The organism is Vibrio sp. JZG120 (assembly GCF_053890955.1).
On the sequence record NZ_JBSRRK010000004.1, the window covers coordinates 576,714 to 634,384 of the forward strand.

47 protein-coding genes and 1 riboswitch (2 of these 48 cut by a window edge) are annotated in these 57,671 nt (G+C 43.9%); of the genes, 25 read left to right on the forward strand and 22 right to left on the reverse strand.

Annotated features, from left to right (window positions below; translation table 11 throughout):
• The 4 genes in view from mukB to cmoM are tightly spaced (at most 2 nt apart) and all read right to left on the reverse strand, a layout consistent with a single transcriptional unit that may run on beyond the window.
• Positions 1 to 3,912, reverse strand: partial view of a chromosome partition protein MukB gene (gene mukB / locus ACWPOD_RS11040; protein ID WP_301610986.1) — the 5' portion only. 552 nt of this gene lie to the left of the window's left edge; only the first 3,912 of its 4,464 coding nucleotides appear in the window; it begins with the start codon at positions 3,910 to 3,912; its stop codon lies beyond the left edge, outside the window.
• A 2-nt stretch (positions 3,913 to 3,914) separates the two neighbouring features.
• A complete protein-coding gene (mukE, locus tag ACWPOD_RS11045; RefSeq protein ID WP_005390733.1) occupies positions 3,915 to 4,640 on the reverse strand; it encodes a chromosome partition protein MukE in 726 nt (241 codons plus the stop codon).
• Complete coding sequence (gene mukF, locus ACWPOD_RS11050) at positions 4,621 to 5,958, reverse strand: chromosome partition protein MukF (RefSeq protein WP_048626187.1); 1,338 nt, start codon at positions 5,956 to 5,958, stop codon at positions 4,621 to 4,623. The genes mukE and mukF overlap by 20 nt, the downstream gene beginning before the upstream one ends.
• A 2-nt stretch (positions 5,959 to 5,960) precedes the next feature.
• The gene (gene cmoM / locus ACWPOD_RS11055) at positions 5,961 to 6,752 is read right to left on the reverse strand and encodes a tRNA uridine 5-oxyacetic acid(34) methyltransferase CmoM (protein WP_031780158.1); all 792 of its coding nucleotides are present in this window, start codon (positions 6,750 to 6,752) and stop codon (positions 5,961 to 5,963) included.
• 114 nt (positions 6,753 to 6,866) lie between these two features.
• On the opposite strand from cmoM, the gene elyC reads away from it, so the two are divergent.
• Positions 6,867 to 7,652 (forward strand): envelope biogenesis factor ElyC, encoded by a 786-nt coding sequence (elyC, locus tag ACWPOD_RS11060; RefSeq protein WP_006742121.1) that lies wholly within the window; start codon positions 6,867 to 6,869, stop codon positions 7,650 to 7,652.
• A gap of 72 nt (positions 7,653 to 7,724) precedes the next feature.
• Here elyC and torR read toward each other — a convergent pair whose 3' ends face one another.
• The gene (gene torR, locus ACWPOD_RS11065) at positions 7,725 to 8,435 is read right to left on the reverse strand and encodes a two-component system response regulator TorR (protein ID WP_005390726.1); all 711 of its coding nucleotides are present in this window, start codon (positions 8,433 to 8,435) and stop codon (positions 7,725 to 7,727) included.
• Positions 8,436 to 8,701: 266 nt separating this feature from the next.
• Here torR and torD point away from each other — a divergent pair, with 266 nt between their 5' ends.
• From torD to ACWPOD_RS11090, 5 genes are all read left to right on the forward strand, one after another.
• A complete protein-coding gene (gene torD, locus ACWPOD_RS11070; RefSeq protein WP_134646941.1) occupies positions 8,702 to 9,349 on the forward strand; it encodes a molecular chaperone TorD in 648 nt (215 codons plus the stop codon).
• A gap of 467 nt (positions 9,350 to 9,816) precedes the next feature.
• Complete coding sequence (gene purR, locus ACWPOD_RS11075; RefSeq protein ID WP_053807169.1) at positions 9,817 to 10,821, forward strand: HTH-type transcriptional repressor PurR; 1,005 nt, start codon at positions 9,817 to 9,819, stop codon at positions 10,819 to 10,821.
• Between the two features lie 278 nt (positions 10,822 to 11,099).
• A riboswitch (cyclic di-GMP riboswitch) is annotated at positions 11,100 to 11,189 on the forward strand.
• A 116-nt stretch (positions 11,190 to 11,305) separates the two neighbouring features.
• Positions 11,306 to 11,896: a TfoX/Sxy family DNA transformation protein gene (locus ACWPOD_RS11080; protein ID WP_005390721.1), complete on the forward strand. Its 591-nt coding sequence runs from the start codon at positions 11,306 to 11,308 to the stop codon at positions 11,894 to 11,896.
• A gap of 115 nt (positions 11,897 to 12,011) precedes the next feature.
• Positions 12,012 to 12,698: a TVP38/TMEM64 family protein gene (locus ACWPOD_RS11085; RefSeq protein ID WP_046874737.1), complete on the forward strand. Its 687-nt coding sequence runs from the start codon at positions 12,012 to 12,014 to the stop codon at positions 12,696 to 12,698.
• Positions 12,699 to 12,718: 20 nt separating this feature from the next.
• Positions 12,719 to 13,039: a hypothetical protein gene (locus ACWPOD_RS11090; protein WP_005390719.1), complete on the forward strand. Its 321-nt coding sequence runs from the start codon at positions 12,719 to 12,721 to the stop codon at positions 13,037 to 13,039.
• Positions 13,040 to 13,076: 37 nt separating this feature from the next.
• Here ACWPOD_RS11090 and ACWPOD_RS11095 read toward each other — a convergent pair whose 3' ends face one another.
• The 4 genes from ACWPOD_RS11095 to topA form a co-directional block, all read right to left on the reverse strand.
• Positions 13,077 to 13,880, reverse strand: a complete 804-nt coding sequence (locus ACWPOD_RS11095; RefSeq protein WP_046874735.1) for an alpha/beta fold hydrolase — start codon at positions 13,878 to 13,880, stop codon at positions 13,077 to 13,079.
• A 110-nt stretch (positions 13,881 to 13,990) separates the two neighbouring features.
• Positions 13,991 to 15,448, reverse strand: coding sequence for a glycogen synthase GlgA (glgA, locus tag ACWPOD_RS11100; protein ID WP_046874734.1), 1,458 nt, complete (start codon positions 15,446 to 15,448; stop codon positions 13,991 to 13,993).
• Positions 15,438 to 16,655 carry a glucose-1-phosphate adenylyltransferase gene (gene glgC, locus ACWPOD_RS11105; RefSeq protein ID WP_048626184.1) on the reverse strand — a complete coding sequence of 406 codons (1,218 nt, stop codon included), beginning with the start codon at positions 16,653 to 16,655 and terminating at the stop codon, positions 15,438 to 15,440. Before glgC ends, glgA begins: the two co-directional genes overlap by 11 nt.
• Positions 16,656 to 17,265: 610 nt before the next feature.
• A complete protein-coding gene (gene topA, locus ACWPOD_RS11110; protein WP_005390711.1) occupies positions 17,266 to 19,896 on the reverse strand; it encodes a type I DNA topoisomerase in 2,631 nt (876 codons plus the stop codon).
• A gap of 437 nt (positions 19,897 to 20,333) precedes the next feature.
• On the opposite strand from topA, the gene ACWPOD_RS11115 reads away from it, so the two are divergent.
• Positions 20,334 to 20,582, forward strand: a complete 249-nt coding sequence (locus ACWPOD_RS11115; RefSeq protein WP_005387884.1) for a YciN family protein — start codon at positions 20,334 to 20,336, stop codon at positions 20,580 to 20,582.
• A gap of 65 nt (positions 20,583 to 20,647) precedes the next feature.
• Here ACWPOD_RS11115 and aroA read toward each other — a convergent pair whose 3' ends face one another.
• The gene (gene aroA, locus ACWPOD_RS11120; protein ID WP_237308482.1) at positions 20,648 to 21,928 is read right to left on the reverse strand and encodes a 3-phosphoshikimate 1-carboxyvinyltransferase; all 1,281 of its coding nucleotides are present in this window, start codon (positions 21,926 to 21,928) and stop codon (positions 20,648 to 20,650) included.
• 289 nt (positions 21,929 to 22,217) lie between these two features.
• Positions 22,218 to 22,694 carry an outer membrane lipoprotein gene (locus ACWPOD_RS11125; protein WP_182032776.1) on the reverse strand — a complete coding sequence of 159 codons (477 nt, stop codon included), beginning with the start codon at positions 22,692 to 22,694 and terminating at the stop codon, positions 22,218 to 22,220.
• A 39-nt stretch (positions 22,695 to 22,733) separates the two neighbouring features.
• Between ACWPOD_RS11125 and aat the strand changes: the two genes are divergently transcribed.
• The 3 genes from aat to infA all read left to right on the forward strand — a co-directional run bounded on the left by aat (position 22,734) and on the right by infA (position 24,439).
• The gene (gene aat / locus ACWPOD_RS11130) at positions 22,734 to 23,441 is read left to right on the forward strand and encodes a leucyl/phenylalanyl-tRNA--protein transferase (protein WP_104971465.1); all 708 of its coding nucleotides are present in this window, start codon (positions 22,734 to 22,736) and stop codon (positions 23,439 to 23,441) included.
• Positions 23,438 to 24,139 carry an arginyltransferase gene (locus ACWPOD_RS11135; RefSeq protein WP_301659846.1) on the forward strand — a complete coding sequence of 234 codons (702 nt, stop codon included), beginning with the start codon at positions 23,438 to 23,440 and terminating at the stop codon, positions 24,137 to 24,139. The genes aat and ACWPOD_RS11135 overlap by 4 nt, the downstream gene beginning before the upstream one ends.
• Positions 24,140 to 24,220: 81 nt before the next feature.
• A complete protein-coding gene (infA, locus tag ACWPOD_RS11140) occupies positions 24,221 to 24,439 on the forward strand; it encodes a translation initiation factor IF-1 (protein ID WP_001040192.1) in 219 nt (72 codons plus the stop codon).
• 135 nt (positions 24,440 to 24,574) lie between these two features.
• Here the strand turns inward: infA and clpA are convergent, their stop codons facing one another.
• Complete coding sequence (gene clpA, locus ACWPOD_RS11145) at positions 24,575 to 26,842, reverse strand: ATP-dependent Clp protease ATP-binding subunit ClpA (RefSeq protein WP_005390700.1); 2,268 nt, start codon at positions 26,840 to 26,842, stop codon at positions 24,575 to 24,577.
• A 50-nt stretch (positions 26,843 to 26,892) separates the two neighbouring features.
• Positions 26,893 to 27,213, reverse strand: coding sequence for an ATP-dependent Clp protease adapter ClpS (gene clpS / locus ACWPOD_RS11150; RefSeq protein WP_031780157.1), 321 nt, complete (start codon positions 27,211 to 27,213; stop codon positions 26,893 to 26,895).
• Positions 27,214 to 27,917: 704 nt separating this feature from the next.
• Between clpS and cspD the strand changes: the two genes are divergently transcribed.
• A complete protein-coding gene (gene cspD / locus ACWPOD_RS11155) occupies positions 27,918 to 28,136 on the forward strand; it encodes a cold shock domain-containing protein CspD (RefSeq protein ID WP_005378407.1) in 219 nt (72 codons plus the stop codon).
• Positions 28,137 to 28,323: 187 nt separating this feature from the next.
• Here the strand turns inward: cspD and ACWPOD_RS11160 are convergent, their stop codons facing one another.
• The gene (locus ACWPOD_RS11160) at positions 28,324 to 30,549 is read right to left on the reverse strand and encodes an NADP-dependent isocitrate dehydrogenase (protein WP_005390697.1); all 2,226 of its coding nucleotides are present in this window, start codon (positions 30,547 to 30,549) and stop codon (positions 28,324 to 28,326) included.
• A 311-nt stretch (positions 30,550 to 30,860) separates the two neighbouring features.
• Here ACWPOD_RS11160 and ACWPOD_RS11165 point away from each other — a divergent pair, with 311 nt between their 5' ends.
• Positions 30,861 to 31,580, forward strand: a complete 720-nt coding sequence (locus tag ACWPOD_RS11165; RefSeq protein WP_456231892.1) for a pseudouridine synthase — start codon at positions 30,861 to 30,863, stop codon at positions 31,578 to 31,580.
• A 69-nt stretch (positions 31,581 to 31,649) separates the two neighbouring features.
• Here the strand turns inward: ACWPOD_RS11165 and ACWPOD_RS11170 are convergent, their stop codons facing one another.
• Complete coding sequence (locus ACWPOD_RS11170; RefSeq protein ID WP_012841993.1) at positions 31,650 to 32,327, reverse strand: DUF2057 family protein; 678 nt, start codon at positions 32,325 to 32,327, stop codon at positions 31,650 to 31,652.
• A gap of 76 nt (positions 32,328 to 32,403) precedes the next feature.
• On the reverse strand, positions 32,404 to 33,435 hold the full coding sequence (locus ACWPOD_RS11175) for a porin (RefSeq protein ID WP_006742133.1): 1,032 nt from the start codon (positions 33,433 to 33,435) through the stop codon (positions 32,404 to 32,406).
• Positions 33,436 to 33,950: 515 nt separating this feature from the next.
• On the opposite strand from ACWPOD_RS11175, the gene dinG reads away from it, so the two are divergent.
• The 5 genes from dinG (at position 33,951) to xthA (ending at position 38,433) form a co-directional block, all read left to right on the forward strand.
• Positions 33,951 to 36,026 carry an ATP-dependent DNA helicase DinG gene (gene dinG, locus ACWPOD_RS11180; RefSeq protein WP_124008674.1) on the forward strand — a complete coding sequence of 692 codons (2,076 nt, stop codon included), beginning with the start codon at positions 33,951 to 33,953 and terminating at the stop codon, positions 36,024 to 36,026.
• Between the two features lie 14 nt (positions 36,027 to 36,040).
• Positions 36,041 to 36,826, forward strand: coding sequence for a sulfite exporter TauE/SafE family protein (locus tag ACWPOD_RS11185; RefSeq protein ID WP_005390688.1), 786 nt, complete (start codon positions 36,041 to 36,043; stop codon positions 36,824 to 36,826).
• Positions 36,823 to 37,368: a primosomal replication protein gene (locus ACWPOD_RS11190; RefSeq protein WP_167426752.1), complete on the forward strand. Its 546-nt coding sequence runs from the start codon at positions 36,823 to 36,825 to the stop codon at positions 37,366 to 37,368. Before ACWPOD_RS11185 ends, ACWPOD_RS11190 begins: the two co-directional genes overlap by 4 nt.
• On the forward strand, positions 37,368 to 37,532 hold the full coding sequence (gene rsmS, locus ACWPOD_RS11195; protein ID WP_139060330.1) for a pleiotropic regulatory protein RsmS: 165 nt from the start codon (positions 37,368 to 37,370) through the stop codon (positions 37,530 to 37,532). Before ACWPOD_RS11190 ends, rsmS begins: the two co-directional genes overlap by 1 nt.
• 94 nt (positions 37,533 to 37,626) lie before the next feature.
• The gene (gene xthA, locus ACWPOD_RS11200) at positions 37,627 to 38,433 is read left to right on the forward strand and encodes an exodeoxyribonuclease III (RefSeq protein WP_048626179.1); all 807 of its coding nucleotides are present in this window, start codon (positions 37,627 to 37,629) and stop codon (positions 38,431 to 38,433) included.
• A 97-nt stretch (positions 38,434 to 38,530) separates the two neighbouring features.
• Here the strand turns inward: xthA and ACWPOD_RS11205 are convergent, their stop codons facing one another.
• From ACWPOD_RS11205 to ACWPOD_RS11230, 6 genes are all read right to left on the reverse strand, one after another.
• Positions 38,531 to 41,257, reverse strand: coding sequence for an ImpA family metalloprotease (locus ACWPOD_RS11205; protein ID WP_456231893.1), 2,727 nt, complete (start codon positions 41,255 to 41,257; stop codon positions 38,531 to 38,533).
• Positions 41,258 to 41,412: 155 nt separating this feature from the next.
• Positions 41,413 to 42,090, reverse strand: coding sequence for an ABC transporter permease (locus tag ACWPOD_RS11210; RefSeq protein ID WP_005390676.1), 678 nt, complete (start codon positions 42,088 to 42,090; stop codon positions 41,413 to 41,415).
• 3 nt (positions 42,091 to 42,093) lie between these two features.
• Positions 42,094 to 42,834 (reverse strand): ABC transporter permease, encoded by a 741-nt coding sequence (locus ACWPOD_RS11215; RefSeq protein ID WP_006742137.1) that lies wholly within the window; start codon positions 42,832 to 42,834, stop codon positions 42,094 to 42,096.
• Positions 42,835 to 42,915: 81 nt separating this feature from the next.
• On the reverse strand, positions 42,916 to 43,686 hold the full coding sequence (locus tag ACWPOD_RS11220; RefSeq protein ID WP_012841998.1) for an ABC transporter substrate-binding protein: 771 nt from the start codon (positions 43,684 to 43,686) through the stop codon (positions 42,916 to 42,918).
• An 82-nt stretch (positions 43,687 to 43,768) separates the two neighbouring features.
• Positions 43,769 to 44,539, reverse strand: a complete 771-nt coding sequence (locus ACWPOD_RS11225; protein ID WP_005378438.1) for an ABC transporter ATP-binding protein — start codon at positions 44,537 to 44,539, stop codon at positions 43,769 to 43,771.
• Positions 44,540 to 44,803: 264 nt separating this feature from the next.
• Positions 44,804 to 46,279, reverse strand: coding sequence for a 54K polar flagellar sheath protein A (locus ACWPOD_RS11230; protein ID WP_085343553.1), 1,476 nt, complete (start codon positions 46,277 to 46,279; stop codon positions 44,804 to 44,806).
• A gap of 456 nt (positions 46,280 to 46,735) precedes the next feature.
• Here ACWPOD_RS11230 and ACWPOD_RS11235 point away from each other — a divergent pair, with 456 nt between their 5' ends.
• From ACWPOD_RS11235 to ACWPOD_RS11270, 8 genes are all read left to right on the forward strand, one after another.
• Positions 46,736 to 48,283, forward strand: coding sequence for a DUF3360 family protein (locus ACWPOD_RS11235; protein WP_005390668.1), 1,548 nt, complete (start codon positions 46,736 to 46,738; stop codon positions 48,281 to 48,283).
• A 306-nt stretch (positions 48,284 to 48,589) separates the two neighbouring features.
• Complete coding sequence (pflB, locus tag ACWPOD_RS11240; protein WP_005390666.1) at positions 48,590 to 50,866, forward strand: formate C-acetyltransferase; 2,277 nt, start codon at positions 48,590 to 48,592, stop codon at positions 50,864 to 50,866.
• A 152-nt stretch (positions 50,867 to 51,018) separates the two neighbouring features.
• A complete protein-coding gene (locus ACWPOD_RS11245) occupies positions 51,019 to 51,996 on the forward strand; it encodes a lipid A deacylase LpxR family protein (RefSeq protein ID WP_456231894.1) in 978 nt (325 codons plus the stop codon).
• A gap of 211 nt (positions 51,997 to 52,207) precedes the next feature.
• Entirely contained in the window at positions 52,208 to 52,948 is a 741-nt protein-coding gene (gene pflA, locus ACWPOD_RS11250; protein ID WP_226422017.1) for a pyruvate formate lyase 1-activating protein, read from the forward strand.
• Between the two features lie 154 nt (positions 52,949 to 53,102).
• Positions 53,103 to 53,768: an energy-coupling factor ABC transporter permease gene (locus ACWPOD_RS11255; protein WP_006742143.1), complete on the forward strand. Its 666-nt coding sequence runs from the start codon at positions 53,103 to 53,105 to the stop codon at positions 53,766 to 53,768.
• A gap of 136 nt (positions 53,769 to 53,904) precedes the next feature.
• Entirely contained in the window at positions 53,905 to 54,405 is a 501-nt protein-coding gene (locus ACWPOD_RS11260) for a YfbU family protein (RefSeq protein ID WP_005390659.1), read from the forward strand.
• Between the two features lie 487 nt (positions 54,406 to 54,892).
• Complete coding sequence (locus tag ACWPOD_RS11265) at positions 54,893 to 56,827, forward strand: PrkA family serine protein kinase (protein WP_005390658.1); 1,935 nt, start codon at positions 54,893 to 54,895, stop codon at positions 56,825 to 56,827.
• 47 nt (positions 56,828 to 56,874) lie between these two features.
• Positions 56,875 to 57,671, forward strand: the 5' portion of a protein-coding gene (locus tag ACWPOD_RS11270; protein ID WP_005390656.1) for a YeaH/YhbH family protein. 475 nt of this gene lie beyond the right edge of the window; the window shows 797 of its 1,272 coding nt (coding positions 1–797); it begins with the start codon at positions 56,875 to 56,877; its stop codon lies off the right edge, out of view.

Consider the following 57,671-nt stretch of genomic DNA (forward strand, 5'->3'; position numbering starts at 1 on the left):
CGATTCAAACAGGTCTTTGTGCTGCTCTTGCTGTGTCGCTAGACCGTTCAGTAACACTTCGTGACTTTCACGAATTTTCACGTTTAGACGTACGCCCTTCACCTGACCAAACGAAATGTTCGACAAGCCTTGGTTCAACATACGAATACGGTTTTGCTCACGCTGAATCGTCTTCTTGATGATGCTCGCTACCGACTCAGAGCTGATCGCTAGACGGTTTTCACGCTGCGTTAGCTCTTCCGTTAGACGCGCCAGCTCGACTTCCATCTCTTCGATTGCTTCAACTGGGTCATCAGTACGGATGATATCCTGACGAATACGCTCACGAAGATGTTGGTATACAGCAATGTAGAACAGAACTTTACGCTCTGGACGTGCGTTGTCTTCTGATAGACGCAGCGCATCACGCAAGTCGTCATTGTTCGCAACCGCTAAACGCAGCGCACCCAATGATTTATCCGACATCGAACGCAATTCATCCGCCGACATGTAAGCCAGTTCGCGCTTGTGTAGACGACGCTCAACATCGTTTTCACGCGCTAAGCGAAGTACTGAACACCAACCCGCTTTCGCTGCAACGACAAATTTGCGCAGCTCTGCGTATTCTTTCTGCACTTTCTTCAGACGTTTCGCTAAGCCTTTCATCTCAAGCTCGGTCGACGTTATCGTGCGCTCGTATTCACTCTTACGACTACGTGAAGTATGTAAGCGTTCGTGCAGCTCGTCACGACGGCGCATTGCACGCTCTTCCGCACCTTCGTCGGCATTTACGCCATACTCTTGCAGCTCTTGTTTGAACTCTTGTACGGTTTCTTGCTTAGCTTGATGCGAACTCTTCAAAGACGCCAATACTTGGTTGTATTGGTTCATTTGTCCTTGTGCTTGCTTCAACTCTTCACGAGAACGAGTACGAGTCTGTTCAGCTTGAACCAACTTCGCTTTTAGCTGCTCACTCAGTTCGCTACTTTTGTTCAGAAGATCAACCGAGTCTGAGTAAGCGAAGTAGTGACGACGTTCAACCAGATCCGAGAGTGCAAAGATTTGCTTCTTAAGATCTTGTAACTGTTCATCTGCCGCTTTGTATTCTGCTTCTAGTGCATCAAATTGCTCTGGGTCAGCATCAAGCGCAGACGCAATATTCTCTAGTTGCGCGACGGCTTTTGCATGATTATTTAAGAAGTTTTTCGCCTCTGCAAGCTGAGCGATTTTCTCTTCTAGCTCATCAAAACGCGCTTGCAATGATTCATCTTCAACAAGCACCATGTGTGATGCTAGCTTGTCCAGAGAAGACAGTGCTTGCTTACTAGTTTGAAGCTGAGAGCGTTGCTGCTGCTCTTTTGCATCCAGATCCGCCAGCACGCGAGCAATTTGGTTACGCTTATCACGAATGGTTGCCAGTGCTTGTTCTGGATCAGCGTCAAAAGCCACTTGAATGTGGTTAGACACAAATTGGTTAAATGCTTGGTACAAACGCTGCATTTTCTGAGAGTCAAACGCCGCTTTTGCGTGCTTCTCTACCACTTCTTCTCGTTCGTTACGCAGCAACTCTAGACGCTGCTCACGTGCTGCACGACCAAACAATGGGATCTCAGGCAAGCGAGAGTAACGCATTTGGCGATCGTTCATGCGAACACAAACCGCGCCCTCTAACTCTTCTGCATCGAACGAGCTGTCATCAAAGGCATCGATGTCACCTTCAATGATGTACAAGTCTTCTGGACAGTCGTCTAGCTCTACCAGTTTCTCTTCGATACCTGACAGGTCAGAAACAACGATAGCGTGACGAGCCGGACCGTACATCGCACTGAAGTAAGGCGCGTCATCAATCGTGATGTCATCGTAGATCTCAGACAGTAATACACCGCCTAAAGTATCAGCCAAACCTTTCAGGCGAGGGTCGTTTGAACCACCAGGAGAAGCAAGACGTTCAATCTCAGCGTCTAGCTGGCTACGGCGCTCAGCAAGCTTATCTTTAGCTAAGGACAGCGCCCTTTCTTGCTCAAGAACGACCTGCATGTGGTTCATTACCGCATGACGATCTTCAAGGTCTGTCCCGCTCTGCTCACGTAATTTCTCTAGTGCATCGTTCGCCGCAATCCAAGCTGGCGCTATCGCTTCAAGCTTACTGATTTCTGCCGTCGCGTTTTGCTCTAGACGGCGCTGTTCACCACGCTGATCACGAACTTCTTCTTGAGCTATCTCTAGTGATTCGATTTGCATCGCATGACGTTCACGTTCTTGTTCAAACGTAACTTCATCGGTTAGCTCGACGTGATATTGCTTTTTGTATTCAGCAACCAGTTCACGCGCTTGACGTTGCTGATTGAGGCTACGCTCAAGATCGCGATGCTGCGCTCGCCATTGCTGTTCGTTTTGTGCAATTTGCTGTGATTCTCGAGCTTTAGCGATTGCCAATTTTGCGCGCTTAGAGGCTTCTTTGCGCTCAACAGGGCCAACGATGCTCTGTACAAGCTTCAATGCAGTATCAAACTGCTCTGCCGCAGCTGATGACATATCGAGCTTATGTTTCACAGACAACAACGTATTGGTATTTTCTGTCTCTTTGTTTTTCAGCTCCGCCACTAACGCTTGTGCGGATTCTGCCGTTAGGCTGTCATCACCAAGTAGCTGCTTCGCTTTCTCCAACGCTTGAACGGCTTGTTGGTATTGAAGCGCGCGAGTTTGCTGAACGTCAAGAGCTTGCTGGTAATCAGCAAGTTGCGTCTTAAGGCTGTCCACCTCTTCTTCTGCAACGGTCGCTTGCTCTTCAGCCATCATCACGCGTTCTTGCGCTTCTTCCACTACCATCATTTGTTCTTCAAGACGCTCGCTCAGCTCTTCAAGATCTTCTTGGTAACGTTCGATCTTCTCTTGCTGACGCAGCGCGTTTTGCACCAGTTGCAAGTGATCCGAAGCCGCTTGGTAGTCTTGCTCTAAAGAAGATTCTGATTCGATCAGCAGTTCCAGCTCTTCTTGAACGCGGTTAAGCAGGTTGTTTTGCTCAATCAAGGTCTCGCGAGAACCAAATAACTCTGAACGCAAAGACAGTGTCTGTTCTAGTTTTTTACGACGCTCGTTGGCATGGCGCATATAGTCCGCTGCCACGTAGTTGGTCGACTCTGTAATCAAGTGTTTGAACAAGTCACGGTCTGCTTGCGTAGTTTTGATCGCTTCTAGCGTCATGCGGTTTTCACGCAGCGCCGATTCCATATCTTGGAACGCTTTCTTCACGCCGCCGTTTTGTGGCAGAAGGTAGTCACGTAGCGAGCGCGTAATCGCACTTGAAATACCACCGTAAAGCGATGCTTCGATCAAGCGGTAGAATTTAGAGCGGTCACCAGAGTTACGCAATTTCTTCGGAATCACACCGAATTCAAACATTTGTGCGTGGTAATCAACAATAGAAGAGAAGGCTTTGAATTGAACACCTTCAAATTCCGCGATCGATTCTTTTACTTCGTTGATTTGACGTACACGAGCTTGAGTCGCAGATACGCTTTCAACCAAAATATCTGTTGGTTTTATATGGCTTGGAAGGCCTTGAATAACAAACGGTTTGATGTCTACTTTCTTATCACGACCCGCAACTTGCTGCAGTTTTACTGCAAACAATAGGCGTTGGTTACGTGAGTTCACCACGTCCAGTGCCGCGTAACACGCGCCCGGTTGTAGCTTACCGTACAAACCTTTGTCGCGAGACGATTGGCTGCTGCCCGCTTCGGTTGTGTTACGGAAGTGCAGTAGCGTTTGGTCAGGAATCAATGCGGTGATGAACGCCGCCATTGTGGTTGATTTACCTGCACCGTTACCACCTGATAGCGTGGTGACCAGACCATCGATGTCAAAAGTACGGGCAAAGAAGCCGTTCCAGTTGACCATGGTCAGCGATTGGTATTTACCGCGTTCAATCATGCTCATGCTTCACCCTCTTCTGTTGTTTCTTCTTGGGCTTGGTCGTCTTGTTCTTCTTCAGACAATAGGCTGCCTTGGCTTGGCTCTTTGGTGTGCACTACCGCTTCACCATCACGGATCAGACGTAGCTGCGCTTCACGCATATCATCGCCAATACGTACATCGGCACCAAAGCGGAATACAGCTTCACTGATGCTGAATTTACCAGTCTCACCGATGTTGATGATCATGCCTAGGCGACGTAGACGACGAAGTGACGTACGTACTTTTTCAAACAGCTTTTCTTTATCAAGGTCAGAACCGGTAGCACGGTTCGTCACTAGCTTCATCAGCTTGTTTTCATCAGCCAGAGCAAGTAGCTCGTCGTACAACTCTTGGTTAGTGAAGATGCCTTCGTGCGCAAGACGCTCTGGGCTTAGGTAAAGGAAACACAGTACCTTACCCACCAGCATATCCAGCTCAGAAAGCACACTGCGGCCAATCAAAGAAGTTGAACGTGGACGAAGGTAGAAGAAACCTTCTGGCGCTTTCACCAATTCGGTGTTGTAGCGTTGGTAGAAAGAAGAAAGCTCAAGTTCGAAATCCGACAGCAACGCGTGGTTGTCCAGATCTTCACTTGAGATATGACGCCCAGCTCGTAGCATGCTGTCTAGCGCTGGGAACAGAGGGTTAGAAATTGCTTTTGCCAGATTCTCTGACATGTATTCATTAGTATCGGTCGATGACATTCGCTTGTACCTTTGCCCCAAATTCGTTGATTGCTTTCCAGTCCGGTTGAATCGCTTGGTAATCCGATTCTGAATACCCCAGACGTACGGCTTGATCAACGATAATGCGAGCTAAATCAAAATGATGAGTGTAAGGATGCTGTGCAAGGTAATCTCGCAATACCACACTCAAGTCGATTGGCGTGCCTTGATCTTTATGCGCTTTTAGCATGTCACCAATTCGTTCAGACAACTCATCATTGACTTGTTGAAACTCTTCGTATTCTACTTCCATCGGAACTTGACCCGTTACCTCGTCATCACGCAGGACTAGGGCCTCATCACGAAGGTCAGAAAGCCTTTCCGCATCTGCATAAGTCAGATACCAAGGCGCATCGAAGTAATCTTTGACGGATTGACGTAGACGCGAGCTAAACGCACGGTTCTTATCCATATCAATTGCAGTACGGATGAACTTGTGCACATGTCGGTCGTAACCAATCCAAAGGTCGATCGCTTGCTGGCCCCAGCTTGTGATTCGATCCAGCTTCATTTGCAGACCAAACAACGCTTCTTCGATGAACTCTAGCTCAGGATCGCCGTACACAATTTCTTGAATATCTAGGATCTGAGTTTGCAGTTCATCACTGGCGGCTTGCAGCGTATCTTGAAGTTCACGCAACGTGCTTGATGTTTCTGATAGGAGCGCTTCACAGTTGTTGATCGCTTCGCGCCAGTCTTTATTTAGCAGATCGGCAATTTGTTGTTTTACAGATTGCTGCTGCTCATCCATCACACGTTGGTTAAGATCGATTTGATCGAAGATTTCGCCTACAGAATATTTTAAAACTCCGTATACGTTTTTCTTCCAGTGGCCCGGTGTGCCACCTTTTTGTGCTGCCTCAATCGCTTTCGCCATTTCATCTGCCACCATAGACAGTTGAATAGAAAGGCGCAGTTTCGAGAACTCACGATGACGCACGTAGTAATCGGTAATTCCTATCGCTAAAGGCGACAAGCGGTAAATGCTCGCTCCATCAGTAATCTCACTGACAAAACGGCTAATAAGGCGCTGCTTTACCATCTCGTTGATGGCGTTGTTAGCACGAAAAGCGGATGCTTCGCCAGTCTCATCAAATAATCGAGTGACGATGGCAAACGCATCATGCAATTCACCTTCACCCAATTCTTCATCGAACCTTTCATTACTCAGTACGGCAATGGCTATTAAGAATGCCAATCGCTCTGTGGTCAGGTTCAACGAGAAATCGTGCTGCTTAACCCAGCCAACCAACTCATCGATTGGTTGCTCTGCAGCATTGAGAGTCATCTCACTCATTGTTATTCCTGTTTATCGTTCTTTTTAGCCCACACATGAATGTAGCGGCCTAATGAGAGGTATGGCTCTTGTCGACAAAGTTGTTTTTCTAGCGCCAACACATCTTCAAACTCGTAATCGCCCATGTATTGCATATTACCTATGTAATCACTAAATGAGCGGATACCAGATTTGCCACAAATACTAAAGCCTGAATCTTCTATCCATTGGTAGACTTCTTCAGGTTTTAAGCCTTTTTGCGGCTGTAGTTTAAATCTTTTTCGGTGGGGCATGCCGTCTAATATATGAGGAATGTTGCCACAAACCACGTTTTTATAGACTAAACCATGGTGGTTATAGAACATCACTGATGCAATGCCTCCCGGCTTTACTTGTTCTAGTACCGTTTCAAGTGCGGCCTTAGGATCGACCAACCACTCCATGACGGCGTGAAACATAACAAGATCCACCTGTTCACCCATATGCTCACCAATGGATTGGACAGGCGAATGAATCAGGCGATACTGCTCAAGCAAACCGTTTTTTTCAATATCCTGCTTAGCCAACTGCAGCATTTCCGAAGATAGATCACATAAAGCGATTCGATGTCCGAGCTTAGCAAGCTTTTGCGACATTTGTGCCAAACCACCACCAGCATCCAACACCTCTAGGGGTTGCTGGTCAGCATCTAATTCACTTAGAATCTGTAGAAAATCTTCCCACACAATGATTTGGCGGATCTCCCCTTTGTCGGAGCCGTAAATATTTTTTGCAAATTTGTGGGCGATATCGTCGAAATTGCGGTCTTCTGTCACTTCTGCTGAGTTATCATAACGGATTGTGCCGCTATTCTGGCACAAGGAAAGCAGGAATAAAGAGGGGTACCCTCATTTTTATTATCAATTGATGTTTTTTCGGACTATTTATGTATGTTTGAGCTGAAAAAAGTAGTGTCAGCCTTGCTTATGCCACTTCCGGCATTGCTGCTGATAGGCTTGTTGGGTCTTGCTCTCATTAGTTTTACCACAAAACGTAAAACTGGCTGCTTCGTTGTTCTATTCTCTTTTGTTGGCATTTTTCTTGTTGCCTTCCAACCTGTTTCAACCAAGCTTCTTATGCCATTAGAGCGAGAGCATAAAGCCTTTTTGCCAGTTTCTGGCACCATCGACTACGTGATGGTTTTAGGGAATGGTCATGTTATCGATGACGAAATTCCACCCACCTCGCAGTTAAGCCGTGCAGCATTAATGCGCTTAACTGAAGGCATTCGTATTTTAAGAATGTATCCAGGTGCTAAATTAATTTTGTCTGGCTATGCTGGCGGTTCTGAAATTAGCCATGCGAGAATGATGGCGAACGTTGCCCTTGCGTTGGGAGTCGCGAAATCCGATATCATTTTATTAGAAGATGCGAAAGATACGTGGGAAGAGGCGCGTCAAGCGGCTGCATTCGTTCAACAAAAGGAGATTGTGTTAGTCACTTCAGCAAGCCACATGAGCCGTGCATTGTATGAGTTCAACGCAGCAGGCATTAAACCAATCCCAGCCCCGACCAACTTCTTAGCTATTAGCGAAATCAGTCAACCTTGGGATAAATACTCACCTAAAGCGCGTTACTTAGAACAAACAGAGCTTTATTGGCATGAGTACTTGGGCAGCATTTGGCAAAGGTTGCGTGATACTGTCGGCCAAACACCAATGGTTGAAGCAAAGTAGTACTATATTGAAACCACAAAAAAGGAGAGCCGAAGCTCTCCTTTTTCTTTTTAAGACTTAGGTTTGTTCAGTTTAATCACCAGCAAACATATAGCCTTCGCCGTGCACCGTCACAAAAATTTGTGGGTTCTTTGGATCAAACTCCATTTTTGCGCGCATACGTCGAATAAGAACATCAATAGTACGATCATTGGGAGCATCAACTCGGTGGCTGATCATATTCAAAATACGCTCGCGACTTAACACCTGGTTAGGGTAAGACGATAACGCCACCAAAAGTTCGTATTCTGCTTTGGTCAATTTTACGGGTTCGCCGTTACGGCTCAGCGCACGACGTTGAATGTCGAATGTCCACTCTCCAAAACGTACAATATGTTCTTCACTGGTTTCGTTCGCTTTCGCGCTACCGCTACGCGCTGCTGAAATACGCCACAGCAAGTTTTTAACGCGAACCAACAACTCCCTCAGTTCAAAAGGTTTTGTCACATAATCGTCAGCGCCCATTTCTAGGCCTACGATTTTATCAATGCTATCCGTGCGTCCTGTTACTAATATGATACCAATATCCGATTGGCTACGTAATTCACGAGTAAGCATCAGGCCGTCTTCACCCGGCAGGTTGATATCCAGCATGATTAGGTCTACATCACCCGCTTGCAGGACCTCACGCATTTCTGCGCCACTCTCTGCTTCGCTGACTTGGTAACCCTCATTTTGGAAATATCCCGCAAGCTTACTACGAGTTACAACATCATCTTCTACGACTAATACGTGATAGCTCATTTACACCACTTTTCTGTCTTCTTATTATCCAAGACGTATTCTATTCATAACTAGTAACATTTCTAGTCATAGATACATTAAAAAGCAAGATTTAGCGTTTTTATTGATTCAAAACAAGCTTACCCATCGCTATTAATAAACGTTAATTTTTGACCATAAAACATAATAATTATAGTTACTGCTATTCATTTTAATTGATTACACTTAGGGGATATCCCTAATTGACTTTGTGATGCACAACTTGAAGCATCATTCAGGAGCCCAAAATGCAAGAAGTGAAAGCTTTTAATGAAAAACGCGCTGAAATTTACTGGTGGTTTTCGAGCTTGTTCGCAAAAGAGCTAACAGAGAAAGAACTGGAAGCCTACCACAGTGTTGAAATTCGCAGTTTTCTAGCAGGTTTAGGTGAAAATGAGTCGCTGAAACCAGCCGTTGATAGCCTCGTTGATGCGCTAAACCGATTGCAAGATCGTGAAGACGCTCAATTGGAGCTTGCTGCTGACTTTTGTGAACTGTTTTTGAAGACAGAAAAATATGGCGCTCTTCCTTACGCATCGATGTACATCGGTGAATCAGGTTTGCTGAATGACAAGCCAGCCGAGGAAATGGAAAAGTTGATGGCAGAATTTGGCGTTCAAGTAGATGAAAATCTAAAAGAGCCTGCGGACCACTTAGCCGTTGAACTCGACTTTCTCGGCAACATGATTATCCGCTCAAACGAACTTGAGCAAGAAAAACACATGGAAGAAGCCTTCGTTAAACAAAACGACTTTATCCAGCAACAGTTGATGTCTTGGTTACCTCAGTTTGCAGACAAATGTAAACAATTCGACGAATTTGGGTTCTACTCGAGCGTCGCGAAACTATTAGTTGCATTTTGTAAACTAGACAGCGCTTACCTTATTGGGGAATAATTGCCGCCTATTTTTTAAGGAGCCCGCCTATCGGGCTTCCTGTATACCTGAAATAACTGAATGTAAGTAAGTTGGGTATATTATTCGTTTGCCTTAACTTAGCTCAAAGACGCTTGGTTATTTAGCAGTCAAAATGTGACTTCAAATACACAAATCTCTTGCTGAAAACATTGCTAGTCAGTCCACATAGGGCTAAAATGTGAGCGCAAACGATTAAATATGATTTATATGTAAACCGCTGAAATATAGCGGTTTTTGTGTTTTTTAACAGGTTGATGGCAATTTCTCATCAGATAGAAAAAAGATAAAATTCATCGACCGATGCTGCTACGTACCCTTTTGTCGTACTTGGACCAACCGCTGCCGAAACACTTAGCGCCAACCTTAGATTGCTGGGTGTAAAACCATTAGAGCATCAGGTACATCCAACACGACATATTTCAGTAGCTCGATACAGGACACCATTTATGGCCACTATAAAAGACGTTGCTCGCTTAGCCGGCGTTTCCACTACGACAGTTTCGCACGTTATCAATAAAACGCGTTTCGTTGCAGAAGCAACGCAAGAAAAAGTAATGAAAGCCGTGGACGAGTTGAATTACGCGCCAAGTGCGGTTGCACGCAGCCTAAAGTGCAACTCAACTCGTACTATTGGCATGTTAGTAACGCAGTCAACCAACCTATTCTTCTCAGAAGTGATTGACGGGGTTGAGAGCTACTGTTACCGCCAAGGCTACACTCTGATTCTGTGTAATACGGGTGGGATTTACGAAAAACAACGCGATTACATCCGTATGCTGGCTGAAAAACGTGTTGATGGCATCCTAGTGATGTGTTCTGACTTAACCGAAGAGCTTAAAGAGATGCTTGACCGTCATGCCGACATTCCTAAAGTGGTCATGGATTGGGGTCCAGAAAGCTCACAAGCGGACAAGATCATGGATAACTCAGAAGAAGGTGGCTACATCGCAACCAAACATCTGATCGACAATGGCCATACTGATATTGCTTGTCTAAGCGGTCATTTTGAAAAACTTGCTTGCCAAGAGCGCATTGCAGGTTTCCGTCGCGCGATGAGCGAAGCAAACCTAGCTGTAAATGAAGATTGGATCCTTGAAGGTAACTTTGAATGTGATACGGCCGTATTAGTCGCAGATAAAATTACAGCAATGGACAAACGTCCGACAGCGGTATTCTGTTTTAACGACACAATGGCTCTGGGCCTAATGAGCCGCCTACAACAAAACGGTATCAAAGTTCCTGATGATATTTCAGTGATCGGCTACGACAACATCGAGCTTGCGGAATACTTCTCTCCACCGTTAACCACTATCCACCAACCTAAACGTCGTGTGGGTAAAAATGCGTTCGAGATCCTACTTGAGCGAATCAAAGATAAAGAACACGAAAAGCGAATTTTCGAAATGCAACCTGAGCTTGTAATTCGAAACACCGTGAAGAAAATGAACTAAAATTCGCCAGATATAACGATGTCAAATAAGCGCTCTAAAAGGGCGCTTATTTTTTGTCTCTAAATAACTTTCCCCTGACTTAGGTTTGTTAGACAAAAAATCTCTAAGTCTCTGTTTTATATGTAGGTAAATCACACTCCCTCACAACCTCGAGATCATCCCGCCTTATTCTCAAATATGCACAAATATGCGCTTGTCGACACTTTTTATTGAACCAGAATCACACTTTTACGGGTAAAACGTGATGTTAATTCAATATACGAAGTATGCTCATTCTGTCACGCACAGGGCAAACCATTCGAAAGGGTGGGACGCAAAGCCTCCGGCCTGAACCATAGTACTATATGGAAGGTAGCGGGGTTACCGATGGCAAGTGTGCAAGCGATGACTTTACCCTGTAATGACATTGCTTTTGCGCATGTTTGCTACTCTCTCGGACCTGACTTTTGGTGGCGTAATATTAATTACACCGAGATAACAAAACATGGATAAACCGATACTCAAAGACTCTATGAAGCTATTTGAGGCACTTGGTAATATCAAGTCGCGCTCAATGTTTGGTGGCTTCGGACTATTCGCTGATGAAACAATGTTTGCACTAGTTGTAAATAATCAGCTTCATATAAGAGCAGACCAACAAACTTCATCTGACTTCGAGAAACAAGGGCTAAAGCCTTACGTTTATAAAAAACGTGGCTTCCCAGTCGTTACTAAGTACTACGCAATTTCCAACGATTTATGGGAGTCTAGCGAACGCTTAATCGAAGTAGCTAACCAATCGTTGAAAAAGGCAAAGCTTGAAAAAGAACAGCAAGCAACTACAAAGCCTAATCGCTTAAAAGATTTGCCTAACTTACGACTGGCAACTGAACGCATGCTGAAAAAAGCAGGCATTGAGTCAGTAGAAAAACTGGAAGAGGAAGGTGCACTTAACGCTTATAAAGCGATAAGAGATACGCACTCTGCAACCGTCAACATTGAGCTGTTATGGGCACTAGAAGGTGCTATTAACGGTACTCATTGGAGCGTTGTACCTCAAGCTCGCCGAGATGAGTTGATGAATGGCCTCCAATAAAAGTCGGCCTTAAAAACTATCTTGTAAAACCGCAGTCTAATCTGCGGTTTTTTTGTGAAATTTTTTCGACTTTCATTCTGTCTTATTACATATATCCCAAATTGGAATCATAAATATGAATAAGAAACTGATATTAGGCCTAATCCTGGTCGCGATCATTATCTTTTTAGGCGTTAACTTTAGTCAGTATTTAACGTTGGAAAATGCAAAAGCACAACAAGAAGCGCTGACCACATACATCGATCAGAACTTTGTTTTTTCGGCAGCTATTTACTTTTTTGCCTACATTGCAATTACCGCTTTTTCTATTCCTGGGGCAGCTGTGGTTACATTACTTGGTGCGGCTCTATTTGGTTTTTGGACGAGCTTATTACTGGTTTCTTTCGCCAGTACTATGGGTGCAACACTAGCATTTTTAAGCAGCCGATATTTGCTGCGTGACTGGGTACAAAACAAGTTTGGCAATAAGTTAATCGCAATTAATCAAGGTGTCGAAAAAGACGGTGCATTTTATCTATTTTCCTTGCGTCTCATTCCGGTATTCCCTTTCTTTCTTATCAACTTGTTGATGGGCTTAACGCCAATGTCTGTAGGTCGATTTTACCTTACTAGCCAAGTAGGTATGTTGCCAGGCACTGCAGTTTACTTAAACGCCGGTACTCAGTTAGCAACAATTGAAAGCCTGTCAGGCATTATTTCACCTGCGGTATTGGCCTCTTTTGCGTTACTGGGGCTGTTTCCAATCATCACTAAATGGGTTATGAATAAAGTAAGGCCAACACCGAGTCAGCAAAACTCATAATTAGTAAGTGGACGTGTTTAATGAAAATATTCATTGCTAAAAACCCAGCAGAAGCGCATATCGTGTGCGAATTATTGAAAACCGAGCAAGTCTACTGTGAAGTCCGCGGAGAAGGTATTTTCGGTTTAAAAGGAGAGCTGCCGTTTAGTGATGATACCGATCCTTATGTCTGGCTTTTTGACGCCAAACAACAAGTAAAAGCAGAAGGAATAGTACAAGCCTACCGCAAACAATCCGATGGAAATGAGTATCAAGATTGGCAGTGCCCGAAGTGCCATGAGGTAAACGAGGGGCAGTTTGGTGCTTGTTGGCAATGTGGACATCAAATAGGGGAGCCTTAATAACTCCCCTACTCCTACTCAATCGATTTATTCAGCGCTAAGCAGAAACCATTTGCTGCTTAATAAATTCGATGGAATGTTGATTGAAATCTTCAGGGCGCTCAACATTACAAACATGACCACAGTTGGGGATCTCTCGTAAAACACTAAGCTTATGCGCCGCAACCATTTCTTTAACAGGCTTAATAAACATGTAATCTCTGTCGCCCATTAAATAGAGTGTGGGAATGGGTAACTCTCGATCTTTAAAATACTTCATTAAAGGATTTACATCAGCAGCAAGAATAAACCAACGTTTAAATTCTTTTTGGCAAAGCTTCTTGGCCTCACGAATAAAAAGATGGCGAGACTCTCGCTGGCTTCTCTGTGGCATAACAATGTACGCAAAAAGTTTGTAGAGCCACATGTACGGCAGAATGTGCTTACAAAAATTACCTAATTTAACCAATATTTGAGAACGAGTATTGAGCCTTGTGACAGCGCCACCGAGCACCATTGAACGCACGCGCTCTGCTGATAATTCAGCAAGGTTTCGAACAATAATGGTACCAAGCGACATACCGACAAAATGAGCGGATTGGATCTTTAAATGGTCCAATACTTTCAAAATATCTTGGGTGACTTCCGTAAAGGTATAACGGCTGGCAATGAGCTCTTTAAGTAACTGATTTGACTTTCCATGACCTCTTAAATCGATCAGCAATAAGTTAAAGTGTTGCTTGTAAGCTTTGATTTGCTTGAACCAGATAGAAGAGCTACCGCCAGCACCATGCACAAATACAACCCACTCATGACTAGTAGGGTGCAAATAGGTTTTATGAAAAAGTAGCGGCTGGGTCATATTCAAGTATCAAAAAGGTCGTGCTATTGAGTAAAAAGCCATCCTACCACACTCCCCTTACTCAAGATAATAAAGGCACCTTATTCGGTGCCTTTCGTTACAATTTTAAGTCAATTTAACGCCGAATTGTAAAGTTGCAAATAAGCTTCTGCGGCCTTTTGCCAACAAAAATCTTGTTGCATCGCGTGCAACTGTACTTTATTCACTTCAGGTTCGTTTTGAGCATAGAGCAACAGTGCCCTTAGCATCGTTAACAACAATGCCTGCGGTGTCGGTTCGAAAAAAACAAACCCCGTCGCTTCAGAAGGGTTCACATCATAATCGTTGACGCTGTCTTTTAGACCACCGACACCACGTACTATCGGCAATGTCCCATAAGCCATACTATAGATTTGGTTTAAACCACATGGTTCAAACTCAGAAGGCATCAGAAAGAAATCAGAACCCGCTTCAACGATATGCGCAAGTTCATTATCATAAGCTTCTACGAAGACAAATTTACTAGAAAACTGTGCAGCAACCTCTTCTAGCTGAGCGGCTAGTACAGGGTCTCCGGTCCCAACGACAACTAGTTGAACATCGTGCTTCAAAAAATCGGCCAAAGCAGGCAACAAGTAATGCACACCTTTTTGCTGGGTCAACCGACAAACCATACCGAACATGGCTACATCTTTTTCAGGCAAATTTAGCCGCAGTTGTAATGCTTGTTTACACGCTTTCTTGCCTTGCGTCATACTTTGTTGGTCAGCGCAGTAATTAACTGGCAAGTAAGTATCCGTTTCCGGGTTCCAAGCACTGTAATCACAACCGTTCAAAATACCAACTAAGTCCTGCGCGCGTTGCTGAAACTCCCAAGCCATTCCATGACTGCCAAGCTCTGTTTTGAGTTCCTCTGCGTACGTAGGGCTGACCGCGTTTATCTTATCTGCATTCATTACACCAGCTTTGAGCATCGTAATATGCGTTGCACTCACCGCAGCATCGGGAACGTTTCGACAATGAAACTCTGGCAAGCACTGCACGTCTTCATAACTAAATACGCCTTTAAAGACCGCATTGTGAATTGAAATGACGCTTTTAGTATGAGCAAAAAACGGATCATTGCTATACCTGTGCTTGAGCAAAAATGGAACAAGACCAGTGTGCCAATCGTTCGCGTGTATGATATCCGGCTGAAAAGCAAGCTTCGGCAACATGTCTAAACATGCCGCACTAAAAAACGCAAAGCGCTCACCGTTATCGGTATACGCTTGGTTGTTCTCCGCATACATCGATGGTCGATTGAAATACGGCTGACAATCAATCAGATAAACAGGATTTTGACCTAGCATGAGCCGCAGAACTCGATACTCCGTATGCGGCCATGATGTTAGTTCTGTTTCTAATACAACTTCTGCGTCAGCGAGTTTATCAATACTGCTGTACGCAGGGATGGTAATTCTTACGTCTTGCTGTAGGTTTTGAAGGGCTTCCGGTAGTGCCTTGGCAACGTCTGCCAAGCCACCACTTTTAATGAGACCTTCAACCTCAGAAGCTACAAACAGAATAGATAAGTTGTTAGTAGCCAACTCGAGCTCCTTTCGGAATAACAACAATGCCCTCCTCAGACACGTGGAAGTGTTTTTTATCTTCTTGAAGATTCACACCAATCTGAGTACCAGGAGCAATATCGGCATCCTTATCGACAATCACACGACGTAAAACACAGCCTTCGCCAATTTTCACGTCACCAAGAAGGATACATTCGCTGATATCGCAAGCAGATGCAATATTACTGCGGAACCCAAGCACCGACTTTTCTATTCTTGAGCCTCTGACGTAACTGCCATTACATACCAAACTGTCGATGATCTGAACACGGCCATTATCAGAGTCTGTAAATGTCGCTGGCGGCAGTGGAGGATAATAAGTATGCAGCGGCCATTTACGGTTATATAGTGAAAACGGTGCGTCTTTTTCTAGCAGATCCATGTGCGCTTCCCAGTACGCATCAATGGTTCCCACGTCACGCCAGTACACCTCTTCTCTTTCACCGCTGATTTTGTTAGTACTGAAGTCATACACGAACACGTCACCTCGAGGGAACATCTTAGGAATAATGTCCTTCCCAAAATCATGTGATGAAGCTTCATTATCCGCATCTTCAACCAACTCAGAGAATAACACCTGAGCTTCAAAAACGTAGTTACCCATTGAAACTAAAGCGTAATCAGGATCGCCAGGAATCGACTTCGGGTTTGCTGGTTTCTCTTCAAAGCCTATCATGCGACCTTCACTGTCCACTTCGATAACCCCAAATTGCGACGCCTCTTTTAGTGGCATACGCAATGCAGATACCGTCAGAGAAGCCTGCTTTTCTGAATGGAAGTTCAGCATTTGTTTGATATCCATCTTATAGATATGGTCAGAGCCAAAAATACAAACTTGATCCGGTTCCTCTAGTTCCATAAAACGGAGATTTTGATAGATCGCGTCTGCCGTTCCTTCGTACCAACGCTTACCAGTGCGCATTTGAGCAGGAATAGGATCGATAAAGCGGTCAGTGATGCCATTAATGTTCCAGCCCTTTTTTAAATGATGGAACAAAGATTGAGATTTAAATTGGGTGAGGACGTAAATGCGCATTAAATCCGCATTTACAAAATTGTTTAGAGCAAAATCGATCAATCGATAGCTACCACCAAACGGTACCGAAGGTTTACTACGAGATTCTGTTAAAGGTCTCAAACGAGAGCCTTCACCGCCAGCAAGAATCATTCCCAAAACACCAGCCATTTGTTGTTCTCCATATCGTTATAGCTTGGATTTGGTACTCGCTTGAATGAGTCATACTCGGGGAGTCAAGCGAATACATTTAGTAACCGTATCAGGAGTTTCTTTGAACTCTTACAACACGATAAAAAAGCTACGGCACTTCCAGTATGCAACGTCCACTCTTTTCTTATTTTTCGACGCAAAATGCACACAGTTGCACTAATTTTTGTAATAAATTATCTAAGCAGGTTCTAAATTACAATTTTTAATACGCCATTCTGTGTTCCATACAGTTCTTGCTTACTCAAGACGATATCTAGATCACACATGCAAAAGCAAACGATTACATTATGAAAACAATTTACGAACGGATTCACTACACCACCGACTTTTTGAGCTTAATATATAACAAATATATGAACGCAAAATGAAAGTTACGACGAATGTTTTTTACATAAAAAATACGTTCACTACTAATAAATCGTGACTCTGGTGTTTTCTAGCGACAATGGTGCTTGTTAAAGTGAGGAAAGGTCGATTAGAGGAAGAATGCGCAGGAGAAAACTGTCGGCCCCTACGCAAAAAAGGCAGCGATATCGCTGCCTTTTTACATTACCTTAATGGTGCATTTTTATGCTTTCGCTTTTTTACGCTTATCTGTGACTTCCCACTTACCTTCAACAAAGAGCGCTGTCCAACCAGATGGTTTGCCGTTCTCTTCCGAACGAACGTAGTTCTCTTTTGTTTTGCGACTAAAGCGTACAACTGCAGGACGACCATCAGGATCTTCTTGCGGTGCGGTCGCTAGGTATTTGAACTTCTCAGGTAAACGCTCTTCAAAACGTGCCAGTTCAGCAACCAAAGGAGCACGTGTCTCGCGCGATTTCGGGAAGTTGCTTGCCGCCATAAATAGACCTGAAGCACCATCACGAAGTACGAAATACGCATCTGAGTTTTCACATGGTAACTCGGGGAAATGAACAGGATCTTCTTTCGGTGGCGCGACTTCGCCATTCTTCAGAATCTTACGAGTGTTCTTACACGTTTCACTCGTACAGTCCATGTATTTACCAAAGCGACCGTTCTTAAGCACCATATCTGAGCCACATTTGTCACATTCAACAACTGGACCATCATAGCCTTTGACTTTGAACTCACCGTATTCAACAAGGTAGCCTTCACAATTCGGGTTATTACCACAAACATGCATCTTACGCTTGTCATCAATCAGGTATGCATCCATCGCCGTTTCACAGATCGGACAACGCTTTTTAGCACGAAGCGCGGCCGTTTCAACGTCTTCTTCTAGAACGTTAATAATACCTTCTTCGTCACCCAAGTTGATGGTTGTCTTACAACGCTCTTTTGGTGGTAACGCGTAACCAGAACAGCCTAAGAACACACCTGTCGAAGCAGTACGGATACCCATTGGACGGCTACACGTCGGACACTCGATATCCGTCATGACGATGTGGTTTAACTTCATACCGCCTTCTGACTCATCCAGCTCCGCTTTTTCAAGATCGCCAGTAAAATCAGCAAAGAAGTTGTCTAACACAGCTTTCCAGTTCACTTCACCTTCAGCGATTTGGTCCAATTTCTGTTCCATACGCGCAGTAAAGTCGTAGTTCATCAAATCGTTAAAGCTGTCATCAAGGCGATCAGTAACAATTTCACCCATTTTTTCAGCGTAGAAACGGCGCTGATCAACTTTCACGTAACCACGATCTTGAATCGTAGAAATGATCGATGCGTAAGTCGACGGACGACCAATGCCTCGTTTCTCCAGCTCTTTAACCAGTGCTGCTTCAGTGTAGCGCGCAGGTGGCTTTGTAAAGTGCTGTTTAGGGTCAAGTGACTCTAAGCTTAGCTTATCGCCAAGTTGTACCGCAGGAAGGATTGTATCCTCGTTTTTGCCCATTGGACGTTGTACACGAGTCCAGCCGTCAAATTTAAGGATACGGCCTTTCGCTTTAAGCGTGTATTCTGCTGCTTTTACGCTGATGGTTGTTGAATCGTATTCTGCTGGCGTCATTTGACACGCGACAAACTGATTCCAAATCAAAGCGTAAAGTTTGTGCGCATCAGCATCGACACCTTGCAGGTCTTCCGCTTTAACACCCACATTTGAAGGACGGATCGCTTCGTGCGCTTCCTGTGCCCCTTCTTTACTGCCATACGTCAGCGGTTTCGCTGGTAAGTACTTATCACCAAACTCAGAACCAATAAAGTCACGTACAGCGTCCACAGCCTCGGCACTTAGGTTAGTCGAGTCCGTACGCATATAAGTGATGTAACCGGCCTCATAGAGGCGCTGAGCTAGCATCATGGTCTTTTTCACGCCGTAGCCCAGACGTGTACTCGCTGCCTGTTGAAGCGTAGAGGTGATGTAAGGTGCTGAAGGCTTGCTCTTTGTCGGGCGATCTTCACGCTTACATACTTCGTAACTTGCATTCTCAAGTACAGACATCGCTGCTTTGGTTTCTGCCTCATTAACTGGCTTAAACGCAGAACCATCTTTCTGAGCAACAAGCAGTTTAAAGTCCGCTTTGTCTTTCGTTTTCGTATTCGCATGAATATCCCAGAATTCTTCTGGTACAAACGCGTTAATCTCACGCTCACGCTCAACTAATAGTTTCACCGCAACAGACTGCACGCGACCAGCAGATAAACCACGAGCCACTTTCTTCCAAAGTAAAGGTGAAACCATAAAGCCAACGACACGGTCCATGAAGCGACGCGCTTGTTGGGCATTAACACCATCCATGTTCAGCTCTCCAGGTGTTTGGAAAGCTTGTTGGATCGCGTTTTTCGTAATTTCGTTAAAAACTACACGTTTGTATCGCTCTTCATCGCCACCGATGATCTCACGAAGGTGCCATGCGATTGCTTCCCCTTCGCGGTCCAAGTCGGTTGCGAGATAAACGCAATCTGCGTCTTTGGCGAGTTTTTGTAGTTCGTTGACAACTTTTTCTTTGCCTGGAAGGATTTGGTAATTCGCTTCCCAGTCATGATATGGGTTAATCCCCATTTTTTTGATCAACGCTTTGCGGTCTTTCTCTTTTTTAACGCGCGCTTTCTCTTCCGGACTCATCCCTTTTGTTGAGATGGCTGCGGCTTTTTTCTCACCAGTGCTTTGACCGGCCGTAGGCAGATCACGCACATGACCAACACTAGACTTAACAATAAAGTCTTTACCAAGATACTTATTTATCGTCTTTGCCTTGGCTGGTGACTCCACTATAACGAGTGATTTACCCATAACTGACTCTAACGTCCTTCATAATAATGCGGGTAGAAACCTTGTTTAAAGGCCACCCGCATAATGTTCTATTTCATTGCTTCTTTTTTTACTATTGTGCGAGATGAAAAGAAGATCAACTGCTTTTTTGAAATTCAGATCCGATTGGTTGACAATTCATCGTCTTTATACTTCAAAGAGACAGGGTTCTGAAAGGTATTGAGCGGCATATCTAAACAGGCAAACTTAGCATCCGCTAATCCAATGCAATAAATTTTGTTACCCATCACAAAATAGTTTCGTTCAGTGGCTCTGTCATATCCTCCAACTAATCATACTTACACTCTAAAAATTGATCTATTTAGGCTAAGTGAACGATTGACTGAATTAATCATGCAAACCCATTTTAGTTGTAGGTATACTCAGCGTTCTCAACTGAAGTGAATGGTAGAAAAAGTATGTCTGATAGAACGTTTATCGAAGAGTTCGACCTTCTTTTGATCGCTAACCAAATCATCCAAGAGCACGATGATTACATCGAAGGGATGCGAGCAACAAGCGTAGAAGAAAAAGAAGGTGTTTTAGTTTTTAAAGGTGAATACTTCCTTGATGACAAAGGTTTACCAACTTCAAATACGACTGCAGTATTCAATATGTTCAAATACTTAGCGCATCACCTTTCCAAGGAATTTACGCTGGTTAAATAGTAGCGGAAAACAAAAATAGCCAGAGTGTTATTCACTCTGGCTATTTTTGTTTCAGGTCAGAATATTTAGCAGCTTAAAGCCTTAAGTTTGTCGAAGTAGTCAGGGAACGTTTTCGACGTACACTTTGGATCGTTAATCGTCACAGGCGTATCACTAAGTGCCACCAGCGAAAAACACATCGCCATTCGATGATCATCGTAAGTATCAATCGCAGCATGCTTTAACTGAGAGACAGGTTTGACGATGATGTAGTCTTCCCCTTCTTCCACTTCCGCACCAACTTTACGTAATTCCGTCGCCATAGCTGACAAACGGTCTGTTTCTTTTACACGCCAGTTATAAACGTTACGAATAGCGGTAGTGCCTTCGGCAAATAACGCTGTTGTCGCGATGGTCATTGCAGCATCAGGGATATGGTTGTAATCCATATCGATGCCTTTCAATTGACCAACACGTGAAATTACGTAGTCATCACCCCATTCAATTTCTGCACCCATTTTTTCAAGCGCATCAGCAAATTGAATATCACCTTGAATGCTGTTTTTACCGATACCCGTGACTTTAACTTCTCCGCCTTTGATGGCTGCCGCCGCTAAGAAGTAAGAAGCAGAAGACGCGTCACCTTCAACCAAGAAATCACCTGGAGCGATGTATTGCTGACCGGCAGGAATCACAAACTCTTGATAGTCGTTGTTGATCACATCGACCCCAAACTGCTTCATGATATGCAGGGTGATATCGATATAAGGCTTAGAAACCAACTCGCCTTCGATGTTGATGCGAATTTCACCTTCAGCCAATGGCGCAGACATTAAGAAAGCGGTCAAGAACTGACTTGAAATGGATCCATCGATAGAAACTGTACCTGCTTTTAGGCCAGTACCGACTATTTTGAGAGGCGGAAAGTTCTCGTTCTCCATGTACTCAACCTTCGCACCAGCATCTTTCAGTGCCGTGACAAGGTGACCAATTGGACGCTCTTTCATACGAGGTTCGCCCGTCAGTACATACTCCCCTTCTCCAAGACAAAGAGCCGCAGCTAACGGTCGCATCGCAGTGCCAGCATTACCGAGAAATAACTCTACCGGTTCTGAGACAGAAAACGGACGCCCAAGGCCTTCAACGAGACATTCTGTTTTATCTTCGGAAAGTTGGTATTGAACGCCGAGTTTAGTCAGCGCATTCAGCATATGACGGATATCATCACTGTCGAGGAGATTAGTAAGGCGAGTTTTGCCTTTAGCAAGAGCAGCAAGTAAAAGAGCTCGATTAGAAACGCTTTTAGAGCCAGGAAGATTCACTTCCCCTTGAATTTTATTGATAGGTTGTAACGTTAGGCTTTCCATTAAAAGTTGATAATCCTTTGTGCCCTCAACATACGATTTTTATGAGAGCTAAACAATTCTTCGTGAATTCAGACTACCCAAAAAAACACGACAAAACCAGAGCAAATCGGCGCTAATTTATGAATATACTCAAGTAGCCTAAAGATGCAGAATTAAAGGCATTGCCAGCGATGTAAATAAGAGCGAAAGAGGCGCGACGAAACAGCAAGCTATTTCGACTTTATTTGACGATAAGCCAGCCCTACTGTGCATGCCTGGTTAGGCTACCTTAGGTTAAAATAACGTAGGATTAATAAGCGATATCAACCCTGACTCCATCATCAAAATATAAGATACGAACTTCATCCCCTCGACTAAATAGCATATTTTTATCAACATCTTGGATAACATTAATCAGCTTGTCGCCCTTCACTTTGATGAGTAGCTCAACTAACTTATATTCAACCGTGTATTGGTAATTACTTTGATTTTGTGCAACCGCTGCACCTGCAAGTGCACCCACTGCCGTCGCAACTTCTCGTCCAGTACCGCCACCAAATTGATTGCCGACTAAACCGCCTATTGTGGCACCAAGTAGCGTTTTCCAACCATTATTTTTCGATTGAACGACCTCTTGCTGAGTAATATAACGGACAGAGTCAACCTTCCCATACACCACTTCATTTACCGGCTTGGCAACATTTCTTTCATAGGCTGCGTTGGCGACAAGTGGTAAAAACAGTATGATCCCAAGCCATACTTTTACGATATTTCTTAACCAGGTCATCATAAACTCCTCTGACTCCAATGTTGGTAACGACTTCTTATGGCTATTTATTTAACTGAACTCGATGAAACGTTCAACTTTCCCTCACCCTATAAAGCACTCAGCGATCCCAATGGTTTGCTTGCTTTTGGCGGTGACTTAGATCCCATGAGAATCCTCAATGGTTACTATCAAGGCATTTTCCCTTGGTATGGTCCTGGAGAACCTATTCTATGGTGGAGCCCTTCCCCACGCGCTGTTTTTGATCCCTTAGCGTTTAAACCGTCTAAAAGTCTCAAAAAATTTCAGCGTAAACATAACTATAAAGTAACGCTCAATTTCGCGACAGAAGAAGTGATTAGACTATGTTCATCAACACGTCCTGCAGAGGAAACTTGGCTCAACGAGGAAATGCAAGCGTCTTATATTGAGTTAGCTAAACTTGGTCACTGTCACTCTGTAGAAGTATGGCATGACAACGAGCTCATTGGGGGACTATATGGCATCTGCGTTGGTCAACTTTTTTGCGGAGAGTCGATGTTTAGCCTAAAAGATAACGCATCTAAAATTGCATTGTGGTACTTATGCAACCATTTGGCGTCAAAGCAAGGTCAATTAATCGATTGTCAGGTTATGAACTCGCACTTGGCATCACTTGGCGCATTTGAACTAGAGCGTAACGAGTTTATGCAAAAACTACTATCTTTAAGAGAAAAACAAACACTATTTGATACCTATAAGCCCCAAGTTTTGCAGGATTCAGTATGAGTACGGATATACAACATATTCGAATTGGATTAACGAATAATCACCCTTGCAGTTACTTGCCTGAACGGCAAGAGCGTGTGGCGGTGGCACTTGATGTAGGGCTGCATACTGAAGAAAACTATCAACTGCTGATGGCCAACGGTTTTCGTCGTAGCGGAGATACTATATATAAACCGCATTGCGAGCATTGCTCCGCTTGCCAGCCAATTCGAGTCTCGATTCCGGATGTGACGCTATCAAAAAGCCAGAAGAGGCTGCTCAGTAAAGCACAGCCTTTACGTTGGGAAATGAAACCCGAAATGGATGAGGAATGGTTTGCGCTTTACAGTCGTTACATTGCCAAACGACACAAAAACGGCACTATGTATCCACCAAAGCGTGATGAATTTTATCGGTTTGCCCAAACCAGCTGGTTGACCACTTCATTTTTGCATATTTACGATGAGTCAAATCAATTACTCGCCATTGCGGTAACGGATGTAATGACTCAATGTTCGAGTGCATTTTATACTTTTTTTGACCCTGACTACCCGTTATCTCTTGGCACTTTGGCAGTGCTCTATCAAATAAAATACTGCCAAGAAAACAAACAACAGTGGCTTTATTTGGGTTATCAGATTGATGAGTGTCCAGCAATGAACTATAAAACACGCTTTCAACGCCACCAAAGGCTAGTAAATCAGCGTTGGCGAGGGTAGAATACGCCTCAACTTTACATAATTACTATTTAGCGGCAGAATATAGCCCGCTAATATTGCCTAATTTCTAAAGAGGATTAAATGGCTAAAGAAGACGTAATCGAGATGCAAGGCACGGTCCTTGACACTCTACCAAACACTATGTTCCGTGTTGAACTTGAAAACGGTCACGTTGTGACTGCTCACATCTCTGGCAAGATGCGTAAGAACTACATCCGTATCCTAACGGGTGACAAAGTAACTGTAGAGATGACTCCATACGACCTGTCAAAAGGCCGCATCGTCTTCCGCGCTCGTTAATCTCTGATTTTCGGATGCAATAAAAAACGGAGCAGTTTGCTCCGTTTTTTATTGCATGATTTTTATTTCCGAGTAGGTTCAGACAAACAAAAAGCGCACGATAAAATCGTGCGCTTTTACTTCCCTACGGAGCAATTAATGCATCGCTGCCTCTTTCTCACTCAAATATTCAAATTTAAGTGTGTCATTCACTAGTGTTACTTTCACAGTGCCGCCGTCGACTAGAGAGCCAAACAACAATTCGTTAGCCAAAGGTTTCTTAAGTTGCTCTTGGATAACGCGTCCCATTGGGCGAGCACCCATCGCCTTATCATAACCTTTATTCGCTAACCAATGGCGTGCATCTTGCGATACCTCCATTGATACGCCACGAGCATCAAGTTGCACCTGCAGTTCAACAATAAACTTATCAACAACTTGATGGATAACGCTTTCATCAAGGCTGTTAAACCAGATGATGTTATCAAGACGGTTACGGAACTCAGGAGTGAATACCTTCTTAATTTCCGCCATCGCATCGTGACTGTTGTCTTGCTGAATCAAACCAATTGATTTCTTCTCAGTTTCAGCCACACCCGCGTTGGTTGTCATAACGAGGATGACATTACGGAAGTCTGCTTTACGACCGTTGTTGTCCGTTAGCGTACCATTATCCATCACTTGCAATAGCAAATTAAAGATATCTGGATGCGCTTTCTCAATCTCATCGAGTAATACGACTGAATGTGGGTGCTTGATAACAGCGTCTGTCAGCAAGCCACCTTGGTCGTAACCGACATAACCAGGAGGTGCACCAATTAAGCGACTCACGGAGTGACGCTCACCATATTCCGACATATCAAAACGAAGTAGCTCGATCCCTAGAAGCTTAGATAGCTGCACCGTCACCTCTGTTTTACCCACCCCAGTAGGGCCAGCAAACAAGAATGAACCAACTGGTTTGTTATCCACGCCCAAACCTGCACGTGTCAGCTTGATCGCTTCGGATAATGCATCAATCGCATTATCTTGACCAAATACCAACATCTTCATCTTGCTATCTAGGTTCTTCAAGATGTCTTTATCTGAAGAAGAAACCGACTTCTCTGGGATTCGTGCCATCTTGGCAACCATCGCTTCGATATCGGCAACACCAACCGTTTTCTTACGGCGGCTTGCAGGAGCAAGACGACTGCGAGCACCAGCTTCATCAATGACATCAATGGCTTTATCTGGTAAATGACGTTCATTGATGTATTTCGCCGAAAGTTCTACCGCGGCACGCAGTGCTTTATTGGTGTAACGTACTTCATGGTGTGCTTCGTACTTCGGCTTCAAGCCCATCAAGATTTTAGTTGTGTCATCCAGAGAAGGCTCTACAACGTCTATCTTTTGGAAACGACGGGACAACGCACGCTCTTTCTCGAAAATGTTGCTGTATTCTTGGTATGTAGTCGAGCCGATACAACGCAACTTACCGCTACTTAGTAGAGGTTTGATAAGGTTTGCGGCATCAACTTGACCACCAGAAGCCGCACCCGCACCGATGATTGTGTGTATCTCATCGATGAACAAAATTGCATCTTCTTCTTTTTCAAGCTGTTTCAAAATCGCCTTGAAGCGTTTTTCAAAATCACCACGGTACTTAGTACCAGCCAATAGAGAACCAATATCCAATGAGTAAATCACGCTGTTTTGAATAACTTCCGGGACCTGCCCTTCTACAATTCGCCAAGCAAGACCTTCTGCGATGGCTGTTTTACCTACCCCGGCTTCACCCACTAGTAATGGGTTATTCTTGCGGCGGCGGCAAAGTACTTGAATAGTGCGCTCTAGCTCTTTATCGCGACCAATCAGTGGATCGATATTGCCATCTTTAGCGACCTGATTAAGGTTAGTCGCAAAGCTTTCCAAACGTTCTTCAGAATTCGGCTCTTCGACACTCTCTGAACTGAACGAATCTGATGATGGGTCTTCGCTTGCACCTGACGCTTTAGTAATACCATGGGAGATAAAGTTAACAATATCTAAGCGGGAGATGTCGTTTTTCTTCAGTAGGTAGGCGGCATGCGACTCTTGCTCACTGAAGATCGCCACAAGCACGTTTGCACCTGTTACTTCGTTGCGGCCAGACGACTGTACATGAAAGACGGCGCGTTGTAGCACACGTTGAAAACTCAAAGTCGGCTGGGTTTCACGCGTCTCATCACTGTCTGGGATAAGAGGCGTAGTTTGATCGATGAATATATCGAGTTCGTTACGTAAAGCGTCAAGATCCGCTTTACAAGCTAAAAGGGCTTCCTTAGCTGCATCATTTTCCAATAATGCAAGTAGGAGGTGTTCGACAGTCATAAACTCGTGGCGTTTATCTCGCGCCCGAGCAAATGCACCGTTAAGGCTTGACTCTAGTTCTTTATTTAGCATAAGTACCTCCCGAAAAAACAACTTGGGTTGTTCGAGCAAGTCTTCTTTGTTTACGCTTGCTCCATAGTGCAAAGTAGCGGATGTTCATTTTCCCTTGCGTACATCGTAACTTGCGCTACTTTTGTTTCGGCAATTTCTGCACTGTATGTGCCACAGATTGCCTTTCCTTCATAGTGAATCTTGAGCATGATCTGAGTCGCTTTATCAATGTCATGTGAAAAGAATCGCTCAAGTACCTCTATGACGAAATCCATAGGTGTATAGTCATCATTATTTAGTACAACATTGTACAGCTTAGGTGGCTGAACTTTCGTACTTTCTCGCTCCAGAAGATCAGAGTCCGGAGTGACCCATTCAAAATTTTTACTCATGGCAATTCAAAGATATCGTATCAAAGGGTTGATGTTTTCGACCTATAAAAACAATCTACCACAAGCGTGCAGCGCGGTGTAGTGAGATATGGCACCGAATTCGATCTTTGATCGATAAAAGTTGCTACCTAATATAGAGACTAATGCAGGTCTTGAGGGGGCGCAAATAAAAGATGCTTGTCGATAAGTTACACATTTTTACTTATAAAATAACTTTCTTTTTACCCCCTCCGAGCTATTGCGAAACATCTCTCAGTCTTCTACCGAGATCACACTTCCTAACTGAGAATGGGGTAATTATCACGAAAACTTCATTTTTTATTCAGTTAGAGGATTCATCTATCATAAGCAACACGAACAGTATGGTTTTTCCAATGAATACTACTTTGCAGGCTAATTGACCAAACTTCCGCGTATATACGAAAAACTGTTTGCAAATTTGTTAATCTCAAAAGTGATTTGTTTTCAATTATGTTTCTGTTTGTTGCTTAATGCTATTGACTGTCGGGATTCATTGACTACAGTGGAAAGTGTTGATGCATAAATCGTCATTTTGAATCCATTTGTTTTTAAGCAGCTTGGTGAATGTGATGTCTCATTGACTAGATGTTTGTTAGCGTTCGCTGACAATAGTAGTACCAGGTTAAAGGTATAACTTGGTTGTTGTAACAACTCAGTAAAAAATGCATGAGGGATGTAAAAGCATGGCTACAGGTACAGTAAAGTGGTTTAACAATGCCAAAGGATTTGGGTTTATTTGTTCAGATGAAGAAGAGGGAGATATCTTTGCCCACTACTCAACTATCCAGATGGACGGTTATCGTACACTGAAAGCAGGCCAACAAGTCTCATACGAGATTGAAAAAGGTCCCAAAGGCTGTCACGCGAGTAGCGTCGTGCCTCTTGAAGGTCAAGCCAAATAATTAGAGCGCTGTCGAAAAATAAAAATATTGCTCTCGAAACGTCATTTTGATGTTCTGAAGAGAAAAATAAACCCGCCAAGATAGCGGGTTTCTTACTATTTGTAGCTTATGAAATACAGATAGACCACATACAAAGTATTGATAAGAGAAGAAACACGCCGAAAGCGACGTGCTCTTTTCATCTATTTTACTTGTTAATGATCGCGTTAAAGGTTTCGCTTGGGCGCATCAACTTAGAAACCAATGCGTCATCTAGCAGATAGTAACCGCCCAGTTCTCCTTTCACACCCTGTGCGTTGTTTAGCTCAGCGACGATTTTTTCTTCATGCTCTGACAACGCTTTCGCAATCGGTGCAAACTCAGCAGCGAGATCAGCATCGTCTGTTTGCTCGGCAAGTGCTTTCGCCCAGTAAAGTGCGAGGTAGAAATGACTACCGCGGTTATCTAATTCGCCCACTTTACGTGATGGAGACTTGTTGGTATCTAAAAACTCACCAGTCGCTTTGTCTAGCGTATCCGCCAAAACCTGTGCTTTCGGGTTGTTTGCCACCACACTTAGATGTTCTAGGGATGCAGCTAGTGCTAAGAACTCACCTAAAGAATCCCAACGAAGGTGATTCTCTTTTTCTACTTGTTGAACATGCTTAGGAGCAGAACCACCAGCACCAGTTTCAAATAGACCACCGCCATTCATCAATGGAACGATAGATAGCATCTTAGCTGACGTGCCTAACTCTAGAATTGGGAACAAGTCTGTTAGGTAGTCACGAAGAACGTTACCCGTTACAGAGATAGTATCCAGACCCGCTTTCATACGCTCTAGCGAGTACTTACAAGCATCAACAGGAGATAGGATCTTAATCTCTAGACCGTCAGTATCGTGCTCTGGTAAGTAGGTATTTACTTTCTTAATGAGTTCAGCATCGTGCGCACGGTTTTCGTCTAGCCAGAATACGGCTGGAACACCTGTTGCACGTGCGCGAGTCACTGCTAGTTTAACCCAATCTTGGATTGGTGCGTCCTTCACCTGACACATACGGAAGATATCGCCTTCTTCAACCGCTTGCTCTAACAATACGTTACCCGCAGTATCAACAACGCGAACGGTACCCGCTGCATCTAGAATGAACGTCTTGTCGTGAGAACCATATTCTTCTGCCTTTTGAGCCATTAAGCCAACGTTAGGCACGCTACCCATAGTGGTCGGGTCAAATGCGCCGTGCTCTTTACAGAAATCAATCACCGCTTGGTAAATACCTGCGTAGCTACGATCTGGTATCATCGCTTTGGTGTCTTTTTGTTTACCATCTGGTCCCCACATTTGACCCGAAGAGCGAAGCATTGCTGGCATAGAAGCATCTACAATAATGTCGCTTGGTACATGTAAGTTTGTGATACCACGATCCGAATCAACCATCGCAAGTTCTGGTTGAGTTTGGTAAACCGCTTGAATTGCCGCTTCAATTTCTGCTTTTTGTGCTTCAGGTAGAGACTCAATTTTCGAGTAAACATCGCCAATGCCATTGTTTACATCAACGCCCAGTTCTTCAAACAGCTTACCGTATTTATCGAAAACGTCTTTGTAGTAAACTTTCACTGCATGGCCGAAAATGACTGGGTCAGAAACCTTCATCATCGTCGCTTTCATATGAAGAGACAACAGCACGTCTTGTGCTTTCGCTTCAGCAATCTCTTTCTCGAAAAATTCAACCAGCGCCTTCTTCTTCATCACTGAAGTGTCAATGACTTCTTTATCTAGTAATGGGAACGCAGACTTAAGCTCTTTAACTGTACCGTCATTACCGACGAACTCGATTTTGACCTCTGTTGCGCCAGAGATGGTTGTCGACTTTTCGCTCCCAAAGAAGTCGTTATCTGACATGCTCGCGACATGAGACTTAGACTCTGATGACCACGCACCCATTGAATGTGGATTTTTCTTCGCGTAGTTCTTAACCGAAGTTGGAGCACGACGGTCTGAGTTACCTTCACGAAGTACTGGGTTAACCGCACTACCTTTGATTTTGTCGTAAGCCGCTTTAATCGCTTTCTCTTCGTACGTGCTCGGTTCTTCTGGGTAGTTTGGTAAATCGTAACCTTTCGCCTGAAGCTCTTTAATCGCCGCTTTAAGCTGAGGAACTGAAGCTGAAATGTTAGGCAGCTTGATGATATTTGCTTCTGGAGTTTGAGCTAGTTCACCAAGCTCTGTCAACGCATCGCCAATGCGCTGTTCTTCTTTTAGATGCTCTGGGAAGTTAGCGATAATTCGACCTGCTAGTGAAATATCACGAGTATCTACATTGATGCCAGACGATGCTGTGAATGATTGAATGATTGGTAGTAATGAATAAGTTGCTAGCGCCGGCGCTTCATCAGTGATGGTGTAGATAATTGTAGGTTTTTCTGTAGGCATGAAATTTCCCTATTTTTTAATCAACTTGTTGGCTGATCAACTCAGCGTCTGAGTTGGTTTAATTGACGCATTGCTGCACGTTAGCAGTACATGTCTCCTCACTAACGCCACATGCGGTTCGCACTCTTTGTTGTAGTTTGAAGCTCTGGGCTCTGAATCCATGAGTGCACTGATATAATTAAACAAATAACACGAATTAGTCTATCATTCTGTGCGCGTTTGTTAGTTTTAGGCGCGCAAATCATATCCGATCATGAGAAAACTTAAAACTTTCAAACACAGTTCATTTACATTTTTGCAGGGTAGTTAACATGTCATCTCGTACAGGTCATGAAAAAGGTCGCGGTCGCAATCAATCCCAAACGGGCCGATTTAAACACTCAGGAGCTCGCAATAGCTCAAAGACTCGTACTCAAACAAACCGTCGCCCTGTTCGCTCAGCAAGAAACCAAAAGCCAAAAGTGGATCCAAAAGACCGTAAAGTCATTATATTCAACAAGCCTTACGACACGCTCAGTCAATTTACCGATGGTGATGGTCGCAAAACGTTAGCGGACTATATCCCAATCAAAGATGTCTATGCGGCTGGCCGATTGGACCGAGACAGCGAAGGTTTGATGGTGCTCACTAACGATGGCATCTTGCAGGCGAAGCTCACGCAGCCAAAGTCAAAATCCCCGAAGACTTATTGGGTTCAAGTCGATGGCGCTCCTCTAGAGCAAGATCTTGAAAAATTGAGAAAGGGAGTAGAGCTAAAAGATGGTATGACCCTACCAGCCGAAGTTGAAGTGATTCCAGAACCACAAGTCTGGGACAGAACTCCTCCTGTTCGTTTTCGCGCAAATATCCCTACCACTTGGTTAGCCATTACCATTATTGAAGGAAGAAATCGTCAGGTGCGTCGCATGACTGCGCACATTGGCTTCCCTACTTTGCGCCTCATTCGTCATTCGATGGGTGATATCGTCCTTAAAGACCTAATGCCTGGTGAATGGAGAGAAATCTCTCTCTCTAATAGGCAGAAAAGATAAAAGCAGGCTTAAAGCCTGCTTTTTAGATTCGTACTTTTTCAGTTAAGCCCTATCTAATGAACTAAGGGATTACTGCTCAGCAAGCCAGTTTTTAAATGCCTCTTTTTCCGCCGGAGACGCTTTCTGGTACATCGTCTTTAATACATCAACCATTGGGCTGTCGTTCGATGCGACTGTTGAACGGGTATCACTACTCTCAACTCGAGGCTCGATATCACTTACTGATTGTTGATGCTGATTCACAGTTACATAACTAACGGCAACACTCGCGATACCGCCAGCAATATTGTAGTTACGAGATTCTTGAGGGTAATTACGACCAATTTGAACACCATCTGACTCTAATACATCTTCGACCAAAGCAATAGGTTGACCTTTGGTGTCCAGCAGTTGCCAATCTAAAGGTGAGATGTTGTTTTGCGCTTGACGAAGAGTTTTAAACTCTGGTAGTTCAAACTTTAGTTTTTCATTTTCAACATCAAACTTAGCGATGATCACGTCACTGTAAACTGTCTTAAGGTTTTCGTTTGTTTCAAAAGCAGGTTGATATTTGAAGACAATTTGGTTAGTTCCGTCGGGGATCTCAATTGTCTTCTCACTAGAGAAAAGTCCCCCCTCAAGTTTTGGCTTCTCCATATTGACGGCCAGTAACTTCACGTCTTCTGGAACCACTAAAGTCGTTGCAGCATAAAGGTTTGTACTGGCAAGAATAGACAACGCCATTGCCACTTTTAATGATAACTGCATAGAGTTTTTCATCCTTATCTTCATAGTAAAAGACCCAGCATATAGCTGGGTCTTACAATATCAAACTGGGTATTGATTACCAGTAGAAACGTGCACCAACACCGAAGTCAGTTTTAGAATCAGTTTCTGCAGTTGTTTTACCAGCTTCTAGCTTATCACCATCAAAATTGTAACCCGCTTCTGCGAATACGCGAGCCCATTTAGAGAACTTGTATTCAACGCCAGCGTAAAACTTAGATTGGTCGCCATCTTTCTTGCCAGATTTGTCAGAAGATGACATTACTAGCTCGTAGCCAGAGTAAAGTGTTGTTTTAGGAGCTACAGCGAACATGCCTGCTAGAGAGATACCGTGAGAATCGATAGTCTCGTTAGCTGCTTTGTCTTCATTTTCGTTGTAGTAGTACGTAGCACCTAGAGTGTGCTCATCTAGAGCGTATTCAGCAGTTACTTCGAAAGATAGGTTCTCAGTGTTGTTACCTTTAGAAGCAATCTTGTTCTCAGAAGAAAGAACGCCAGCGTGTACAGATAGGTCATTGAAAGACTTACCTACGAATACTTCGCGGATTTCTTCGTTTTGATCTTTCTCACCTAGCGCGTAACCAGCTTTTAGCCAGAATGCGTCATTTTCGTAAGCGTATTTAATTTGAGAAGAGTTGTTCCACGCGTGTCCGTAAAGAAGTGCAGAACCACCGAAGAAGTATGAGTAATCAGCTCCGTAGATGTCATCAGCCCAAGTACCTTCTTTACCAAAACGAAGTGTACCCATATCGCCCATGTCGAAGCCAAAGATGTGACGGCGTACGTATACTGAGTCATCAGTACGCTCGCTTGAATCAGCACCTGCACCGTAGTTGTCACCTAGAGCAACACCGATTTCAACTTCACCTAGAACTTTTAGGTTGTCGTTTACAACGTAAACACCATTTACACCCATACGAGAAGAGCTAGTGTTTAGCTCTGCAGTGTGGTCTGTGCTGTCTAGGAATAGAAGAGTTGGACGTAGCTGACCGTAGAAATCTACAGAACCTTCTTCAGATTTGAATACTTCAGCTGCGTTCACTGAAGTTGCAGACGCAACTACAGCTAGTGCTAATAGAGTTTTTTTCATAATTAATCCACTGCCTTTTCTTAGTTCGGGATATCCTTGTCCGGTTCCCTTTTTTTATATGTTTGAGATAGAGCGTTAACAAAACGTTATACAGCGCCTTCTCAAAATCTGGAGCTAAGAGTGCAAAAGATTATTCTGGCTGTCAAATTTTCTAAATACCAATGTAAAAAAACAAAAATAACATTTAAAAACAATAGCTTGAAAAGTTTATCTTTATTTATTCGACGAACATCTAATCAATCCTCTTGATTTTTCATAATTTATAAAACCATTAACAATGAGATTTTAAACCCAAAACAAATACTAAAAAACACAATATATAGAATAAAAAACCATACAAATATCATATTTGGAGTTTTATATTTTTCATATAATGAAATTAATTTCATTTAGATAAGGTTCAATATTTTTTTGTGAAGAAGATCTACATTCCTCATAAAAGCATTCCGTTTTGTGAACTACTGTACAACTAGTGATGTGTGCTACTATTCGCCTCCAACGCATTTGAGGCCCGTATGCTGACCAGTAACATTCAAAAATCGATTCGTAATAGCTATCAAAACCTGCAAGATCAACTTGATAACTTTGTACCTAGAAGAGCACAAAACTACCTTGTTGCAGAGATTGCAAAAACGCTGTGCGGTCAGTACCACAAATCTAACCGAATACTGGTTGCAGAAGCAGGGACTGGAATTGGTAAGTCGCTCTCCTATCTAATGGCTGCCATCCCCGTGGCTGTACATAACAATAGAAAAGTGGTTATCTCAACGGCGACCGTAGCTCTGCAAGAGCAGCTCATAAATAAAGACCTCCCTCTTTTTCGTCGGATTACCGACCGAGAGTTTTCTTTTATTTTGGCAAAAGGCCGTCAACGCTATTGTTGTGCAGAAAAACTTGCTTCAGCTTGTGGTGCTGATGGTGGTCAGTTAGCCATGTTCGAAACCAAGCCTAAGCAAAAAGATATAGAGCTGTTGGAAACAATGCATCGCTCTCTTGCGCAAGGTAAATGGGATGGTGACCGTGATTCTTGGCCTAAAACCATCGATGATAAGCTATGGCAACTGATTGTCAGTGATAAACACAGTTGCAATAACAGTTTACCGGGCCATCGCGGCTGTCCATTTCAAAAAGCGCGCTCGGAGCTGGATAAGAATGATGTCATCATTGCGAACCACTCTCTCGTCATGGCAGACGCAGACTTGGGGGGCGGAGTAATCTTACCTGAGCCAGAAAACACGATATACGTCTTTGACGAGGCACATCACTTGCCTCATGTCGCCCGCGATCATGCTTCAGCATCTGCGAGCTTAAAAGGTGCGGCAGCATGGCTTGAGAAGTTAAATCAGTCGATTAGCAAGTTTTCATCGCTCGCAGACGAGAAGCGCGTAGCTCGATTTCGCAACGACCTTCAAGACGCGGTTCAGAACTTGATACCAGCACTGACTCAACTGCCTAAACAGTTCGATCCAGCTCAATTTGAAGAGAGTATCTACCGCTTTGAGCACGGTGAACTACCAGAATGGCTAGAGAACCAATCCAAAGAGTTAAAGCAGTTCAGTAAAAAAGCAAATCAAAGTGTGGCAAAAATTGCCGACCTTATTGCGGAAAGAGTAAAAGATGGGGAGCTTGCGACAAGATTGGCTGAACCAGCGCTTGCAGAGCTCGGCTTCTACATTCAAAGGTTAGAAAACCTAGCGCAAGTATGGCACTTGATGGCTGAGCCAACTCGTGAAAAAGGTGCGCCTTTAGCTCGCTGGTTAGAAACCCACCCCGATCGCGAGGGTGATTTCATTGTGAGTGTTTCTCCGCTTGAAATTGGATGGCAACTCGACCAACAAATTTGGAGCAGGTGCATTGGCGCCATTTTAGTTTCCGCAACGATGCGTGCATTAAACTCCTTCCATTACTTTTGCCATCAGGTTGGTATTGATGGAAAACCAGAATCAGGCACACAGTTTTTAGCGCTTGCGTCACCATTCGATTACCAAAACCAGGCAGAATTGCTCATCCCTGCGATGAAATATGAACCACCAGCGCCTCAATTTACTGAATATCTTATTGAGATATTGCCTAAGTACTTGGAAGACAAGAAAGCCAACTTAGTATTATTCTCATCCTATTGGCAGATGAACCAAGTTGCGAAGGCGCTGTCTTCGGAGTTCATAAAAAAAGGCTGGGCATTGCAAGTTCAAGGTGAAAGCTCACGTCAAGAAATTCTAAAAAAACATAAAAAGCTAATAGAATCAAATAAAACCAGCATCTTATTTGGTACTGGCAGTTTCTCTGAGGGGCTAGATTTACCTGGCGAATTACTTGAAAACTTGGTGATAACAAAAATTCCATTTGGTGTTCCAACCTCCCCTGTCGAACAGGCTCACTCCGAATATATCGAGAAAAAAGGTGGGAACCCGTTTATGCAAATAACTGTACCTGACGCAAGCAAAAAGCTGATCCAGAGCGTAGGTCGCTTACTGCGTAAAGAGAGAGATTCTGGTAGAGTAACGATTCTTGATCGACGCCTAGTCACTAAGCGATACGGACAAGCCTTAATCGACTCACTACCTCCATTTAAACGTAAAATAGAATATTAGAAGAATCACCATTTATGGAAATGATTGAGCCAACTATGCTGTTGGTGTTGGCGCTTGTCGCTTTTGTCGCTGGATTTATTGATGCAGTTGCCGGTGGTGGTGGCATGCTAACCGTACCTGCTCTACTATCGTTGGGCTTGCCGCCCCATATTGCACTAGGCACCAATAAACTTGCGGCTACCTTTGCCTCTTCTACTGCAGCATTTACGTACTACAAGAAACGTTTATTCAAGCCTCAATGCTGGGGAAGAGCATTTGTAGCGACGCTTGTCGGAGCAACATTAGGTACCCTACTTGTGGACGCGATTAGCACGGATTGGCTAGAAAAAGGGTTACCTCTTGTTATTTTAGCGGCGGCGTTATACACCGTCTTCCATAAAACACCGCACTCTCCTCATCAAAGTCCAATTCCCGAGCCTTGCCCAAAACTTCATAGAAAACAGTACATGCAAGGATTATCCATAGGGTTCTATGACGGGCTCGCAGGGCCGGGAACTGGGGCTTTTTGGACGGTAAGTTCAATGGCTCTGTATCGGCTGAATATCTTGCTCGCCTCTGGCTTAGCAAAAGCAATGAACTTTACCAGCAACTTTACCTCTTTGATCACGTTTGCAGTCCTCGGTCATATCAACTGGGTGCTAGGCTTAACAATGGGGGTATGTTTAATGGCTGGCGCTTTTGTTGGCGCGCATTCCGCCATTCGGTTTGGTTCTAAATTCATTCGCCCTGTATTTGTTACTGTCGTCAGTATACTGGCCATAAAATTGGCTTATGACGCATGGTTTGTAGGTTTGTCATGAACATTTCTCAACTCCAGGAAAACCTAGAAAAAATGGCGAAGCAAGCCGCTGTTCTTGACCGTCAAAGAGGCGAACACCATGTTCCGCTTTTTGATGAGCGCTTATTTGGTTGTCGCTCTCGCTTACTTACTCCTTGCGTAAAAGAAGCAAAAGCCACGCTGGATGCGATTGTGCGCGAGCAAAATGAAGGTAAGCTCACCGCTTTGCGTGCTGAGTACCTCACTGAACGGTTAGTAGCGCAAATAGGTGCGATTCAACGCGAGATTTCTACCACCAAAATTCGCAAGAATGAGATCAAACATAGCAGCCATTTCCGCAAGCCTATTAACGTGCTTTATCAGGAACTCGCTCAACACCAAGAGTGGGCAAGACGCTTGCGCGAAATGGTGTTAGAAAAAGAACGTGCTGTCGAAACCGCTCCTAGTTTTATGCGTGCCGAGGCTCAGAAAGTGTTACTAGCGACCGAGCAACGTTTGGCACGTTGTGAGGCAGCGCTTCTGAAACTAGAGAACCAAATTACGCATAGGGAAAAACACCAATAATGGCCGAACAACCAACCTCGCCTTTAGATGACGCACCTGAAGAGATCAAATTGGCTGTCGATTTGATCTATTTACTTGAGAGCAATGAGATAGATCCAGAAGTTGCGCTTAACGCTTTGAAGATCGTGCAAAATGACTTAGAAAACAAATTAAAAGCAAAGTAGCCCAACGTTTCGCTCCTTTCACCGAGACTCGTTTTCAGTGCTCTTGCACAATGATACTATTCATAAAAAAGTACGCCCTCAAAAAGGATAAACAATGAAAGTAATCAGCTTTAACATCAATGGATTACGTGCGCGACTGCACCAACTCCAAGCGCTAATCGACAAACACCAACCTGATGTGATTGGTCTTCAGGAAATTAAAGTTCACGATGAAGCATTCCCGATTGAAGCTGTCGAAGCCATGGGCTACAAAGTGTATTTCCATGGTCAAAAAGCACATTACGGCGTAGCAATGCTTTGTAAGCAAGAGCCTCTACACGTACAAAAAGGGTTCCCGACGGATAACGAGGAACATCAAAAGCGAATGATCATGGCAACGTTTTTAAATGAAAACGGCGAGAAGGTCACTGTGCTAAACGGCTACTTCCCTCAAGGGGATAACATCAGCCACGAAACAAAATTCCCATACAAACGTCAGTTTTATAAAGATCTGATGACCTACCTAAACGATCATCACAATAGTGACGAGCAATTGATTGTTATGGGTGACATCAACATCAGCCCTATTGATGCAGATATCGGTATCGGCGAACCAAACCGTAAGCGTTGGCTAAAAACAGGTAAATGTTCATTCCAACCGGAAGAGCGCGAATGGCTGAAAACCTTGCTAGATTGGGGCTTTGAGGACACCTTCCGCAAGCTATATCCAGAAGTGAACGATCAATTCTCGTGGTTTGATTATCGCTCTCGCGGATTTGATGATAACCGAGGTCTACGAATTGATGTCATTTTGGCGACCCCTTCTCTCGCGCAAAAATGTATTGAGTCGGGTATCGATTATGAATTGCGCGGTATTGAAAAACCTTCAGACCACGCTCCAATTTGGTCGACGTTCAAGTAATACATAACTGAGCAATAAGCGGGACTCAACGCTAAGCTTAACCCATGAAAAAGGGAGACTCTGTCTCCCTTTTTCATGCAAGTTACTTTCTACTCAGCTAGTTCAGCGGCCAAACCGTTTGACCATCAACACTGACTGGCGTTTGAGCAAATTCGTTCAGACAGTAGCCGGTATTGCTGCTTGCAAAGTAAGTGAGAGGCATCGGCGGTAGATTCAGCGCCATAGCCTGCTGTTTCGCTTTTTCTGTGAACGAGAAGCCCCACATATCTAAATAGCTCGTCATGTCTCGCTGAGAGATGTAGCTCAGAGCAATAAGCAACCAGTCGTTGTTTGAGATGCTATTTGCCTCTTCACGAGAGTAGTTGGCGAAACCAATACTCAATCGTCTCTCATTCCAAAGCGCATCATCCGATTTTAAGCGGTTAAACTCACGTTCAATCAGGTGCAATCGCGCCAATAAATGCCAACCATTTTGCAGTACACCTTCTTGCTGCGTCGCCATCATCATTTGAATGTAAACGCGAGCTCCCCAACTCCAACCAGTTTGATTTTGCGCTGCCATGTAAGCGTTTGGATCCGCTTGAGTTCGGCTTGCTTGCAATAATTCAAACTGGCCTTTGAAATCCAAACTTTGGCAAGTTGAAACTTTCCCCGTATTCTGGAAGAAACGAGACTTACTGTAATACGAGTAGTAATTGGTCGTTGAATGCCCTTCCCAACCAGCAAATCGGAATCGACCTTTTTCCAAGCCATGACCAAGCTCATGTAAATCACCGTGACCGAGTGGGCTGAATGACCAGTAAGCATCGTATGGGTTACCAGAACAGCCGTAACCACACGTCGCTTGGTCAGCGTTCATATGCTTCACCATATCAATATTGGCGATTTCCCAACCTTGATTTTTGGCATACTGGATAATTTCCGGAACCTCATCGATACCCGGCCCTTGGAAACCAGCCAAGACATGTGGGTAGTTATGAACATACTCTTCTGTCGCTAGCGCCATTTCAGCTGGTGTCGACCACATCTCATCGTTGACAGATTCAAGCATTTTGTCGCGTTTAGAGTGTACCTCAAATCCAGGCGTGATCAGTTCAGCCCAATCGAACAAATTCGCTTCAAGCTGCTGAATAAACGCATCGTTATCCTTTTCACTTCTCCATACAGGGTGTTGCGCTACATGACTAAATGTTAGTTCTACTGGCACATCGTTGTTGTTAAAGTGAACCTGGATAGGCCCGCCATAAGGTGAAGTCAGCGTGATGCTTTCACCCGGCTTCACCTCATAGGCGAAAGAAGTCAGCATTTTTGGTCGCGTGTATCCATCTTTGCTGAATTCATGAGTTGCGCCACTCCTTAAACTGTTGATGACAATTTTAGTCGTCACTTCATTACTGTCATTGCGCGTGACCGTAAAGGTCTCCCCAGGAAGCGCATACAAACCAGCAGAGCGGAAGTTACGCTTTGATTCCATATTAATCGTTGCGCTGATTCTCTTTACTTTAGGGCTAAATTCACTACGGCTGAAGTTCCCCATATTTGGTTGTTTTGGGTTCACGCTTCGGCTGTTGTATTGTACGTAATCGGCAAAGTACGACTTTAGGAATTCGGTCGTTTGAGTTGATTGTTTGTCCATTGGGAACACAACCGTTTGACGATAGTGATCAGCCAGCAATACCATGAGTTTTTCGTATTGGTAGCCATCTTGATTAAACAAATCTACTTTTTGTTCATCAAGCTTTTTCAACCGATGGCGAATGCTGTTTGCCCCTGCATAAAATTGACTTTCCATATTCGCAGTGTCAGGACAAGATTTGTCATCACACTGTGACAAGTCAACATTGAAGTTTTGAGATTCAAAACGAGACAACAGCGCTTGTTGCATGGCAACAGAGTCTGGCACGAAGTTCATGAGTGATGAAGGCGCCCAATCAACCAAGCCTAACTTACGCCAATAGTTATCTCCCACATAATCAACATGGAATTTTTCCAAAATGTCTCGGCCAAGTTCAGTTAGTCCTCCATCCCAATGCAGGTATAGAACAGGAATTTGGGCATGCTCAGCGTATGCCAGAGCATCGAGTACTTGTTGGTTGGTGTCGCCAGATTGCAGATGCTGTGACAAAACTAATAAGTTTGGAGTATTGGTTTGCAAGCAGCTAAGTAGCTTTGAACCATCGCATAGGTTGGCCTCGTTAAACGCCAACTCTTGTGAAACATTGTCTTTCAGCCAATTCCGAGTCGCTTGCTCATCAGGGAAGTAATAAGACTGATCCATTTGCGCGATGACAACGTTTGAAGTAGTTCCGCCTGACAACCAAGTGACCAGGTTGCTTAGCCATTGAGTCATCGCTGCATTCGAAGACTCGGGAAAGCGTTGTGCCGTTCTAAATGGGTTACTACCTAATAGCGCATAACGTTGACCATTAGCTTTTTCTCCAGCAACGCCAATTGACAGCGCCTGATCTTTATAACCGCTAGCCATGGCCTTGTTGGTCATCAAGATGGTGTCGTTGAACCCATACTGAGGTGCCAAGATCGCTGCATCATGGGTTGGATCCCAATAAAGGCCAGAAAGGTTTTTCGCAATTGCAGATTTGATCGTATTCGACTGTTTCTTGTGCCCTTCCACAACTTGCCGACTTTCTCGGATGAAATCGTTCGGGTCAGAAACGAGCAGTGCATTACCAGTTTCCAGAGCTTGTTGAACTGGAGCTGGAGCTGGCGTTGGTTTTACTTGAGCATTAGATTGTGACTCTCCCTCTCCCCCACCACATCCAGTGGCAACGGCGGCAAGGCCCAACGATAGAATTGTTTTTTTCATTTTTACTTACTAAACAATGGGTTTATCAAATATTAATGTAAGTACATGAATAAAAAGAAATAGTCTTTTGTATCGGTAGGAAAAATAGGAATGAAGATAACAAAATCATCAAAAAGCAATGGTACCCATTTCGATACCATTGCTGACACTAATTATTAACTTAAAGGACGTAGGTATGCCAAGAAGCGCTTCTCTGCCACTTTAAAGCACCACAAGATCATAAACGTCAGTGCCATGTAGAACAGCCCCGCCGTAAGGAAAGATTCAAATGGCGCATAGTAACGTGAGTTAACTAAACGCGCAGCACCAGTTAGATCCATAATGGTAACGATACCCGCGACCGCACTACCGTGCAGCATGAAAATCACTTCGTTTGAATAAGCTGGTAACGCTCGACGCAGTGCACTAGGCAAGATGATACGTCTGTATGTCATAAACTTACTCATCCCATACGCTTTGGCAGCTTCTACTTCACCTTTGGGCAAGCCATTAATCGCACCACGAATAATTTCTGCTGTATAAGCCGACGTATTAAGAATAAAAGCGACTAAAGCACAAAACCAGGCGTTTTCCCACAAGGTATCTTTCACAGGAAAGAACTGATCCATACCGTAATAAATCAAATACAACTGGACCAACAACGGTGTTCCACGGAAAAAGTAAATGAATCCCCAAGAAGGTAAGCTAAAGGCATAATTCGTACTATTACGTGCCACGGCTAATGGAATCGAGACACACAAACCGATAACCAACGCTAATCCTACCAGCCAAACTGTCGTCCAAAGTCCCTGAAGATAAGTTGGGAAACTTTCAATAATCAAAGAAAAATCCATAACTTACCTCGCATGAATACTGAACTTACGCTCAACAAGCTTGAGTAGCCCGGTCGAAACGCTGGTAAAAAACAGAAAGATGAGCGCGACAGCCATGTAAAAGGTAAATGGCATTTTCGTCGTACCTGCCGCCAACGAGCTCATTCTCACCATGTCATCTAGGCCGATGATGGACACTAACGCTGTGGTCTTGAGTAACACTAACCAGTTATTACCAAATCCAGGTAATGCATGACGAATCATCTGAGGCAGTAAGATTCTTCTAAACGATAAGGCTGAGCTCATACCATAAGCTTTCGCCGCTTCTAGTTCACCTTTGTCCACCGCCATGATCGCTCCGCGAAAAGTCTCCGCCATGTAGGCACCAAAGATAAAACCAATCGTGAGTACACCTGCAATAAATGGGCTGACATCAATATAGTCGGGTAAGTAAGACGTCCATTCATGGTTTGGATCACTCGAAGCAAACCACTCATTGAGCGTCTCGTTAATGGAGTACAGGCTATTGTTTAAAAGTATTTGTCCACCAAAGAAAATCAGCATCATCAGAACCAAATCTGGAATGCCGCGAATGACGGTGGTGTAAAGAGTGGCAATCGCCCTTGCCCATTTGTAAGGTGCTAACTTAGCTAATGCGCCAAGCATACCTAAGATCACCGCAAGAAGGAGTGAAAGCACTGCAACTTCTATCGTTACTAAAGCCCCTTTTAAAATCGAAGCTTCGTATCCTTGTAAATCTAGCATAGGTGAGTTCCTAATCCCTAAACTCAAAAAATCGACCGTTGACTACTTCTAGGAACAAGCCAACGGTCGCTTAATTACGGTTTATTCACCGTACACATCGTAGTTAAAGTATTTACCAGCAATTTCTTGATAAACACCTTTCTCACGTAGTGAAATTATCGCCGCGTCCAATTTCTTCGTTAGATCTTTATCTTGTTTACGCACGGCAATACCAAAACCTTCACCGAACCACTTAGGATCGGTCAATGACGGACCAACAAACTCGTACGCGTCGCCGCCCGCTTTATTAAGCACACCTTCTTCTAGCGCAGAGGCGTCGCCCAATACAGCGGCAACACGACCATTGGCTAAATCTAGGTAAGCCTCATCAAAAGAACCGTAACGAACAATTTCTACTTTATCGCCATAGTTATCTGTCAGATATTTGTCGTGTGTTGTTGCACGTTGAACGGCGATTTTCTTGCCATCTAGGTTGTCAAAATCCAGATTCGCACCCTTCTTGGCAATAAATTTGTTTGGAATCAGTGCGTATTTGCCAGTGAAATCGACTTTCTTCTTACGCTCTTCAGTAATAGACATCGCAGCGATGATTGCGTCGTACTTACGCGCTAATAGAGAAGGAATGATGCCATCCCAATCTTGCGCGACAATCTTACATTTCACTTGCATTTCTTCACAAAGCGCGTTGGCCATGTCTACGTCGAAGCCTTTAAGAGAACCATCAGTTTCTGTCCAGCTAAACGGAGGGTAAGCACCCTCAATGCCGAAGCGAACTGTTTTCCATTCTTTCGCTTGAGCGACACCAGATACTGCCGTTGCAGCGATCGTTGCTGCTAATAACCACTTTTTCATTTCCATACTCCTGTGATTGCTATTTTATTTCGTTTTGTTTGTTGTGCTGGCTTAGGAGGCAATAGTCTGCCGCCTAAAAATATTAGTAAATGGATGAGATAAACTGCTGTAATCGTTCTGAATCCGGGTTTGTAAATAGCTTAGCTGGATTTCCCTGTTCTTCCACTAAGCCTTGATGCAAGAACATCACATGGTTTGATACGTCTCGCGCAAACGCCATTTCGTGCGTGACCACCAGCATGGTTCGTCCTTCATCTGCCAAATCTCTCATTACCCCTAATACTTCCCCAACAAGTTCTGGGTCAAGCGCCGAGGTTGGCTCGTCAAACAACATCACTTCAGGGTCAACTGCTAGCGCACGGGCAATAGCGGCACGTTGCTGCTGACCGCCAGATAAGTGCCCAGGATAATAGTCTTTACGCTCATACAGGCCTACTTTCTTAAGCAAGACTTCTGCGTTTTCAATCGCTTGGGCTTTTGGTACGCCTAGAACATGAACAGGGGCTTCAATCACGTTTTCTAGTACTGTCAGGTGTGACCATAAGTTGAAACCTTGGAACACCATCGCTAGACGTGAGCGAATACGTTGCACTTGCTTTTCATTAGCAGGAACGGATTCCCCTGCTCGGTTGTTCTTCATTTGGATTAATTCACCATTCACCCAAATTTCGCCTGCGGTAGGCGTTTCTAGCAAGTTGATACATCTAAGAAAGGTACTCTTACCAGAACCGGAAGAGCCAATGATGGAGATGACATCTCCTTTGTGCGCGGCAAGAGAAATTCCCTTGAGAACTTCATTTTGTCCAAATGTTTTGTGCAGGTCTTTTATATCTAGCGCTGGTACATCATTCATGCGCTCTACTCCCTGTGTTTTTGTCACTGCAATTAAGGGACTCCGCCCTCTCTAATTCGGAACAAATTAGCACCACACCCTGAAACTTGCAACAAATTATTAACCTAAATAATTCGAATAGAAAGATACGATAGCCAAATTAATATGCAATATATAGCAACTTATTCTTCAAAAGCTGAATATTAAATATAAAAAAGCCCCTTTAGAAGGGGCTTAATAAATTTACAAAAGTGTTAATTGAAACTTATTTAGGGTCGTAATGAATTAATTAAAACGACTGACTACCAATGAGTTTGAAGTACGTAATGTCACTTCATTTTCTAGGCCTTCTTTTTCAGAAGTAATGATGCCATCCAAGTCTTCATCTAGCTCAGGCTCTGACGCTTCACCATTAGAAAAGAAGCTCATGAAAACTTTAGAGTCGATATTGCTATCGTCACTCAATACCAAAGCAGTGCGATTAAAATCGTCCGAAGCTGAAACTTTCAAACCGTTAACGGCTGATGTTGGGAAATTGTAGTAATGGAGCTCAGGAACAACAACAGAGTCACTGTCGCTCTTTGTGAAAATACGATGTGTGACTTTATAGTCGCCTGAAGCCGCAAAGTAAGCGACACGAGTAAAGCCTTCTGTAGACGATGTTAAACCCATGTCCAGATCAATCACCGAGTCTGCACTTCCTTGTGTTGATACACTTGGTTTTGTGTTTGGCAGGTTATCAATATTTAAGTAAGAGCTTGGATCAACGTCAATATCCCATCCATCAGAGACCGTTTCGTTAAGTAGAGAGTCCCAACCATTAACTTGATTCTCTGAGAACGCCATGTAGACCCAAGTTTCTTTATTCGTTGCACTAGGGCGATTATATTCAACGGCCGTTTTATCTAGCTTCAGCGCATCATACGCAAAGCCGTTAGTAATAAAACCAATGTGGAGAGTGTCGTAAGTATAATCAGAAGACGAATAAATGTTTGACGTATTATCCGCTCTGACTAAGGCGATCTCACCAGTCCCCCACGAACCAATACCATACTGGTAAAGCGCTTTGTCGCTTGAACCAGATTCATACTGGAACAACGCCGTAGGCTCACCTTTAAGCCCCATAAGCTCATCGGTAGGCAACATATCAGGGTTAGGTGACGTGAAAACATCGGTTTGCGAGACAAAGTTGTAGTCTCCACCACCTGATTCAGCATTTCGGTAATCTAGGTTAGTAAACTTATTGCTTGCTAAGTTTCCGCCAGTAAAGCACTTGTTCAAAGAGTCTCGGTTAAGGGCAAACGTGGCATTACGTAGTTTCTTATCTTGTAAGAATTCTTTTGAAAACGTATTTACGCGAGCTTCTCTACCGTTAAATTCTATTGCTTGAAACGTTACAAAGCCACCGTCAGGGATATCTTCAAGATAAAACTTAAAGTTATCAGTGGTTGGTTTGATGATGTCTCCGGCTCTTTTGCCATCTGCATCAGAGTAGTAACCGATAACATAGTTAGTCACTTGCTCTTTTGACGCTGCGCTATAGGTTAAGACCGTTTTATCACCGTTCAGCTCAGTTTTGTGGTCATACACCGTACAACCTTTCGCAGTAGCTTCACTTTCTGTCATTGTTGCTGGTATAGCAAAATCAAAAGTAAACGCTGTTTTCGGCGCAGCACCACCGCCGCCACCGCCACCGCCGCCACAACCGACCATTAACCCTGAGATGATTGCCACTAGTGGCAGTACTTTAAGCTGTTTCATGTCTTTTTCCTAAACTGAGCGGCAATGATTAGCCAAAAAATCGTCTTTGCTCTGTAGAAAGCAAGAATAAAGCCAGCTTTATATAATCATCATGAATATTGATATTTACCCCGAATCCCTCGAACGATAAGAGCAACAAATTCTAATTTTATGCAACTTGTGTAATGAAATTACACAAGATTTCACCATCTCATTCGCATGCCAGAAACTTTCTGTAGTTTTATTTCACAACCATTCTTAAAGTGATCTAAATCAATCACCCTAAATGGCTATCTTGCTAGACTCCTGCCAAAAGATGAGGATTTTTTTGTGCCTCAACACAATAAGTTATTAGCTATGCTTAGGCACAATGTCGACGTGTAACAAATCTAATAATAGCTAGCATAAGCGTGCCGCAGGATGCGGATTAACACAATTGAATGAAGAATTCATAACTTTTAAATATATGAGGAATCTATGTCAGACGCAGTTAACAAAACGCACTCTGATTCAGATATCGAGACCAAGAGCTACCGTGAGCTTCATCGTCCAGCATCTGAGTTCGCAAGCCGTTCAGACTACCTAGACCACGAACTACAAATTATGAAGCCGCGTCGTTTCGGCTTAAACTTGCCAGGTCGTGACTTCCGTTTTGAACTTGAAGATCTTGTTCCAGCACTTGCCGGTACGATTGGTATTATCGCGATGTACTCTGCGGTAATGATGTCTTGGGCTGAAGGCCTAACTGCCGCATGGGACCATGTTAACCTGGGCAAAGATTTCGCCATCGAAGTTGCCCGTGTAGAGATGCTCATCCCTGCACTTCTTTTCTGTGTACTTGCTTCTGGCTTTATTAACCCTAAAGCCAACCTAGCAGGTAACCACGGCCCAATGATCCCTCTTATTGGTACCATCGCGCTTGCTGGTGCTCACCCTCTTGCATTGGCAATTCTCATTGGTGTGTTTGGTTTAATTCTGAGCCTGTTAAAAGGTGGTTCAAAACTGGTTAACCTCACCTCTGAAGGTACGGCTGGTGGCCTTCTCATCTTCTTGGGTTTAACCGGAACGATGAGCCAAATTAATTCCATTCAAGCTTGGGCTGTTGGTTTGCAATCCGACACAGTTGCCGCTGGTAGCATGGGTTACATCGGTCTCATCGTTCTTGCGGTTACTATTGGCCTGTACGCGTTCCTTGCTAAAGTGAACAAACGCTGGCTAGCAATCCCTGTTTGTGCCTTCACTGGCCTTGCAATCGCACTTGTTCTTGGCGCAGGCTTCGATATTAAATTCGTAACCGAGACGGGTCTTCCAAACCTAAACCCAATCTACTGGTGGGGTTCAACAGAAGAAGGTTGGATGCTTGGTCTTCCTAATATGGAACACTTCATTGCTTCTCTACCATTCGCAATTCTTGCTGTAGCAATGTGGTCTCCTGACTTCTTGGGTCACCGCATCTTCCAAGAAATGAACTACCCACGTAAGAGTGAAAAAGTACTGATGGACGTTGATGACACAATGACAATGTGTTCTGTGCGCCAAATGGTCGGTACCGCTGTCGGTGGTGGTAACATCACATCATCTTGGGGGACTTACATGATCCCTGCAGCAATCGCGAAGCGCCCTATTCCTGGCGGTGCAATCTTACTAGGTTCTCTATGTATTATTGTTGCAATCCTTGGTTTCCCTATGGATGTTGCTGTATGGCCACCAGTTATGCGCGTTGCTCTTCTCGTTGGTGTCTCTCTACCACTACTTGAAGCAGGCATGCAGATGGTGAAAGACTCAAAAGATTCACAAGCAGCAGGCATCTGTATCTTTGGTTCAGCAGTCGTTAACCCTGTTCTAGCTTGGGCACTAACTATGCTTTTAGATAACAACGGCTTAATTGGTGATAAAGAGCGCGCGTCTCGCTTGTCGTTTGTAGACAAGATTGTGATCCCAGTAAGCGTACTTATTATCTGTTTAGTTGCTATGCTTGCAGTTGGTATGCTTGAAGGCCAATATGGCATCCAAGCTTGGCTGTAAAGCTGACAGTTCAGAAAATGTGTGGGTAGCGCTAGTCGCTACCCCATTTTTATCGAGATTTTTGAGGATTTATTGATTTAGTTTAAGGTTTGCAAAAAAATTTTAGTTTAACCTCTAACTGTTGCTTAAAAAGAGAAACGTTAAAACTAGTGACAATATTTATAGTTTTGTAACTCGAACATTTAAATTTAAGACTATAAATATTGTTATTCATAAGAGTGTACTGTTCCCCTCTTTAAACTTGGGGATAGCTGGCTCAACGGCGAAGCAGTACGTATTTTTTTCTACTAAAAAGGTAGGTATGTCATGGCAGAGCAATTTGCTAAAGCTTGGGAAGGTTTTGCTGCAGGCGACTGGCAAAACGAAGTAAACGTTCGTGATTTCATTCAGAAGAACTACACTCCGTACGAAGGCGACGAATCTTTCCTAGTTTCTGAAGGTACTGAAGCGACTAACAAGCTTTGGGCTAAGGTAATGGAAGGCATCAAACAAGAGAACGCGACTCACGCTCCTGTTGATTTTGATACTTCAGTTATCTCTACCATCACTGCTCACGATGCAGGCTACATCGAAAAAGACCTAGAAACTATCGTAGGTCTTCAAACTGACGCTCCTCTAAAACGTGCGATCATCCCTAACGGTGGTATCCGTATGGTTGAAGGTTCATGCAAAGCCTACAACCGCGAGCTTGACCCACAAGTTAAGAAAATCTACACAGAATACCGTAAAACTCACAACCAAGGCGTTTTCGACATCTACACTCCACAAATCATGGCGTGTCGTAAGTCTGGCGTATTGACTGGTCTTCCTGATGCATACGGTCGTGGTCGTATCATCGGTGACTACCGTCGTGTTGCTCTATACGGTATTGATTTCCTAATGAAGGATAAATTCGCACAGTTCTCTTCTCTACAAGAGCGTTTCGAGAACGGCGAAGACCTACAAATGACAATGCAGCTTCGTGAAGAGATCGCAGAGCAACACCGTGCTCTAGGTCAAATCAAAGAAATGGCTGCAAAATACGGTTGTGACATTTCTCGTCCTGCTGAAACTGCACAAGAAGCTATCCAGTGGACTTACTTCGGTTACCTAGCTGCTGTTAAATCTCAAAACGGCGCGGCAATGTCTCTAGGCCGTACTTCTACGTTCCTAGACATCTTCATCGAGCGCGATATCGCTGCTGGCCGCATCACAGAAGAACAAGCTCAGGAAATGATCGACCACTTCGTAATGAAACTACGTATGGTTCGTTTCCTACGTACTCCTGAGTACGATGATCTATTCTCTGGCGACCCTATCTGGGCAACGGAGTCTATGGGTGGTATGGGTCTTGACGGTCGTACGCTAGTTACTCGTACAAACTTCCGTTTCCTAAACTCACTATACACAATGGGTCCTTCTCCAGAGCCAAACATCACTGTTCTTTGGTCTGAGCAACTACCTGAAGGCTTCAAGAAGTTCTGTGCGAAAGTGTCTATCGATACTTCTTCAATCCAGTACGAAAACGACGACCTAATGCGTCCAGACATGAACTCTGACGACTACGCAATCGCATGTTGTGTATCTCCAATGGTTGTTGGTAAGCAAATGCAGTTCTTTGGTGCTCGTGCTAACCTTGCGAAAACTATGCTTTACACCATCAACGGTGGTGTGGATGAGAAGCTAAAAATCCAAGTTGGTCCACAAATGCCGAAGATCGAAGGCGATGTACTGAACTACGATGAGTTGTGGGAGAAAATGGACCACTTCATGGATTGGCTAGCGAAGCAGTACGTGACTGCACTAAACGCTATCCACTTCATGCACGACAAGTACAGCTACGAAGCGGCACTAATGGCTCTACATGACCGTGACGTTAAACGTACTATGGCTTGTGGTATTGCTGGTCTATCTGTTGCGGCTGACTCTCTGTCTGCAATCAAATACGCAAAAGTTAAGCCAATCCGTGACGAAGACGGTCTAGCAATCGACTTCGAAATCGAAGGTGATTACCCTAAATTTGGTAACAACGACCCACGCGTTGATGATATCGCATGTGAACTTGTTTCTGTATTTATGGGCAAAATCCGTAAGCTTAAGACTTACCGTGATGCAATCCCTACTCAGTCAATTCTTACTATCACTTCAAACGTGGTTTACGGTAAGAAAACTGGTAACACACCTGACGGTCGTCGCGCTGGTGCTCCATTTGCTCCAGGTGCTAACCCAATGCACGGTCGCGATGAGAAAGGTGCCGTAGCATCACTAACTTCAGTTGCAAAACTGCCGTTTGCTGACGCACAAGATGGTATCTCTTACACATTCTCTATCGTACCTAATGCACTAGGTAAAGATGAAGGTTCACAACGCGCTAACCTTGCTGGTCTGATGGATGGTTACTTCCACCACGAAGCGGGTATCGAAGGTGGTCAACACCTAAACGTGAACGTTCTTAACCGCGAAACTCTAGAAGACGCTGTTAAGCACCCAGAGAAATACCCTCAGCTAACAATCCGTGTATCTGGTTACGCTGTTCGCTTTAACTCTCTAACTGCAGAGCAACAAGCTGACGTAATCGCACGTACATTCACAGAGTCTCTATAAGACTTTAGCGAAATAACGTTTTAGTGATACAACAAAGGCTGATGCTTAGAAGCATCAGCCTTTTTTTATTTCTTGAATGAAAGTTGTGATATTACGAAAGATTTTGCCCACATTCTTACGTATGATGCGAAAAAAGTTAGTAAATAAAGTATATGAAACTCAGTAAATTAATTGTTCTTACTCTTCTTTCTCCAGTTGCGATGGCATCCACTAAGTCTACGGTCTCTTTTACACTCGACAATGATGGTATTTTCGGCGTCGACCAAGACTACACAAATGGTATTTTTCTTTCCTACGCAACAGGCCAACTGAAACAAGAAAGCCAATGGAAATGGCTGAGTCTGGCAGACTCAGTACACGCCAATATCGATAAAATAGAGTTGGTTCTTGGCCACAAAATGTGGACTCCAAGCGACATTGAAGCGGATTACCCACTGGTCAATGATCGCCCATATGCGGGTTATCTACATACTGAGATCAACTATCTTTCTCTGACTAATGACAAAGCCGTCCGCTACAACTTCACCATCGGTGCAACAGGTGAAAGTTCGCTTTCAGAAAAAGCGCAAGAAATCGTTCACGGTATAACAGGCTCGACTGACCCACAAGGTTGGGATTACCAGATCGACGATAAAGTGGCGTTTAGCCTTGGCTACCGCGTATTTAATAAATTGATGCGCAGCGAAGAACAAAAAACGCAATGGGAAATCACCAACATTAACGACATCAATGCGGGTAACTTCCGTAGTGATGTCTCTCAAGGCGTCATGTTTCGTTGGGGTACAAACCTAGCAAGCAGCATCGGAGCCGCCAATATTAGTGTTGAGAGCCCGTTCTCAGCGAGTATGCTCGCACAGGATACTTCAAGCTGGTTCTTATTTACGGGGTTTGAAGGTCGTTACCGTTTCAATGACATGACCATCGAAGGCGATCGCCCTGGTATTCCTGAGCCATCCGCGCCATACGACGTCACACTGCAAAATTGGCAAGCAAGCGCCGTAGCGGGTGCAACTTGGTATAACCAAAATTACGGTGCAAGCCTAACCTTTACGATAAAAACGCCAGATTATAAAGAATCCCAAACTGATGTTTATGGGACAGGCTCCTTCTCTGTGTTCGCCTTTTTCTAAAAGCTGACTTATCCCTGTATCCGCACCAATCTAAATACAAGGCAAGTTCTCTCGTTTGGTATTAACCAACCCTGTGATCAAGCATTTATTTAGATTGGTCTATCTATTTTCTTTCTTCACATAACCTTGCCTTTAGTACCGACAAAGCTGTTTTAACCCTGCTTTTTGTAATAAAATAACAGCTAGAATTTACTAGTAATGAGAGCAAAAGATGTCAACAACTGGTCGTATTCACTCATTTGAGTCATGTGGTACCGTAGACGGACCTGGTATTCGTTTTATCGTCTTCTTGCAAGGGTGTTTGATGCGCTGTAAGTATTGCCACAATCGCGATACATGGGATACGCATGATGGCAAAGAAGTTACGGTTGAAGAGATCATTTCCGAAGCGAAAAGTTACCGCCACTTCATGAATGCATCAGGTGGTGGCGTTACTTGTTCTGGCGGCGAAGCGATGCTTCAGCCTGAATTTGTACGGGACTTTTTCCGCGCAGCTAAAGCAGAAGGTATTCATACGTGTCTAGATACGAACGGCTATGTTCGTAAACACACTGATGTTATTGATGAAGTACTGGATGCAACAGACTTAGTAATGCTTGATATCAAGCACATGAAAGATGAAGTGCACCAAGATCTCATCGGCGTATCGAACCGACGTACATTGGACTTTGCTCGTTACTTGCAAAAAATCGGAAAGAAAACTTGGATTCGCTATGTAGTCGTGCCAGGTTACACGGATGATCCTGAAGCAGCACACATGCTTGGTGAGTTTATTAAAGATATGGATAACATCGAAAAGATCGAGTTACTTCCTTATCACAAATTGGGTGCCCATAAATGGGAAGCATTGGGCTTAGAATACCCACTCGAAGGGGTAAACCCTCCACCGAAAGAAACCATGGACGAGATTCAATCCATTCTTGCGCAGTACAACGATAACGTAAAATACTAAGTGAACAGCAAGACTAACCTCTTTAAAATACCAGCATATTGCTGGTATTTTTTTAACTATACCTAAGTACCTTCAATGAATCTCTATGAGGTGATTTAGGTATAAAAAGAACAATAGAAATGATTGCGTCATGATCGCATAGGAAGGTAGTAACATGGATTGGTTTAACTTGGGCTCGCTGGTTGTCATACTTTGGATAGTACTCGCCTACTGTCTACCAGATTGGAAAAAAGTAGTTTGGCCCAAGCTTGAAAAGGAAAAAGCATTTCAGCACCTCGTTTTTGCAACACTCTTTTTTTTCAGCATCCTATGGGCAACTCAAGCAGGCGTAAAAGAAGGACTACAGATTCATTTTCTCGCGCTAACAACGCTGACGATGATGTATGGTTGGCGTATGGCCTTTCTAATCAGTATCCCCGCAATGCTGGTCAACCACCTGCTACATGATGTGTCGTTGTTGCAGTTACCCACGTCTTTAGTATTGTCTGCCCTGCTTCCTATCTTCATTAGTTACCTCGTCTTTCTTTTGAGTTATCACTACTTGCCAAGAAACATTTTTGTGTTCATCTTCGTTGCAGGTTTTTTCAACGGCGCGATAACAGGAAGCCTGCATCTGCTGATTAACTCCTTTTACCATTTATCGGTTGGTCATTACGATTGGGAAACCATTCAACATAACTACTTTATTTTTGTACCGTTGCTTGCCTTCCCTGAGGGCCTATTAAATGGTATGTCACTGGCGGTTTTAACCGTATTCAAGCCAGAGTGGCTAAGAGTATTTTCAGACCGAGACTACATATACAATCATTACCATAAATAAGTGTTTTTAAACTGGTCAAAAGTGACAGTTCTTGCCATTTTTTAGTATTAAATATGTGTTGAGATCATGTTTCACTCATGTCTTAAGCGTTAACCTAAGCACATTAAAAATGTATTAGATATCTAGTGAGGTCATCATGGAAATGTCAAACGCTCAACGTTTGATTCTATCAAACCAATACAACCTTATGTCTCAACTTGATCCAAGTAATGCGGCCAAATACAAACGCTTACAAACGATCGTTGAACGTGGCTATGAGCTACAAATGCGTGAGTTGAATAAAGATTTCGGCTGTCTCTCAGAAGCGGAGTGTCGTGAGATCATCGACGTTATGGAGATGTATCACGCGATGCAAGAATCTTACAACATGCTCGATACCGAAGATCGTAACAAAGTGGATCAGCGCCGCTTGCAGTTCCTTGGGTTTGATATTGCTTCAGAGGCCCAACAAGTCCATTACGTACGCTTCCTTATTGATTCTGAAGGTCTGTACCCTCAATTTGATAAAGCAGACCATCACTTTAACAGCCAAATGCCAATGCTGGATAAATACCGTCGTATGCTACAAACTTGGCGCAACTGCCCTCGTCAGTACCATTTATGCGAAAACGAGCTTGCACAAATCTTCAGCGCATAAAATATTCGTCTACGAAAAGGAAAGCACTCGCTTTCCTTTTTTATTTGCCCTGTCACAACCTTACCGCTGCTTTTTCACCTTCTTACGCTTCCCTTGTGCGATGTAGAGCAATGAATCACTGAGACTCGTCTGTCTTTGCCAAATATTTGATTTCTATTGCACCTATTCACGACATAAATTCATCTTCAGTGAAAGAGTGATTCAAATGTCACTTTTGCAATAAATTCATAATTGTTAAGCAAAATTGCAAATCCCCGACTAGGCTTAAGTAGAGAAAGGCTGTGATTGAAAGATTCATACCCACCGCTCACCGTTGTAATGAAAAAACTGTCCATAAAGCAAAGTCTTTGGTGTCGCCAATCTTACATTCTGTACGAACCAAATGTGATAACAGGACGTATATTCAAACAACAAGGAAGCATAACAATAGGTGGGAAAGCCTGAATCAACGTTCGTCGGTAGACTGACTATTAAAGGGGAAAGCGACATGAGTATTTTCGACCACTATCAATCAAGATATGAAGCTGCAAAAGATGAAGAGATGTCGTTACAGGAGTTTCTAGCCCTGTGTAAGGATGACAAAAGCGCTTATGCTAATGCAGCAGAACGCCTACTGATGGCGATCGGTGAACCAGAGATAATCGATACGGCAAAAGACCCGAGATTGAGCCGCATCTTCTCGAATCGTGTTATCTCTCGTTATGAAACCTTTAAAGATTTTTATGGTATGGAAGATGCCATAGAGCAAATTGTGTCTTACCTAAAACACGCGGCGCAAGGTTTAGAGGAACGTAAGCAGATCCTTTATCTACTCGGTCCTGTCGGCGGTGGTAAGTCCTCACTTGCTGAAAAACTTAAGGCTCTGATGGAACAGATGCCTATCTATGTTCTTACTGCTAATGGCGAACGTAGCCCAGTGAATGACCATCCATTCTGTCTATTCAAAGCCACGGAAGACGGCGATATCTTGAAAAAAGAATACGGCATCGAGCAACGTTATCTTCGCTCGATTATGTCGCCATGGGCCGCTAAGCGCCTTCATGAATTTGGCGGCGATATCACTAAATTTAAGGTAGTGAAAGTTCGCCCTTCAATTCTCGATCAGATCGGTATTGCTAAAACAGAACCTGGGGATGAAAACAACCAAGATATTTCATCACTGGTTGGTAAAGTCGATATCCGCAAACTCGAACATTATTCGCAAGACGACCCAGATGCCTACAGCTATTCCGGTGCGCTGTGTAAAGCAAACCAAGGTTTAATGGAATTCGTTGAGATGTTCAAAGCGCCGATCAAAGTACTGCACCCACTATTGACGGCAACGCAAGAAGGTAACTTCAACGGTACTGAAGGTCTATCTGCGATTCCATTCGACGGTATGATTCTGGCTCACTCGAACGAATCTGAGTGGCAGACCTTCCGTAACAACAAAAATAACGAAGCCTTCCTCGACCGTGTGTACATTGTAAAAGTACCTTACTGTCTCCGCGTATCCGAAGAAGTGAAAATTTACCAAAAACTGCTTGAAAACAGTGAGCTGTCTCAGGCTCCTTGTTCTCCAAGCACGCTCGAAACTTTAGCGCAATTCAGTATTCTTTCACGCCTGAAAGAGCCTGAAAACTCATCCATTTTCTCAAAAATGCGCGTCTACGATGGTGAAACACTCAAAGACACCGATCCAAAGGCAAAAAGCTATCAAGAGTATCGTGATTATGCGGGTGTCGATGAAGGCATGAATGGTCTCTCTACACGTTTCGCCTTTAAGATTTTGTCGCGCGTATTTAACTTCGACCAAACCGAGGTGGCAGCCAACCCTGTACACCTGTTCTATGTGATTGAACAACAGGTTGAACGTGAACAGTTCCCTGCTGAAACGGCAGAGAAATATCTCGAGTTCTTGAAAGGCTACCTAGTGCCTCGCTACGTTGAATTTATTGGTAAAGAGATTCAGACCGCTTATCTCGAGTCTTACTCTGAATACGGTCAGAACATCTTCGACCGCTATGTCACCTACGCAGACTTCTGGATTCAAGACCAAGAGTACCGAGATCCAGAAACTGGTCAGCTATTTGATCGATCTTCACTCAACGCTGAGCTAGAGAAGATCGAGAAAACCGCTGGTATTTCTAACCCGAAAGATTTCCGAAACGAAATCGTTAACTTTGTGCTTCGTGCGAAAGCGAATAACAATGGTCAAAACCCGGTTTGGACCAGCTACGAAAAACTGCGCACAGTAATCGAGAAGAAAATGTTCTCCAATACCGAAGAGCTACTTCCGGTTATCTCATTTAATGCGAAAACCTCTTCTGAAGATCAGAAGAAGCATGACGACTTTGTCGCTCGCATGATGGAAAAAGGCTATACCGAGAAACAGGTTCGCCTACTTTCTGAGTGGTACCTACGAGTACGTAAGTCATCCTAACCCAGTATTGAGTTAGGTCGCTTGTGAAACATGAAGAGGGCTATTTCATGGCGCAATTTATAGACCGAAGGCTCAATGGCAAGAACAAGAGCGCTGTTAATCGACAGCGCTTCTTGAAGCGCCACAAAGAGCAAATAAAAGAGTCGGTAGCAGACGCAGTGAATCGACGCTCGATTACGAATACGGAAACGGGCGAAGACGTCTCTATCCCTCACAAAGACATCAATGAGCCGATCTTTCATCAAGGCAAAGGTGGTGTTCGCGAACGAGTTCATCCCGGCAATGACCAATTCATTACTGGTGATAAAATTGAGCGTCCCAAAGGTGGCGGTCAAGGTAGTGGCTCGGGAGAAGGCAATGCCAGTCCAGATGGAGAAGGCCAAGACGAATTTGTATTCCAAATATCAAAAGATGAGTACCTCGATATTTTGTTCGAAGATCTCGAGCTGCCTAATCTAGAAAAAAACCAAATTGCCAAAATTACTGAATGGAAAACGCACCGCGCAGGCTTTCAAACTGCTGGTATCCCTTCAAACATTGCGGTAGTACGTTCGCTGCAACAATCTCTTGCACGACGTACGGCAATGACCGCGGGTAAGAAACGTCTTCTCAAAGAGCTAGAAGATGAACTTGCTCGCATCAAAAACATTGAACCCGCTCAGCAGTTTGAAGAGAACCGCTTGAAGGCTGAAATTGAAGAGCTGCGTAAGAAAATTGAGGGGGTTCCATTTATTGACACCTTCGACTTACGCTTTAAAAACTATGAAAAACGCCCTGTACCTTCTAGTCAAGCTGTGATGTTTTGTTTGATGGACGTATCGGGCTCGATGGATCAAGCAACAAA

Excerpts from the sequence above, each read along its gene's own strand:
- pflA (WP_226422017.1), top strand. The coding sequence starts at position 52,208 with ATGTCAACAACTGGTCGTATTCACTCATTTGAGTCATGTGGTACCGTA.
- aat (WP_104971465.1), top strand. The coding sequence starts at position 22,734 with ATGGCTATTTATTTAACTGAACTCGATGAAACGTTCAACTTTCCCTCA.
- topA (WP_005390711.1), bottom strand. The coding sequence starts at position 19,896 with ATGGGTAAATCACTCGTTATAGTGGAGTCACCAGCCAAGGCAAAGACG.
- ACWPOD_RS11095 (WP_046874735.1), bottom strand. The coding sequence starts at position 13,880 with ATGACCCAGCCGCTACTTTTTCATAAAACCTATTTGCACCCTACTAGT.
- elyC (WP_006742121.1), top strand. The coding sequence starts at position 6,867 with ATGTTTGAGCTGAAAAAAGTAGTGTCAGCCTTGCTTATGCCACTTCCG.
- torD (WP_134646941.1), top strand. The coding sequence starts at position 8,702 with ATGCAAGAAGTGAAAGCTTTTAATGAAAAACGCGCTGAAATTTACTGG.
- ACWPOD_RS11160 (WP_005390697.1), bottom strand. The coding sequence starts at position 30,549 with ATGCCTACAGAAAAACCTACAATTATCTACACCATCACTGATGAAGCG.
- clpA (WP_005390700.1), bottom strand. The coding sequence starts at position 26,842 with ATGCTAAATAAAGAACTAGAGTCAAGCCTTAACGGTGCATTTGCTCGG.
- rsmS (WP_139060330.1), top strand. The coding sequence starts at position 37,368 with ATGGCCGAACAACCAACCTCGCCTTTAGATGACGCACCTGAAGAGATC.
- dinG (WP_124008674.1), top strand. The coding sequence starts at position 33,951 with ATGCTGACCAGTAACATTCAAAAATCGATTCGTAATAGCTATCAAAAC.
- ACWPOD_RS11245 (WP_456231894.1), top strand. The coding sequence starts at position 51,019 with ATGAAACTCAGTAAATTAATTGTTCTTACTCTTCTTTCTCCAGTTGCG.
- ACWPOD_RS11170 (WP_012841993.1), bottom strand. The coding sequence starts at position 32,327 with ATGCAGTTATCATTAAAAGTGGCAATGGCGTTGTCTATTCTTGCCAGT.
- ACWPOD_RS11175 (WP_006742133.1), bottom strand. The coding sequence starts at position 33,435 with ATGAAAAAAACTCTATTAGCACTAGCTGTAGTTGCGTCTGCAACTTCA.
- torR (WP_005390726.1), bottom strand. The coding sequence starts at position 8,435 with ATGAGCTATCACGTATTAGTCGTAGAAGATGATGTTGTAACTCGTAGT.
- ACWPOD_RS11085 (WP_046874737.1), top strand. The coding sequence starts at position 12,012 with ATGAATAAGAAACTGATATTAGGCCTAATCCTGGTCGCGATCATTATC.
- mukF (WP_048626187.1), bottom strand. The coding sequence starts at position 5,958 with ATGAGTGAGATGACTCTCAATGCTGCAGAGCAACCAATCGATGAGTTG.
- aroA (WP_237308482.1), bottom strand. The coding sequence starts at position 21,928 with ATGGAAAGCCTAACGTTACAACCTATCAATAAAATTCAAGGGGAAGTG.
- ACWPOD_RS11220 (WP_012841998.1), bottom strand. The coding sequence starts at position 43,686 with ATGAAAAAGTGGTTATTAGCAGCAACGATCGCTGCAACGGCAGTATCT.
- ACWPOD_RS11125 (WP_182032776.1), bottom strand. The coding sequence starts at position 22,694 with ATGACCTGGTTAAGAAATATCGTAAAAGTATGGCTTGGGATCATACTG.
- ACWPOD_RS11210 (WP_005390676.1), bottom strand. The coding sequence starts at position 42,090 with ATGGATTTTTCTTTGATTATTGAAAGTTTCCCAACTTATCTTCAGGGA.
- xthA (WP_048626179.1), top strand. The coding sequence starts at position 37,627 with ATGAAAGTAATCAGCTTTAACATCAATGGATTACGTGCGCGACTGCAC.
- mukE (WP_005390733.1), bottom strand. The coding sequence starts at position 4,640 with ATGTCATCGACCGATACTAATGAATACATGTCAGAGAATCTGGCAAAA.
- ACWPOD_RS11265 (WP_005390658.1), top strand. The coding sequence starts at position 54,893 with ATGAGTATTTTCGACCACTATCAATCAAGATATGAAGCTGCAAAAGAT.
- purR (WP_053807169.1), top strand. The coding sequence starts at position 9,817 with ATGGCCACTATAAAAGACGTTGCTCGCTTAGCCGGCGTTTCCACTACG.
- ACWPOD_RS11230 (WP_085343553.1), bottom strand. The coding sequence starts at position 46,279 with ATGAAACAGCTTAAAGTACTGCCACTAGTGGCAATCATCTCAGGGTTA.
- ACWPOD_RS11235 (WP_005390668.1), top strand. The coding sequence starts at position 46,736 with ATGTCAGACGCAGTTAACAAAACGCACTCTGATTCAGATATCGAGACC.
- ACWPOD_RS11190 (WP_167426752.1), top strand. The coding sequence starts at position 36,823 with ATGAACATTTCTCAACTCCAGGAAAACCTAGAAAAAATGGCGAAGCAA.
- glgC (WP_048626184.1), bottom strand. The coding sequence starts at position 16,655 with ATGGCTGGTGTTTTGGGAATGATTCTTGCTGGCGGTGAAGGCTCTCGT.
- ACWPOD_RS11115 (WP_005387884.1), top strand. The coding sequence starts at position 20,334 with ATGTCTGATAGAACGTTTATCGAAGAGTTCGACCTTCTTTTGATCGCT.
- ACWPOD_RS11165 (WP_456231892.1), top strand. The coding sequence starts at position 30,861 with ATGTCATCTCGTACAGGTCATGAAAAAGGTCGCGGTCGCAATCAATCC.
- ACWPOD_RS11225 (WP_005378438.1), bottom strand. The coding sequence starts at position 44,539 with ATGAATGATGTACCAGCGCTAGATATAAAAGACCTGCACAAAACATTT.
- ACWPOD_RS11185 (WP_005390688.1), top strand. The coding sequence starts at position 36,041 with ATGGAAATGATTGAGCCAACTATGCTGTTGGTGTTGGCGCTTGTCGCT.
- ACWPOD_RS11080 (WP_005390721.1), top strand. The coding sequence starts at position 11,306 with ATGGATAAACCGATACTCAAAGACTCTATGAAGCTATTTGAGGCACTT.
- infA (WP_001040192.1), top strand. The coding sequence starts at position 24,221 with ATGGCTAAAGAAGACGTAATCGAGATGCAAGGCACGGTCCTTGACACT.
- ACWPOD_RS11205 (WP_456231893.1), bottom strand. The coding sequence starts at position 41,257 with ATGAAAAAAACAATTCTATCGTTGGGCCTTGCCGCCGTTGCCACTGGA.
- ACWPOD_RS11255 (WP_006742143.1), top strand. The coding sequence starts at position 53,103 with ATGGATTGGTTTAACTTGGGCTCGCTGGTTGTCATACTTTGGATAGTA.
- ACWPOD_RS11135 (WP_301659846.1), top strand. The coding sequence starts at position 23,438 with ATGAGTACGGATATACAACATATTCGAATTGGATTAACGAATAATCAC.
- cspD (WP_005378407.1), top strand. The coding sequence starts at position 27,918 with ATGGCTACAGGTACAGTAAAGTGGTTTAACAATGCCAAAGGATTTGGG.
- pflB (WP_005390666.1), top strand. The coding sequence starts at position 48,590 with ATGGCAGAGCAATTTGCTAAAGCTTGGGAAGGTTTTGCTGCAGGCGAC.
- ACWPOD_RS11090 (WP_005390719.1), top strand. The coding sequence starts at position 12,719 with ATGAAAATATTCATTGCTAAAAACCCAGCAGAAGCGCATATCGTGTGC.
- clpS (WP_031780157.1), bottom strand. The coding sequence starts at position 27,213 with ATGAGTAAAAATTTTGAATGGGTCACTCCGGACTCTGATCTTCTGGAG.
- ACWPOD_RS11260 (WP_005390659.1), top strand. The coding sequence starts at position 53,905 with ATGGAAATGTCAAACGCTCAACGTTTGATTCTATCAAACCAATACAAC.
- ACWPOD_RS11215 (WP_006742137.1), bottom strand. The coding sequence starts at position 42,834 with ATGCTAGATTTACAAGGATACGAAGCTTCGATTTTAAAAGGGGCTTTA.